This is a genomic window from Microbacterium hatanonis (assembly GCF_008017415.1).
Taxonomy (GTDB): domain Bacteria; phylum Actinomycetota; class Actinomycetes; order Actinomycetales; family Microbacteriaceae; genus Microbacterium; species Microbacterium hatanonis.
In genome coordinates, this window is sequence record NZ_VRSV01000002.1 from 55,416 (window position 1) to 113,086 (window position 57,671).

The following is a 57,671-nucleotide window of genomic DNA, read 5'->3' on the forward strand; positions in this document are numbered from 1 at the left end:
AGGCGTCGTTCACGCAGGGCATCCGCTTCCTCACGCAGCTGACGATGCTGCGCTTCGGCCGCATGTCGGCCTTCGCTCTCGTCGGCGGCGTCGGCGCGCTGGCGAACCTCGGCATCATGTGGGCCCTGATCGGCTTCGGCATGGAGTACATCTGGGCGTCGATCTTCGCGAGCATCGTGACGATCGTCGGCAACTTCCTGCTGCTCGAGTACCTCGTCTTCGCCGACATGCGCGAGGATTCGGGGCTCATGCGGCACCGCTTCCTCAAGTCGTTCACGTTCAACGGCATCGAGGCGATCATCCGTATCCCCGTGCTGTGGGTGCTCGTCGAACGGACGCACATCCCGAGCGTTCTGGCCGCCGCCCTCACGCTCATCGCCGCGTTTATCGTGCGGTTCCTCTTCCACGCGCTCGTGGTCTACGCACCCCGCAAGCAGCGCGGCGCGAAGGTCGAGGAGTCGCAGACCCCGCTGGCCGACGAGCTCGCCCTCTGACACCACGCCGTGACGCGGGCGATCGGCCCGCACGCGGTCGCCGCCGCCCGAATAGCCCGCGCCCCGACCGAAGGCCCGCGGGAATCGCCGGCACGGGAGCGACGCGCATAGGATGCGGCTGGAACTCCCACGAAAGGGGACGCAGTGCCGGATACGGATTCGCGGACGACCTGGGTGCTCGTGGACGGGGAGAACATCGACGCCACCCTGGGCGCCTCGATCCTGGGCCGGCGGCCGCAGCCCGACGAGCGCCCCCGGTGGGACCGCCTCGTCACGTTCTCGGAGCGCGTCTGGGCGCAGCCCGCGCAGGGCGTGTTCTTCCTGAACGCCTCCGCCGGGATCCCGATGCCGTTCGTGCAGGCGTTGAAGGCGATGGACTACGTCGTCGTGCCGCTCTCGGGCGGACCCGACGAGAAGATCGTCGACATCGCGATCCAGCGCACGCTCCGGGCGATGCGCGACCGCGACGCCGACGTGATGCTGGTGAGCCACGACGGCGACTTCCTCCACGACCTGTCCGATCTCATCGGCTCGCCCCGGCGGGTGGGCATCGCCGCGTTCTCGGAGTTCCGCAACGCCGGTTTCGCCTCCATCCCGGGCCTGGAGAAGTTCGACCTCGAGTACGACGCCCGAGTGTTCGACGCCCCGCTGCCGCGGATCCGCGTCATCCCGATCGACGAGTTCGACCCGAGCGCGTTCCTCGGCTGAGGCCGGTCGCGCCGCCCGACGGGCGTCCAACCCGGCGTAGCCTGGTGCGATGACTTCGGATACTCCCGTGAAGATGTTCGGCGCCCAGTGGTGCATCGACTGCCGCCGCACGAAGAAGCAGCTCGACGAGCTCGGCATCTCTTACGAGTACGTCGACCTCGAGGCCGACCCGGCCGCGGCCGACATCGCCCGCGAGATCTCGGGCCGCACGCAGATCCCCGTCGTGGTCTACCCCGACTCGTCGCACCATGTCGAGCCGTCGAACGCCGACGTCGAGGCCAAGCTCCGCGAGCTCGCACTCATCTGAGACACCCCGCCCGAGAGGCCCGGAGCGCGCGATGACGGAATCGACAGAGGTGACCGTCCCCGACGCCGATCGGATCGACGCCGACATCGCCGCCCTCGAGACGGGTGCCCGGCTGTGGACGGTGCTGACGATCGCGCAACGCGCCCGACTGCTCGACCGCCTGCACGAGACCGTCGGCGCGGTCGCGACCGAGTGGGCCGACGTCGCCGCGACGTCGAAGCAGCTCGGACCGCAGCATCCGCTCCGCGGCGAGGAATGGCTCACCGGCCCGTACGCCACCCTCGGTGCGCTCGAGACCGCACGGGAGACGCTCGAGAAGCTCGCCGCGGGCCGCACTCCCCTCGACGGGGTGCGCCTGGACACCGCCCCGGACGGCCGGCTCCGTGCACGCGTGTTCCCCGCGCAACCGATCGACCGACTGCTGCTCTCGGGTTTCCGCGGTGACGTCTGGCTCGAGCCGGGAACGTCGCCGACCGAGGCTCGGGATGCTGCGGGGCTCGCGCAGCTCCACCCCGGCGCATCGGGCGGGGTCGGGCTGGTGCTGGGCGCGGGCAACGTCACATCGATCCCCGTGCTCGACGTGCTGTACGAGCTGCTGTCGGCCAACCGTGTGTCGCTGCTGAAGGTCAATCCGACGCAGGATGCCCTCGTGCCCGTCTTCGAGCGCGCGCTCGCCCCGCTCATCGAACCGGGGTTCCTGCGGATCGTCCGCGGCGGTGGCGACGTGGGCGCGTACCTCACGCGGCATCCGGCCTTCTCGCACGTGCACATCACGGGCTCGGCGGCCACATTCGACGCGATCGTCTGGGGCACCGGCGACGAGGCCGACCGTCGGCGCGAGGTCGACGACCCGCACCTGACGACGCCCATCACCGCCGAGCTCGGCGGGGTCGCCCCGGTCATCGTCGTGCCGGGCCGGTGGAGCGACGCCGACCTGCGCTTCCAGGCCGAGCACATCGCCACGATGCGCCTGCAGAACAGCGGTCACAACTGCATAGCCGGACAAGTCGTCATCGTCAGCTCCGACTGGCCGCAGCGCGCGGCGTTCCTCGACGCGCTCCGCACCGCCTACGACACCGCCCCCGAACGACCGGTCTGGTACCCGCGCAGCGACGAGAAGGCCCGCTCCGCGGCATCCGACTACCCGACCGCGCGGCGCGAGGGCGACGGGTCGCGGATGCTGGTGGAGCTGGGCGCATCCGACGACCCGACCGCCATCGAGACCACCGAGTACTTCGCCCCCGTGCTCGGTGTGGTCTCGCTCACCGGAACCGGGCAGCGCTTCGTCGACGCGGCCGTCGCGCACGCGAACCAGCGTCTCACCGGCACCCTCGGCGCCAACGTGCTCATCGACCCCGCGACCGAGGCGTCGCTCGGGGCCGGCTTCGATCGCGCCATCGCGTCGCTGCGGTACGGCGGTATCGCCATCAACGCCTGGACGGGCGTGTCGTTCACCGTGCCGCAGCTGAGCTGGGGTGCCTTCCCGGGCGGTTCGCTGCGCGACGTCGGCAGCGGTCTCGGCGTCGTGCACAACGCGTTGCTGCTCGATCGCGTGGAGCGGTCGGTGCTGCGCGGCCCGTTCCGGCCGTTCCCGCGGTCGCTCGGGGCGCTCGCCCAGCGCAAGGGTGTTTTCACCGTGCTGCCGAAGCCACCGTGGTTCGTGACCGCGCGCACCGGCACCGCGGTGAGCGCGGGCCTCGCCCGCTTCCGCGCTCGACGCAGCTGGCCCGCGCTGCTCGTGACGCTCGCCCGGGCGTTCGGCGCCTAGCCGCCGGCTCGCCGCGCCCTCCACCGTCCGGGCGTCTCAACGCCGCGCTCGTGCGGGTCCTATGCTCGTGTCGTGCTCGACCCCCTCCTCATCTTCGTGGGCGCGGTCGTCGTGATCTGCCTCGCGACCGCGTTCGGCCCGCGCTTCAACCTCGCCGGCCCGCTGATCCTCATGGCGCTCGGCCTCGGCGTCAGCCTGCTGCCGTTCGTGCCGGCGCTCGAGATCGATCCCGAGCTCATCCTCGTCGTCGTGCTGCCACCGCTGCTGTACTCGGCCGCGGTGCAGCTGCCAGCGATCGAGTTCCGCCGCGACTTCGGCCCGATCGCGGGCCTCTCGGTGCTGCTCGTGGTGGTCAGTTCGATCGTGCTCGGCCTGTTCTTCGCCTGGCTGATCCCGGGCCTGGGCATCGCTCTGGGGATCGCGCTCGGGGCCATCCTGAGCCCCACGGATGCTGTGGCCACCTCGATCGCGAAACGCCTGGGCATCTCGACCCGGGTCGTGACCCTGCTGGAGGGCGAGAGCCTGCTCAACGACGCCACCGCTCTGGTGCTGCTGCGCACCGCGATCGCGGCGGTCGCCGGCGGCTTCGCGTTCGGCGACACCGTCTTCGCCTTCGCCCAGGCCGTGATCGTGGCCGTGCTCGTCGGCGCGGTCGTCGGCTGGCTCAACCTGCGGGTGCGGGCCTGGGTGGCCCACTCCGCGGCGAACACCGCTCTCAGCTTCACCATCCCGTTCATCGCCTACCTGCCGTCGGAGCACCTGGGCGGATCGGGGCTGGTGGCGGCGGTGGTCGCCGGCATCGTCACCGGGCAGGGCGCGGCACGCTGGTTCACCCCCGACGAACGCATCTCCGACCGCCTCAACTGGCGAACGGTCGAGCTGCTGCTCGAGGGCGCGGTCTTCCTCGTGATGGGTCTCGAGCTCAAAGAGATCGTGCAGCGCAACCTCGAGCGCGACCAGGGACTCTGGCAGGGCGCGTGGCTGGCCGTCGCGGCTCTCGCCATCGTGCTGCTCGTGCGCAGTGCTTACGTCGCAATGCTCATCTGGCTGCAGGGGCGCAGACGGAGGCTTCACGGGCGCACCCGCCAACGCGTCGAGGCCATGGACGACGGGCTCGACCAGTTCGAAGCCAGACTCGACGCCGGTCCGCCCGACGTCGTCCGCGGCCCGGGTCGCGGCCCCGACCGTCCGACGCGACGGTTCGACATGGCCCACGCGCGACGTCGGCTCGAGATGGGGCGCTCGCGCCTGCGGCGCCTCGTCGCCGACCTCGACTACTACCGCGACACCCCGCTCGACTGGCGGCACGGTTCGGTGATCGTCTGGGCCGGCATGCGCGGTGTGGTCACGCTCGCGGCTGCACAGACCCTCCCCCGCGACACCGTCGAGCGGCCTTTGCTCATCTTCGTGGCGTTCCTCGTCGCGGTCCTGAGCCTCCTGCTGCAGGGGCTCACCCTGCCGGGCCTCGTGCGCATGCTCGGGCTCACCGACGACAAGGCCGAGGGGCCGACGCGCGAGGAGCAGCAGGCGCTCAACGCCGAGCTGCGCTCCGCCGCCGGCGAGGCGGTCGCCGCCGGCAAGCTCCAACGCCGCGACGGCGAACCCTTCCCGGAGAACATCGTGCGGGTCGTGGGGGCGCGCATGACGCAGCCGCCCGACGAAGACGTCGATGCCCGCACGCAGGAGGTACTCGAACTGCGGCTCGCGATCATCGAGGTGATGCGCGCACGTCTGGCAGAGCTCTCGCACGACGGCCGACACGCGACGGCGGCGCTTCGGCACGCGCTGGCCGAGCTCGACGCCGACCAGCTCAGCCTCGAACTCCGCCTCGACGACGCCGACTAGCATCGGCCCGCTCCCTCGATGGTGCGATCGGGGGTGCCGTCCCGCACAATGGAGGGAGCGGGGAGGGTGTCATGACGAAGACGACGGATGCTGCGCAGTCGCACGGTCCGGTGACGGACGACGCACTGACGAGCCCCCTGCACCTGCCCCACATCGCGGCCGACTGCCCGAAGTGCTTCACCGAGCTGCAGCGCGACCGCGACTGGTGGCTCGCACGTCCTGCCGGATCCCGGCTCGTCGGCCTCGTGGTCTCACGCCCCGGCATGCCCTCCGTGGTCGAGCAGCGCGACGATCTGACGCGGTTCGGGGTGCCGATCGAGGGATTCCGACACCCCGCTCCCGAGACGCTCGAGGTATGGCCCGATCGGCTGACCCGCTTCTTCGACACGCTCTCGCGGGGCGACGTGCTGGTCGTCGCCAACGTGCACGCGCTCGGCGCGACGCTCGAGCAGGAGACCCGCGCGGTCGCCGACCTGCACGCCCGCGGGGTCGTCGTCAAGGTGCTCGGCCACGGCGGCCGGCATCTGTTCGACACCGGCCGCTGAGACCGGCGTCAGTCGGCGGTCAGCAGAGCGTTCCCCATCTCGACCCGCACGTCCACGGTGCGCGGCGAGCCCGCCTGGGTCCTCAGACGGTTGTCGACGCCACCGGCGGAGACACCGGTGGTCACGTCGTAGACCTCGTCGGGCAGGGTCAGTTCGATCGACCCGGCGCTGACCGACGCGGTCACCGCGTCGGGGGCGGTTCCTCCCAGCCGAGCGATCAGCTCACCCGCCTCCGTCGACAGAGCCGCCGTCGACACGTTCGACAGGTCGATCTCGCCGCGTCCGGCGTCGACGTCGGCGGTGAGCGTCTCCGCAGTGCCGCGCACCGCGACCCGGCCGGCGGCGAGAGTGAGACCGAGGTCTCCGAAATCTCCCGACGCGTCGACCGATCCTCCCGCGACCATCACGTCGGTGTCGACGCCGGCGAGCTCCTCGGGGAGGGTGAGCGTCGCTCGCCCGTTGCCTCCCCCGAACCACGACAGAACCGAGTTGCGCGGCGTCGCCACCCGCAGCGTGGAGCCGTTGCGCTCGAACGTCCACGATCCTCGGGTGAACTCGCGCACGTCGAGCGACGCTTCGGAGACATCGTCGAACACGACGGTGAGCATGACCGCGTCGACGTCGATCTTGACGGCCGAGACCCCGCCGACGGCGACCGAGCGTTCCTCGTCGCGGGCTGCGGCGGCGGCGACGGTCGGGACGGCCGCGGTCGCGACCGTGCCGACGACCACGGCGACGCCGAGCGCGGCGGTCAGCAGCGCGATGACGCGCGGTGCCGTCCGGTGACCGGAACCGCTCGGCGGCGTGGGCTGCGGCGCGGCCTGCGGCGGGACGGATTCGGTGCTCATCGTGCTGCTCCTGTCTGCGGCGCGGTGCCGCCGTGCTCGAGATGGACGAGCGCTGCCTGCACTCGCCGGTTGCCCGACTCGTCCTGCTCGAGTCCGAGTTTCTGGAAGATGGCGGTGATGTACTTCTCCACGCTCGCCTCGGAGACGAACAGCGCACCGGCGATGGCCTGGTTCGAGCGCCCCTCGGCGATGAGCGCGAGAACCGCGCGTTCGCGATCGGTGAGCCGCTGCATCCGTTCGTCACGGCTCCGGCGCCCGAGCAGCTGCGCGACGACCTCGGGGTCGAGCACCGTCGCCCCCTCCGCGATGCGGCGGAGCGTGTCGAGGAAGTCGGAGACGTCGGCGACCCGATCTTTCAGCAGGTAGCCGAAGGCGCCCCCTCCCCCGGCGATGAGGTCGCTGGCGTAGCGCTCCTCGACGTACTGCGAGAGCACCACGACGGGCAGGGTCGGATGCTGGGCCCGCAGCCGCACCGCGGCGCGGATGCCCTCGTCGGTGAAGGAAGGCGGGAGCCGCACGTCGAGGATGCAGAGGTCGGGGACATCCCGGGCGACCGTCTCGTCGAGCCCATCGGCGTCGGCGAGCGCCGCGATCACCTCGTGACCGGAGTCGTCGAGCAGCCGGACGAGGCCCTCACGGAGAAGCACGGAGTCCTCGCAGATCAAGATACGCATCGCACTGTCCTCACGTCGGTCGCGTCGGCTTCAGTCATCGAGGGGGCACTCAAGATTCGCATCGCACGGTCCTCACGTCGGTCGCGTCGGCTTCAGTCATCGTGGGGGTACTCAAGATGCGCATCGCACGGTCCTCACGTCGGTCGCGTCGGCTTCGGTCATCGAGGTGGGGGTCACGATGCGCACGGCACGCTCACCTCCAGGGCGGTCGGGCCGCCGTTCGGGCTGTCGAGGCGGAAGGTGCCGCCGGCGGCGGCGATGCGATTCGCGATGCCGTCAAGGCCTCCGCCCGGCAGGATGCGCGCGCCGCCGAGTCCGTCGTCCTCGACGCGGGCCCAGAGGCTGCCGTCATCGCGGCTGCGCACGACGACCCGCACACCCGTCGCCCGGGAGTGCTTCGCCGCGTTCGTGAGCGACTCCGCGATCGCGAAATAGGCGGCGGCCTCGGCGGTGCGTCCGCACCGCCCGTCGATGCGGACGTCGAGATGCACGGGCACGTGCGATCGGGCGGCGAGCGCCGAAAGCGCAGCATCCAGCCCGCGGTCGTCGAGCACCGAGGCGTGGATGCCCCGCGCGAGCTGCCGGAGTTCGGTGATGGCGGCCTTCGTCGAGGTGTGCGCTTCTTCGATGAGCGCCTTGGCCGCGGCCGGGTCTTCGTCGATCTTCTGCCGGGCGAGGCCCAGTGTCATCCCCACGGAGACGAGCCGGGGCTGCACGCCGTCGTGGAGGTCGCGCTCGATGCGCGTGCGCTCGACCTCGGAGGCGCGGATCGCGCCGGCGCGCTGGGCCCCGGCCTCTCGCGCCTCGGCGGCCAGCTGCGTCTCGCGGGAGGGCACCATGATCAGACGCGACAGCACCCCGTGCAGCAGGGCGAGGCCGATGATCGCCGCGGCCGAGATCAGCGCGACGATCGGGCCGATCAGCGGCGCCCAGGTGACGGGAACCTCGAGCCCGTACATCGAGACCGTGTCGGCATAGAGCGGGGCGAAGGCGATGGTGATTCCCGTGGCCGCGACCGTGACCAGCACGAGCACGAGGACACCGAGGATCGTCGAGATGGCGAGGTTCGCGATCGCTCGCCAGACCGAGGGGTCGATCGCCTGGCGCCAGAACATGCCGAGCACACCCGCGAATCCCGGCTGCGTCGGTCTGCGTGCCGAGAGCGGGGGGAGGTCGAAGCCGTAGAGGCCGTCGACCCGGGCGTTCTCGAGCCACGCGACGGCGAACAGCACGTAGGCCAGCGCGATGAGCACGATGATGCCGACACCCGCGGCGAAGACGAGACCCACCCCGCTCGCCAGCGCAGCGAAGAAGCCGATGAAGACGAACGGCCCGACGACGCCGAGGGCGGCGAGCTGCGCGGCGGCCCCCGCAACGCGCAACGGGCGGGCGGTCGACGGCACGGCGGGGTCGTCACGCCGGGTCGCCGCGGGGGCGGATGCTGCGGGGGAAACCGCGGCGGGGGCCGGGAGCGGCGGCGGCGCGGTCGTCTGCGAACTCATACCCCCACGGTAGGACGCGAGCCGCGCGGGGGCCGCCGAGGCATCCGGAGCGGTTCTTCGGGGTATCCCGAAGCGTTTCGCACCGAGTGGTCGACGCGACGGGGTCCCGCAGGCTAGAACAGCCCGGTGGCGGTGAGCTCGGCGCGCAGGACCGGCACGATGTGCTCGGCGTACGCGACCGTCAGGTGCGATTCGTCGTAGCGGATCGGCATGCCGCCCGCGAACGCCGGACACACCCCGTCGACGCAGCTGAAGTCGAGCGACGCGATGGCGTGATCGCCCGTCTCTGCGGCGACGGCCTCGGCCGCGGCCTGCATGGCGTTCCACGTCGGGTCGACGGCCGTGGTGCAGTTGGCAGGAGCCGACAGCGGCGAATAGCAGCGCGACAGATCACCGCCCTTCGGCGGCGGCGCCAGATACACCATGCGCCCGGCCGCGCCGTACGCGGCGACCTCCGCCTGCGACGCACGCAGGAGGTCGCCGGCAGAAAGATTGCGTCCGTCGATCGTGTGGGCGAGCGTGTAGGCGTTCGAGACGACCACGAGGTCGGCCGGATCGGCCGCGATCATGCCGCGCACGTCGGCCTTGCGCTGGGGGCAGGCGGCCATCACGCCCGCGCCGTCGTTCTGCACGAGCACGTCGGTGAAGCGGCATCCGTACATGCCGACCGTCGTGACGCGCCACTGGCCGCCGCTCTCCTCGGCCAGCTTCTTGAACGCGGGCGCGTAGGCCATCGCGCTCGAGTCGCCCACGAGATACATGTGCCGGGGCGCACCGCCGTCGCCCCAGGTGCAGCGCCCGAGGTCGATCCCGCTGTCGGGCGAGAAGCAGTCGCGCGCGGGGTTCGCGCTCGACGAACGCTGCATCACCTCGTCGAGCGAGGGCTGCAGCGCCGGCCACTGCGTCGCCGACACCGCCGCGGCGAGCTCGGCCTGCACGGTCGCGACGGGGTCGTCCGCCGGAGCCGCGACAGCGTCGCCGGGTGCGGGGGTGAGCGGGCCGATCGTGGGCGACCCGAAGGCCACCATCGTCATCAGCACCACCACGCCCGCACCGATCGCGAGTCCCGCCGCCCCGAGACCGAACTGCGGCCGGAAACGCGCGCGCCACTGCGCCCACGCGGAGCGGGCGGGCGGCGTCGCCGGAGCGGGCTCGGCGGATGCGGCGGCGACGGCGCGCACCGCAGTCTGCGGCGAGCGTCGGGGCGCGGCGGTGGTCGCCGGTTCGAGGGCGCTGTCCGGCGCTGCGCCCGACCCGATCGCGAGCGGGCCGGACGGTCGCGGACGCGAGCCGGGGTAGTACCGCGTTCCCGGGGTCCACCCCTCGGGGCGCGTCGAAGGCAGGCGCGCGGCGACCGGCGCGGCCTCCGGCTCGACGGCCGGGGGCGCGGCGTCGGGCTCGACAACAGACGGCGTGGGAGCAGCATCCGTCGCCTTCCCGCGCAACCACGGCGATCGGTGCAGGGGCTGCTCGACGAGGAAGTACCCGCTCACCGCGAGCACGACGACCGTCGCCACGACGATGAGAGTCGACTCCGCACCGGCGGGCAGGAGCACCGCGGCGAAGACGATGACGGGGAAGTGCCAGAGGTACAGCGAGTAGGAGACGTCGCCGACGAACACGCTGATCGGGTTCGTCAGAGGGAAGAGGTGACGCTGGCGAGGATCGCCGCCCACGCCGCCCGCGATGACCAGCACGGCAGCGGCCACCGGCAGCGCGGCCCAGGGCGCGGGGAACGGCATCGTGTCGGGGTCGACGATCAGGAACGACCACACCACCCCCGCCGCGCCGATCCATCCCAGCACCCAGCGGAAGGCGGCGGGGATCCGTCCGAGTACGGGCACGGCGACCGCCAGGAGCGCGCCGACCGCCAGCTCCCACGCGCGGGTCGCCGTCGAGAAGTAGGCGACAGTGGGATCCCCCGCCGTCTGCACCATCGCCCACCCGCCCGACACCACGACGATCGCTGCGGCGGCGAGCCCGACAACGGCACGCGCCGCACCCGTCCGCCTCGCTGCGACCGGCAGGAGGAGCACGAGCAGAAGCAGCAGGGCCGGCCAGACGAGGTAGAACTGCTCCTCCACCGACAGCGTCCAGAAGTGCTGGAGCGGAGAGACCGCGTCAGCCGCGTGGAAGTAGTCGGTGCCCTCGACGGCGAAGCGCCAGTTGGCCACCAGGGCGAGGGCGGCGAGCGCGTCGAACAGCGTGCGGTCGGCCTGCGTGCGGTTGAAGACGACGAAGGCGACGACGACGACCGCGGCCAGCACGACCACGGCTGCGGGCAGGATGCGGCGGATGCGACGCGCGAAGAAGTCGCGGAGCGAGATGCGCCCCGTGGCCGCGAGCTCACGCAGCAGCAGACCGGTGATCAGGAACCCCGAGATCACGAAGAAGACGTCGACACCCGCGAACCCGCCGCGCGGCCAGCCGATCAGGTGGGCGAGCACCACGGCGACGACGGCGAGCGCCCGCAGACCCTGGAGGTCGCGTCGGACGGGCGTGCGAGGAGAAGAGGAAGCGCTGATGTGGGAGGTCACTGTGTATCCGGGAAAGCCGAATGCCAGTGTAGTGACGCGAACCGGCGTGTGGGACCGCTCCCGCGTCAGGTCGCGCAGGCCGTGGCGGGCGCGGAGGCCTGCCCGTTGGCGCGTCGCGTCAGCACCTGGATGCAGGTCGTCCCCGTCGGGTCGGCGGCGACGGTCACGCTCGTCTCGCCCGTGCGCTCGAGCACCGGGTCGGAGCCGTCACGGGGAACGACCCCCCAGAGGTACTCGTCACCTTCCTCGGCGGCAGTGTTGGTCCACGTGAAGGTGACGCCGTCGGGACCGGCGGAGCCGGCGAGCCCTTCGGGGGCGGCGGGCGCCACGGGCACCACGTCGATCGGCCTGTCGGAGGGCGAGGCCTCGGGCGTGGGTTCGGCCGGGCCGCCCAGCACCGCCGGCAGCGACAGCGCGAGGATCGCCCCGACGACGACCACGAACGCGGCGGCCCCGAGTGCGAACCAGAGTCCGCGCTTCGACCGGGGCGCCGCGGGAGGCGCGGATGCTGCGGCCGCCGCGCTCGTCGGAGGCAACGGCGGTGCCGCGGGCGCCGGCGCCGGCGCGGAAGACGGCGCCGGCACCGTCTCGAAGCGCGACGGACCGGCGGGCACCGGATCGATCGCGGCCACACGCACCACGGTGGCGTCACCGTCGCCGGAGCGCTGCGGGGCCGCGGCCTCACGACGCGAGCGACGGGTGGCGTCGTCGGGCGCCCACTGCTCGGGCGCGGACGGGGGCGGGACGGGCGCCGGCGCGGGGTCGATGCTCACTACGCCGCGCACGCGGGTGAGCCCGTCGTCGGCGTCGTCGACGACGCCGGCCGGGGTGCCGTCGTCGAGGATGTCGATGGGGGTCACCGAGTGCGCGAGTTCGATCTGCACCTTCTGCAGCGCCCGGGCGAACTCGAGCGCCGTCGGGTAGCGGTCGGCGGGCGATTTCGACATCGCGCGCTGCAGCACGCGCTGCAGAGACGGCGGCACGTCCGAGCGGCCGATCGGCGCGAGGGGCGCCGACTCGATGCGGGTGATGAGTTCGACACCGGTGTTCCGCTGCCCGGGGAGCTCGAACGGCGAACGGCCGACGAGCAGGCTGTAGAGGGTGGCGCCCAGCGACCAGACGTCGGAGCGCGCATCGCTCGTCGGTTTCTCGGCGACGACCTCCGGCGGCGACCATGGGATCGACAGACCTCCCGCGTCCCCGGCACCGGCGGCCGAGGCGATGCCGAAGTCGGTGAGGGCGGGGCGGTTGTACTCGGTGACGAGGATGTTCGCGGGCTTGATGTCGCGGTGGAGCACCCCGGCACGATGTGCGGTCTCCACCGCCGCGCCGACCTGCACGCCGATGCGCAGAGCCTCGGCGACGGAGAAGAGCTCGGCCCGGTACCGCACCTGCAGGTTCGGTTTCGGGCAGTACTCCATGACGAGGTACGGGCGTCCGTCGTCGGCGACGCCGGCCTGGTAGATCGTGACGATCGCGGGATGCGTCGAGAGCATCGCCATGACGTTCGCCTCGGCCGTGAACTCCTCGATCGACCCGGTGGCCATCCGGTCGGGCAGCAGCACCTTCACCGCGACCCGGCGGCGGGGCAGTTGCTGCTCGTAGAGGAAGACGTCGGCGAAGCCGCCGGAGCCGAGGAGCTCGACGGGGGTGAACCCGGCGAGTCGGGGCGGCGCTTGGGGTGCGCGGCGGCCGCTCACGACGGAGTCCTCGTCACGACAGCGCCTCGACGAGCACCGTCACGCCGTCGCCGAGGTCGAGGACGTCGCCCGGAACGAGGATCGTCGCCTCGCCGGGATGCAGGCGCGTCGGCACCGACCCCTGTCGGCGCAGGGTCGTGCCGTTGGTGGTCTGCAGGTCGGTGGCCAGGATGCTGTCGCCCTCCACACGCACCTCGACGTGGTTGCGGGAGATGTCCTGCTGCGGGCTGTCGACGCCGATGAGATGGGGCAGCTCGGCGCCGGACGCGCGAGCGGACTTCGGCCGCCGTCCGATGATCACGGTGCGGTCCAGCAGCACGACCTGTCCGGTCGACAGCCGCAGCCGCCCGATCGGTCCGGTCGGGGGCGGCGGCACCGGAGGAATGGCGGGAGCCGGCGGCGGCACGGGAAGCCCGCCCGCGGCACGCAGTCGGCGGGCCTCCTCGAGCGAGAGCGTCTCACCGTCATGGTCGCCGGGGGCCGGCGCGTCCGTGTGGGCGGGGAGGGCGGGAGCGGGCTCGGCGACGGCGTCGCGATCGCCCCTCCCGATCACGGTCGTCGCCTCGACATCGTCGAGGGGAGCGGCCGGCACGGCGGGAGCGCTTGCGGTGGGCTTCTTCGCCACGACGGGCGCAGGTCGCACCGGCAGCGCGTCACCCCGGATGAACGGGGGGATCGAGTCGATCAGCATGCCTTCCTCGGCGACCGGGAGCGCGGGGGCGACCGGCGGGAGCTCGGGCTCGGCAACCGGGGACTCGGGCTCCGTCTCGGGCTCGTCGTCCGCCGGCTCGTGCGCGACGTCCAGCACCTCGTCGATGCTGTGGGGCTGCACGGGCTCGACGGGTCGGTACGAATCAGCGGGCGCGGAGTGCTCGGGTGCGACGACCGGCCTCTCCCTGTCGAACGCGCGAGCCGAGACCACGACGGCCGACGCCAGCACGACGCCGTCGCCGACCGGGAAGACCGTCGCGCCCGCATCGCCGATCTCGAGGCGGGAGACCTCGCGGATGCTGCGCTCCGACCAGGTCGAGGCCGTCGTGCCGTCGACGATCTCGGTTCCCGAAGACGTCGTGACGGAGGCCGAGAGGTCGCCTCGCGCGCTCACGCGCCAGACGTCGTCCTCGTCGACGACCACGACGAACGCGGGGAGCGCCGAGAGCGTTCCACCGGCGGCCAGCACGTCGACCACGGCGCCGAATCCCTCGCCGGCGGCGAGCCGGTCGCGGATGGCGAGGGTCGCCGCATCCGTCGTCCCCTCGCCGAGAACGGCGACACCGCGACCGGCGACGACGACGCGGAGCGTGCCTGGCGCGTAACGGACCTCGGTCATGGGCGTTCTCCCTCGTCACGCGTTCGCACCCGGGGCAGGGTGTCTTCCTCCCCATCCTCGCCGAACTCCGCGACGGGGATGGTCGCCGTTCCGTCGCGGCGCTCGCGGGCCCGCACATCGAGCGCGTCGACCACGAGCACCGTCACGTTGTCGCGGCCGCCCGCGGCCACGGCCTCGCGTACGAGGCGATCGGCTGCGGTCTGGGGATGCTGCTCGGAGCGGAGGATGTGGTCGATGCGCGCGTCGTCGAGCTCGGTCGGCAGGCCGTCGGAGCAGATGAGGAGGCGGTCGCCCTCCTCGGCGGGGAGAAGCCAGTAGTCGGGCTCGCTGTCGCTGCCGGCCCCCAGCGCACGAGTGATGACGTTGCGCCGCGAATCGACCGCGGCCGCAGCCGCGTCGAGCTCGCCGGCGTCGACGAGTTCCTGCACGACCGAGTGGTCGACGCTCACCTGCTCGAGCACGCCCTCGCTCAACCGGTAGGTGCGCGAGTCGCCGAGGTTCACCGCCAACCAGTACCCGTCGCCGTCGATATCGGCGACGACCACGCCGGCGAGGGTCGTGCCGGCACCCGCGCCCCCGCCCTCGGGAAGCGCGTCGACGCGGCGGCGCGCCTCCGCGACACTCGACTGCACGTCGTCGACGGTGAGGCTCGGGCGACCCACCAGGCGCGCGAACTCCTCGATCACGGTGGCACTGGCCACTTCGCCCGCCTGGTGCCCGCCCATGCCGTCGGCGACGAGGAAGAGGGGCGGGGCGGCGAGGTGGCTGTCTTCGTTGAGCGATCGACGGAGTCCGACGTCGGTCGCCGCACCCCAGGCCAGTGTCACCGGCCCGGCGGTCACGAACGTGCTCCGTCGGTCGCGGAGTCGGCGGGGTCGGCAGCGGCCGCCTCACCGTCGACGGGCTCGGACGCAGCATCCGCCTCACTCCGGGGCGCACGACGACGACGTGGCTCCGGCAGGGCGAACCGCGTGCCGGCGAGGAGCGAGCGCACGTCGAGCAGAGCGCGGAGGCGTCGCCAGAATCCGGCACGCTGACGCATGTCGCCCACGATGCCGTCGACCTCGCGCCAGAACTCCTCGACGTCTTCGGGCGAGGGGTCGCGGGGGCCGAACACGTCGGCGTCGGCGCGGCGCGCGAGGGTGCTCACCTGGGGCGCGGCGAAGGCGGTGCCCACCACGACCGCGTCCTCGGTGCGGGTCCCTCCCGGGCGCACCGGGGTGCCGAAGTCGGATGACCGATCGAGCAGCTCGTCCCATCCGCCGCTGATGCGGTCGGCCGACCGGTCGGCGGTCAGGCGCTGGTGGCGGCGGGCCCTCTTCAGTCCGCCGATGACGACGAAGGGAGCGAGCAGGAGGGCGACGACGATGAGCACGATCAGGATGATCAGCAGGATGAACCCGATGATGCTCGCGATGTTGTTCTCTTCGTCTTCCGAGCCGCGCTCATCCGGCACCGTCGGGGGCAGGTCGACGGGCTGCTGCTCGGGCGGCGGCGGCTGCAGCACCTGCGGCTTCGGATCGGCCCGAGGTTTGGTCGTCTGGTCGTTCGGCACCTGGTCTTCAGGCGGGGTGGGGTCGAACGGAACCCAGCCGAAACCGTCGAAGGCGATCTCCACCCATGCGTGCAGGGTGTCGCCGGTCGCGGTGAAGACCGGTCCGGTCTGATCCTCGTCGGGGTAGAAGCCCATGACGACGCGGGCCGGCATCCCCAGCTGGCCCGCGAGGAGCGCCATCGCGACGGCGTACTGCTCGTCGTCGCCGATCATCTGCTGGCCGCCCAGGAGCGTGGTGATGCGCTCGGCGCCGTGTCCGGCGCGGGAGAGCACCTGCCCTTCGAGGCCGTGGCTGAAGAATCCGTCCTGAGAGAGGCTCTGCTGCAGGGCCCGGGCCTGTTCGATCGGCGTCGTCGCGTCGGCGACCATGTCGGACGCGATCTCGGCGAACTCGGTGGGCACGTCGTCCTGATCGGGCATGCGCACCGGCGCGAAATCGGCGTCGGCGAGCTGCTCGTCGCTCGGCGTCTGCGGCAGCAGCGCGTCGAAGGTGTAGGCGACGCCGCGCTGCACCCCGGCCGTCACGACCGCCGTGCCGGTGGCGTCGTTGTAGTACGCGCTGCGGCGCAGGTCTTCCGCGCGGTCGCCCTCGAAGGTCACCGATGTCATCTGCCCGGCATCGGGCAGCCAGACGGTGTCGAGAGCGTCGACCTCGACATGGATCGTCACGGGCGTACCCGTCGCCTCGGGCGACATGTTGCCCCGTACCGGCGAGAAGGCGCTCGACGAGCCGGCGCCGCTGTCGTCGGCGACGTTCAGCACGGTTCCGTCGTAGGCGTCCATGGTGGCCAGACGGATGCGGGCGTCCTCGGGGAGTCCGGTGGCGCTGAAGAGCGGTTCATCGGGGAAATCGCGCACGTACGCGCGGAACGACTGCAGAGGGCTCGGGTACTGGCGGATGTCGAAGGGCGGGATGACCACGTCGCGCAGCACGTAACGGGGTTCGTTCGCTGCCGCGAGCGCACTCGTGGCGACACCGGCCGAGGCGGCGACGGCCAGCACGACCGCGCCCGCGACGAGCCGGCGGGTGCCCACGCCCGACGACGCCGGCTCGCCCTCCTCACCGATCGAGATCGCGGCACGCGCGGGCTGCCAGGCCTGTCGTACGGCGAGCCAGGCGATCGCGACGATCGCGAAGACGAGGCCCTGCACCAGTGGCGCGGCGGGCTGCGCGGTGCCGAGCGCGATCTGCGCGGCGAGGAACGCGGCCGCCGGGATCAGCGCCCATGCCGGTGGGCGGGCGCGCAGCGCGAGGCTCGCCGTCAGCACACCGGCCACGAGCGACATGAGGTACGGCACGAGCAGGTGACCGTCGGATGCGGCGACCGGCGCGACCGTCGTCAGCAGGGCCTTCCACGACGTGACGACGCCCGCGCCCAGCTGGGCGAGCGTGTCGATCGAGGGGATCACTCCGAGGATCGCGGTGTGCGGCAGCGCGAGGGCGGCGCCGAAGACGAAGTACACGCCTATCGTGAGCGCGGCCATCAGCAGCACTCCGAACCGACGCCACGCCCCGACGGCGGCGACCGCCAGCCCCAGCAGGGCACCGCCGATCGCGGCCACGAGGTACACCGGGCTGTCGAACGTCGGAGCGAACCCGATGATCGGCACCGCGAGCAGCGCCGCGGTCGCGGCGAGGTCGAGCGCCCAGCGACGGGCGGGCAGCGCGGCGCTCATCCGAGAACCTTCCGCAGGGCGACGGGCAGCTGGTCGAGGGTTCCGACCGTCACGACGTCGGCCTCGGCGATCCGCCGGAGGGAGGGCGACGCGCCGGTCTCGGCGACCACGGCGAGAACCCGGGCCCCGAAGGGGAGGCGGCTGCACGCGACGCGCAGGCGCGCCGCATCCACGGTGCTCCCGCACACCAGCACGACGATGCTCGCCAGCGGCAGGGTGGAGGCGATGAGCCCGGCGAGGCCCACCAGGTCGCCCTCTCGCGGGCGCGAATAGACCAGGCCCGACAGCGAGTCGAGGAAGCGCTTGCCGCTCTCGGCCGCGATCGCGCCGCCCTGCGATCGCACGTCGACGCGCTGCGAATCGCGAAGTGCGCGCAGGCCCAGCGAACCGGCCGCCGAGACGGCGAGCTCGAACTCCTCGGGGTCGCGGTAGTCGGACGGGTGCCTCGACAGCCCGATGACGAAGTGCGATCGACGCGTCTCTTCGTACTGGCGCACCATGAGGTCGCCGGTGCGAGCGGTCGACTTCCAGTGCACGTGACGGCGGTCGTCGCCCGGCTCGTACTGGCGGAGGGCGTGGAACGACACGTCGTCGCGGGACAGGTCGGTCGCGGGCATGCCCTCGAGGTCGCGGAGGAAGCCGAGCGACTGGCCGTCGAAGAGCACGGTCTTCGGATGGACGAAGAGGTCGACGGGCTCGTCGCGTCGCTGGACGCGCTCGAACAGCCCGAGAGGGTCACCGCGCACCACGCTCACGGGCCCGACCTTCAGCACCGCGCGGCGCTGCGTGGGGATGGCGAAGAGCTCCTCCGCCTCGTCGCCGGGCGCGAGGCGCCGCACGGCGAACTCGCCGCGGCCGGCGCCGACCGGGAGCACGATGCGCGAGGGCAGGATCGCTCGCGTGCCCGTGTTGGCGAGCGACAACGCACCGACCGCACGTTCACCCACGACCACGCGCGTGCGGTTCAGGTCGAGACCGACGTCGTAATCGGTGCGGCCGATGAGGAAGAACGTGCACAGCACGAGCACGGTCGTGACGACGACCGCCGCGATGACCAGTTCCTGCCACCCGAGGATCCGGCCGGCGACGAACAGCACGACCGCCGTCGCCAGCAGCACCCACGCGAGCGGGCGGGCGACGCGCAGGATGCCGCGGGCGCGGCGCAGGGCGCGCGCGGCGAGCGGAGCCGCGACCTCCCGCAGGGCCGTGCGGGTCGTCCCGGCGGGGACGGTCGACCCGAGCGACTCCGTCGTCATGCGGCGGCAGACCTCGCCTGGGGAGCTGCGACCGCCTCCAGCACGCGCGAGATGACGGTGTCGGCGGTCGTGCCGGCGAACTCGGCCTCGGGGTCGAGCACGAGGCGGTGAGTCCAGGCCGGCTCGACGAGCAGCTTCACGTCGTCGGGGATGACGTAGTGACGACCGGATGCCGCGGCCCACACCTTCGCGAGACGGATCATCGCGATCGCACCGCGCACCGAGACGCCGACCCGTGTGGCCGGATCGGTGCGGGTGGCCTCGGCGAGCTGCGCGGTGTAGCGCAGCACGGCGGGCTCGACGTGGACGGAGGCGGCGAGGTCGGCCATGTCGCCCACGGCGTTGGTCGTGATGATCGGCGTCAGTGCGGCGGAGGGGTTGCGATCGGCGGCGCCGGCGAGGATGCGCTCGGTGACGTCGAGGTCGGGGTAGCCGATGGAGGTCTTGATGAGGAAGCGGTCGAGCTGCGCCTCGGGCAGCTTGTAGGTGCCCGCCTGCTCGATCGGGTTCTGCGTCGCGATGACGAGGAACGGCCGGCCGACCTCGTGGGTGACGCCGTCGACCGTCACGCGCGACTCCTCCATCACCTCGAGGAGAGCCGACTGCGTCTTGGGCGAGGCGCGGTTGATCTCGTCGGCGAGCACGATCGAGGCGAAGATCGGGCCCTTGTGGAACTCGAACTTATGCGTGCCCTGGTCGTAGATCGTGACGCCGGTGACGTCGGAGGGCAGCAGGTCGGGGGTGAACTGGATGCGCTGGCTCGTTCCCTGCACCGTCGCCGCGAGCGCCTTGGCGAGGCTCGTCTTGCCGGTGCCCGGAGCGTCTTCCAGCAGCACGTGACCCTCGGCGAGCATCGAGGCCAGCACCAGACCGACGACGTCGCGCTTTCCCATCAGGGCGTGGTCGACGTTGTCGACGAGCCTCGTGAACGTGCTCTCGAACCACGCGGCCTGCTCGGGTGTCATGGTCATCGGTGTCGTGTCCTTCTCGTTGTCTTCTCGCGCCGTCTCGTGGCGCTACCAGGTCTGGCGTTCGGATTCGCCGAATCCGTCGATCTGCACCCACGCCTGCTCGCCCGGGTAGCCGAAGTAGCAGGTGAGCTGCATGCTCGCGTTGGCTTCGATGCGGTAGGACTTACCGCTGGTGAACCGGCCCTCGCGGCTGTTGACGCAGGAGACCGTGTAGGTGCCGGCGGGGAAGTCCTTCGTGTTCAGCACCAGGTAGGCGCACGAGGACGACGTGCAGTTGTCCTGCCCCTGCGCCGACGAGCCCTTCGTCACCCAGGCCCGGGGCTGCGGCTTGGGTTCGGTGGAGGCCGACGCAGACTTCTCCGGGCTGATCTTGCCCTCGGAGTCGATCGCCCGCACGGTGATCGAGTGGGTCTGGTCGTAGCCGTTGCCGACGTTGCGCGAGCCCTGGCCCGGGCCCACGTTCTCCCAGTTGCCGCCGTCGATGCGGATCTCCAGCCGGTTGATGGGGCGGCCGTTCGTCGCGGGCGGGCTCCACGACACGCGCACCGACTGCCCGGCACGCTCGGCATTCGCGCCCGGTTGGTTCACCGGACCGTACGGCGTCGCGGCATTCGAGGCGGCGGAAGCCGCGCCCTCGTACGTCGCGCCGTCCTGGGTCGTCACCGCGCGCACCTGCACGGTGTACTGGTTGCCGTTGGAGATGCCGCTCGTGATCCGTGAGCCGTCCCAGTCCGCACGCCACCCGCCGCCGACGTTGTACTGGTACTTCACCGACGAACTGTCCGCACCGTTCGTCGAGCCCGGCGTGTACGAGACGACGATCGCGCTGTCGTTGGTCGGCGTCGTCGCGGAGACCCCGGTCGGCTGCCCGGGTGCGACGAACGCGCGTCGCGGAGCCGAAGGATTGCTGTCGGCGCCCCAGCCGGCTTTGTTCTTCGCTGCGACGGTGAAGGTGTAGTCGGTCTGGTTCGGATCGACCACGACCGCCTGCGAGGTCTGTCCCGCGGGAACGGCGATGGTGTTGATGACCGAACCGCCGCGGATCACGTTGAGACGGTAGCCGCTGATCGCGTCGCCGTTCGCGGCGGGCGCGTTCCAGGTGACCTGCATCTGGGCCTGGTCGCCGACGGGCTGGAGACGCTGGGTGGTCGGCGCCGCGGCTGCCGACGGCGGCCCGGCGGGAACCTCGCCCGCCGAGTAGCCGCTCCAGCTCGAAGGCTCAGGCGCACGGTTGTGGGCGCGCACGCGCACCTGGTAGTTCGTGCCGTTCTCGAGGCCGTCCCACACGATCGTGTTGCCGGTCACGCTGGCCTTCTGCGTGAGCCCCGACGGCGGGGCGGGCGAGATCTCGAGCGTGAACGACTCGACCGGGGAGCCGGGCGTCGACGGGGTGACCCACGCGACCTGCAGCGACTTGTCGCCGAAGGTCAGGGTCGGCGGCTGCGGGGTGTCGGGACGCGCATCGGGCCGCGCCACGGCCGACGGAGCCGACGGGTCGGACTCGCCGACGCGGTTCGTCGCGGTGACCACGAAGTTGTACTCGACGTTGTTGGTGAGGCCGTCGAGCGTGCACGTCGTCGAGGCGCACTGCTTCGTGTACGCGCCCGAGGTGGAGGTCACCGTGTATCCGGTGATGTCGGCGCCGTTGTTCGCCGGCGGCGTCCACGACAGCACGACCGTGCGGTCCTGCACGCTCGACACCGTCGGCGTTCCGGGAGCGTTGGGCTTCCCCTGCACCGTGAGACGGATGCGGCCCTCGACCTCGCGATCGGGGTCGCCCGTCGCATCCTGGATCCGATAGCGCACCACCATGGTGCCGAAGAAGTCGGCCGCCGGGGTGACGGCCACCTGGTCGCCGGCGAGGTCGGCGGTGCCGCTGCCCGTCTCGGGCACCGCGGACGTCAGTTTCAGTGCCGTCTCGGGGAACGGGTTGAAGTCGTTCGCCAGCACGGGCACGGTGATCGTCTTGCCCTGGTCGGACTGCGGCACGATGTCGTCGTTGGCCGTCGCGAGGGGGCGGGTCGATGCCGTCACCCGCACCGTCACGGTGCCCTCGACCGGCTCGGTCTCGCCGTCGTCGACGCGCAGACGCACGTCGACGGTGGTTCCCTTGGGCGTTCCGGAGTCGGTGCCGACGCGCAGGGTCTGGCCGTCGATCGAGGCGCTGAAGCCCGACGGCGCACCGCCGACGATGGAGTACTGCATGCCGTCGAGGTCGCCCTCGTCGGGGTCTGTCGTGAGGGCCCGCAGGTCGAGGCCCGTGGGCTCCTCGCCCGGCGCGACATCCATCTGGCCGTTCACGAACGTCGGCTGCTGGTTGTCGGGCGGGAGCACGGTGACCGGCAGCGTCAGCGTGGCCTTCCGCCCCTCCGGGTCGTCGGGCCCCGTGCCGTCGGTGACCTCGAACGTGATGGCGTCCTGGCCGAAGTAGCCGGCCGCCGACGTGTAGGTCAGGGTCGTCTGATCCTTGACGAGGTTGGAGCCGTCGGCGTGGGATGCGGCGACCTTGGCCGCCTCGGTGATGACGACCGTCCGGCCGCCCGCGGCGCGCACGTGATCGGCGAGCGGGAGGTCGACCGTCTCGCCGCTCTGCACCTCGATGCCCTCGGTCGAGATGAGGGTCGGCGGCAGATCGCTGAGGGCGGGCACGAAGATGAAGGCCGACGCCGTCAGGTCGTCCTGATCGGTCAGCGTGTAGGTGAGCAGCTGGGCCTCGTCGAGGATCGGGATGCGCACGATGCCGTCGGCGTTGACCGTCGCCGATCCGTCGACCGTGATGCGGAGGGCGTCGGTCGTGCCGTCGGGGTCTTCGTCGTTCGCGAGCACGTCGAGGTCGACGTACTCGTCTTCCTGCACGTCCTGCGCGCGCACCCGGTCGTCGCGGGCGATCGGGCGCTGCAGCGGCACGTCGTCGGCGACCGTCACCTGCAGCACGGCGCGCGCCTCCGCACCGCGGGCGTCGCGGATCGTGTACTGCAGCGAGGTCTCCATCGGCTCGTCCGGCGACGTGACGACGACGCGGTCGCCGACGACTCGGGCCTGGATGCCGTCGACCTCGGGGAGGATCAGACCGTTGCTGATGAGGGAGATCGCATCGCCCTCGGGGTCGGAGTCATTGGCCAGCACCGGCACGGCCACTTCGCGCCCCGGGCGCATGATCACGGAGTCCTTCACCGCGTACGGCGCCTGGTTGGTCGCCTCGGTCGGGGCGATGCCCACGCGGATCGACGCGGTCGCCTCCGCCCCGCCCCGGTCGCGCACCCGATAGGTGAAAGCGTCGGCGCCGGTCTCGTCGTCGAAGGCCTGGTAGACGAGGAAGTTCGCGCCCGTCTCGGAGATGCGGCCCTTCGTCGGAGCGGAGTCGAGGCCGACGAGCTCGACGGAGTCGCCGTCGGGGTCGAGACCGTCGAGCGGTACGGCGATGCGCACCTCGGAGCCGCTCAGCACGCGCGAGGTGATGTCGCGCGGGCGCGGCGCCTGGTTCGTCTCGGGGTTGGCCGGGAGCACCTGGATGGTGATGTACCCGGCGTCCTTCTGCCCCGTGGAGTCCACCGCCTCGTAGGTCGCGTAGACCGTGCCCGGCTGGTCGCCCGCGCGGAAGCGCACGGTGTCCTGCGAGACGAAGATCTGGCCCTGCTCGGGCGTCGGGAGGGGCGCGACGAGGTCGGGTGCCACGTGCATCGTGTCGCTGTTGGGGTGCGTGTCGTTGTCGAGCACGGGGATGGTCACGATGTCCCCGGCACGGACGACCGCCTGGTCGTCGTTGGCGACCGGTGGTTCGAGCTGCTCGGGCGCGGGCACGGGGATGACGACCACCTCGCCCTCGGCCGTCTGCGAACCGTTCGAGATGCGGTAGCCGATGCGCGTCTGCTCGCCGAGTGCCGCCTGATCGGTGATGCGCAGCGTCTCGTGGTTGAGCACGGCGACCGAGATGCCGCTGTTCGGGTCGACGGTGACCGACTGCACGACGAGGATGCCGCCGGACGGGTCGATGTCGTTGGCGAGGACGTTCACGAGCACATCGGCGCCGCTCGTGAGGAGGGCGACGTCGCGAACGGCGATCGGCGGCAGGTCGGTGTCGGCGTCGGGGACCACGTCGACGCGCACGAGGCCGGGCACGGCGTTCGCGCCGGACGACACGAGGTACTGCGCGTAATACGTGCCGGGGGCGTTCGAGCGGAACGTGAACGTCTTGTTCGCGAAGTCGGGGACGATCTCGGCGCCGGCGACCTCGTCGACGCGGGTGAGGCGCAGGGGCTCACGGCTGGAGCTGGTGTCGTTCGTCAGCGGCGCGACGGTCGCCGTCTGACCCACGCGGACGACGACGTGGTCGGCGTTCGTGACGGGCACGGTCGACCCGGGCGGTCGGATGTCGACCCGCAGAACACCCTCGCCGACGTCGGTGCCGTCCGAGACGACGATCGGCACGTCCTTGCGCCCCTGGGCGCCGCCGATGGCGCGGTAGGAGATGCGCCCGTCGGAGGTGAAGTCGGCCTCGTCGCCGCCGTCGGGGGTGACGCTGCGCAGGAACACCTCGTCGCCGTCGGGGTCGGTCCAGTCGGGCAGCACGTTGTACGACACGGCCGCACCGGCCTCGACGACGACCGCGGTGACCCGCTTCTGCACGGGCGGCGAGTTGATCTCCCAGCCGTGCACGTCGAGGCGCACCGTCGCGGTGTCGGTGCCGCCCCGCCCGTCGTCGATCTGGTAGGTGAACGAATCGCTTCCCGAGGCGTCTTCGGGCACGGCGATCTGCAGGGCTGCGCCGTTGTTGATCGGCTGCACGTTGCCGAGCCCGGGACTGCCGTTGGGGAGGGTCACGGTGAGCACGTCGCCGTCGGCATCGGTGTCGTTGTCGAGCACGGGCAGCACCGTGGTGCGACCCGGACGCACGCCGAAGTCGTCGTCCGTGGCGACCGGCGGGGTGTTGATCTCGGTGCGCTCGGGCAGCGTCGTCTCCACCGTCTGCTCGGTGGTCTGCTCGTCCTCCTCCGAGTCGCCCTCGGGGGGAGTGATGTCCTCCCAGTTGTCGACGCGCTGCATGCTGTCGCTGGCCATCCACGCCGCGCCGCCGATGATGTCGTTCAGCACCACGACGTCGCGGTTCTGGCGGAACGTCAGCTGCGCGGTCGGATCGATGTCTTCGATGTCGACGGCGAGGTCGTTCGACTCGTCGGAGCAGTCGCGGACGAACCGGGCGGACCCGCCCCAGGCGCCGTAGGTGCAGCCGCCGAGGGAGACGGGGGCCGCGGGCGTGCCGTCGCCTCCCGCATCGGTCTCGACCGGGTCCGATCCGTCGAGCGGCACGTTCACGAGCTGGCTCGCGGTCGCGAGCGTCACCGACGTCGCCGCCGGCGACGGCTGCTGGAGCACCGCCGTGTCTCCGCGCGGGACCTCGGTGCGGGTGCCGCCGGAGGTGTAGACGGTGCCCGTCCGCTCGTCGAGGACGGCAGCGGTGGTGCCGACGGCCGTGACCGTGAGCTCGGCGTCGTCTTCGATCCCGTCCAGACCCCGTCGCTGCGGGTCGCCGGGCTCACCGGTGTCGTCGATCGGCACGGTCACGATCTCGCGCGACTCGGGCGAGACGGCGTAGACCGTGCCGTCCTGCCCGACCGTGATGTCGGCGCCCTCGCCGAGCTCGATCGTGGGCTCCGTCCCTTCGACGGTGAAGCCCGAGACCGCGGCGGACGGCATGATCCACGCGGACCCCGACGAGGGATCGAGCACCGCGAGGGTCGCACCCCCGAGCACCGTCTTGGCGCCGGCGGGGATGTCGGCAGAATCGGTCAGCACGACCATCGCCGGATCGACCGCGGTCACGCTCTGCTCGTCGGTGACGAGCACGGTCGAGCCGTTCTGGGCGACATCGTACTCGTCGCTCGCGGCGCGGAAACCGCCGTCGAGCACCCGCGACTCGTGGTTGAAGTGCCCGACCATGAGGGAGGACTGCTTCGTGATCCACACCCCGCCGTCGTGCAGGTCGACCTCGGTCGTCGGGTTGCCCTCGTAGACGATCGCCAGGGTCGCGATCGCGACGGCCGACACCGTCACGATGCTCGCCGAGGCGATCGTACGGCGCCGTCGGCGAAGCCATGCGAACGATCTCATGGCGGCGTCCTCCCCCGGGGGCATGAAAAGAGTCTGCGACCCGCAGAGGAGCGCGGGCAGTGATGTGCCCGGACAGCCTAACCTCCGACGTCGACGCCGAAGAACCGAGGGCGACTTCTTGTCATGCCTCCGCGCGGCGTGGTAGTCGCTCAGGCACCGACGTACTGGCGGAGGTGCTGGCCCGTCAGCGTCTTCCCCGCTGCCACGAGGTCGGCGGGCGTGCCCTCGAACACGACCTCTCCCCCGTCGCGGCCGGCCCCGGGACCGATATCGATGATCCAGTCGCCGTGCGCCATCACCGCCTGGTGGTGCTCGATGACGATCACGCTGTTGCCGGAGTCGACCAGCCGGTCGAGCAGCGAGAGCAGGTTGTCGACGTCGGCCAGGTGCAGGCCCGTGGTCGGCTCGTCGAGCACGTACACCGCGCCCTTCTTGGCCATGTTGATCGCGAGTTTCAGTCGTTGCCGCTCGCCGCCCGAGAGGGAGTTGAGCGCTTGACCGAGCGTGATGTAGCCGAGTCCGACGTCGATGAGGCGCGCGAGCGTCACCTGCGCCGGTCCCTTCGCGAAGAACTCGGCGGCTTCGCCCACCGACATGTCGAGCACCTCGGCGATGTTCTTGCCCTCCAGGGTGTACTCGAGCACCTCGTCGGAGAAGCCGGTGCCCTCGCACACCTCGCAGAGCGTCTCGACCGTGGATTGGAACCCCAGGTCGGTGATGATGACGCCGAGCCCCTTGCACGCGACGCAGGCGCCCTCGGAGTTCGCGGAGAACAGGCCCGGCTTGACGCCGTTCGCCTTCGCGAACGCAGCGCGGATGGTATCGAGCAGACCCGTGTAGGTCGCCGGGCTGCTGCGCCGAGACCCCTTGATCGGCGACTGATCGACCACCACCACGTCGTCGAAACGCGGCAGATGCCCGTGGATGAGCGACGACTTGCCCGAGCCCGCCACTCCCGTCACGACCGTCAGCACCCCGAGCGGCACGTCGACGTCGACGTTCTTCAGGTTGTGCTGGGTCGCGCCGCGGATCTCGAGCGCCCCCTTCGGCGACCGCGTCGAGGGCTTCATCCGCGCGCGGTGGTCGAGGTGGCGCCCGGTGAGGGTGTCGGAGGCGCGGAGACCGGCGAGGTCGCCGGCGTACTGGATCTCGCCGCCGGCCCGGCCGGCACCCGGGCCGAGGTCGATCACATGATCGGCGATCGCGATGACTTCCGGCTTGTGCTCGACGACGAGCACCGTATTGCCCTTGTCGCGCAGCTGCTGGAGCAGCGCGTTCATCCGCTCGATGTCGTGCGGGTGCAGGCCCGCCGTCGGCTCGTCGAAGACGTAGGTGATGTCGGTCAGGCTCGAGCCCAGGTGGCGGATCATCTTCGTCCGCTGGGCCTCACCGCCCGAGAGCGTGCCGCTCGCGCGGTCGAGCGAGAGGTAGCCGAGACCGATGTCGACGAACGAGTCGACCGTCTCGCGCAGGCCCTGGATCAGCGGGGCGACCTCGGGCGCGTCGACCGTGCGCAGCCAGGCCGCGAGATCGGTGATCTGCATCGCCGCAGCATCCGCGATGTTCACTCCGCCGATCTTCGACGACCGGGCACCCTCGTTCAGCCGGGTGCCGCCGCACTCGGGGCAGGCGCGGAAGGTCACGGCGCGCTCCACGAACGCGCGGACGTGCGGCTGGAGCGCATCGCGGTCTTTCTGCAGCATGCTCTTGGTGATCTTCGGCACGAGACCCTCGTAGGTCATGTTCGTGTTCTGGATCTTGACCTTGACCTGCTCCTTGTAGAGGAAGTCGTGGAGCTGCTGCTCGGTGTAGTCCTGGATGGGCGTGTCGGCGTCGACGAAGCCCGACTCTCCGAAGACGCGCACCATCCAGCCGTCGGCGGTGTAGCCCGGCACCTTGATCGCTCCGCCGTTGAGCGAGAGCGTCTTGTCGTAGAGCTCGTCGAGGTCGATCGCGGTCGCCTCGCCGAGCCCCTCGCAATGCGGGCACATGCCGCCGGTGATCTCGAACGACCGGCGCTCCTTCTTGCCCTTGTTCGGGCCGGTGCCGATGGTGACCGCCCCCGCCCCCTTCACCGAGGGCACGTTGAACGAGAACGCCTGCGGAGAACCGACGTGCGGCGTGCCCAGGCGGCTGAAGAGCATGCGCAGCATCGCGTGGACGTCGGTCGCCGTACCGACCGTGGAGCGCGCGTTGGCCCCCATGCGCTCCTGGTCGACGCGGATCGTCGCGCTGAGGTTCTCGAGCGCATCGACGTCGGGACGCGACAGCTGACCCATGAACTGCTGCACGAAGGTGGGGTAGGTCTCGTTGATGAGGCGCTGGGACTCCGCCGCTATCGTGCCGAACACGAGCGACGACTTGCCCGATCCGCTCACGCCCGTGAACACGGTCAGCCGGCGCTTGGGCACATTGACGTCGACGTTCTTGAGGTTGTTCTCGCGCGCGCCGACCACGCGGATCACCTCGTGCGCGTCGGCGATGGGGACGGATGCTTCGGATGCGGCGGCCATGCGGTCTCCCGGGTTCGGTTACCCCACAGTGTGCCCCACCCCGCCGACGCCGCGCTTCTCGGTTCCTGACCGGCCGCGCAGCATCCGCTCCCGGCGTCTTCCCCGCTCAGATGCCACAACACCCGGACGCAGCGCGCTGCGCGTCCGGGTGTTGTGGCATCTCGTCGTGAGAGCGGCGTGAGCGTGCGGGGATCAGCCCTGCGCGCGACGATTGGTGCGGGGGCTGCGCGAGCCGACGACCATGCCGGTCGTGGGCGCACCGCTGGCCGAGCGGCCCGCGGCCGGGCGCTGAGCACCCGAACCATTGCGACCGGAGCCGCCGGAGCGGCCGCGACCGGCGTGGCCGGCCGACGAGTCGGAGCGACCGGATGCTGCGCCGCGGGGTGCGTCCGAAGAGGTGCGCGCTGCGTCGCTGCCCTGGCCGCGGCCGCGACGGCTGCGGCCGCCGCCCTGGCCCGCCGGGGCCTCGCCGGAACGGACGGCGCGCTTGCGCTGCGCGTTCGCGCCCTGCGAGCGTCCGCCGCCGCCCTGCTGCTGCGGCTCCTGACGCGGCGCGGGGGTGACGTACTCGGCGACGTCTCCGACGAGCGCGGTCACCTGCGGCGACGTGTGCGTGACGGGGGTCGGGGTCACCTTGATGGCGGCCTTGCGAAGGATGTCCTGGGTGTCGCGGCGCTGCTCGGGGAGCATCACCGTGACCACGTCGCCGGCGCTGCCGGCACGGGCCGTGCGGCCCGAGCGGTGCAGGTACGCCTTGTGCTCGACGGGCGGGTCGACGTGCACCACGAGCGCGATGTCGTCGACGTGCACGCCGCGGGCGGCGACGTCGGTCGCCACGAGGACGCGCGCCGTGCCGGCGCTGAACGCGGCGAGGTTGCGGTCGCGCTGCGGCTGGGAGAGGTTGCCGTGCAGGTCGACCGACGGGATGCCCGCGTCGGTCAGGGTGCGGGCGAGCTTCTTGGCCTGGTGCTTCGTGCGAGTGAAGAGGATGCGGCGGCTCGAACCCGACGCGAGGGTCTTGACGAGGTGCTTCTTGGCTTCGGCGTCGGCGGCCTCGAAGACGTGGTGGGTCATCGCCGCGACGTGCGAGGTGGCCTCGTCGACCGAGTGCAGCACCTCGTTCTGCAGGAACCGGCGCACGAGCTTGTCCACGCCGTTGTCGAGGGTCGCCGAGAACAGCAGACGCTGCCCGTTCTTCGGCGTCTTGTCGAGGATGCGGGTCACGACGGGGAGGAACCCGAGGTCGGCCATGTGGTCGGCCTCGTCGAGAACGGTGATCTCGACGTCTTCGAGCGAGACGAAGCGCTGACCCATGAGGTCTTCGAGACGACCGGGGCAGGCGACCAGGATGTCGACGCCGGCGTTCATCGCGTCGACCTGGCGCTTCTGGGTCACACCGCCGTAGATCGTGGTGGTGTTCATGCCGTAGGCGGCCGCGAGCGGCGCGATGACGGCGTCGATCTGGTTCGCGAGCTCGCGGGTCGGTGCGAGCACGAGCGCGCGAGGGCGACGGGCCTTGCGGGCGGTCTTGTTCTCGCCGAGGCGGGCGACCAGCGGCAGCGCGAAGGCGAGGGTCTTGCCCGAGCCGGTCTTGCCGCGGCCGAGCACGTCGCGACCCGCGAGGGTGTCGACGAGCGTGTCGGACTGGATCGGGAACGGTTCGTTCTTGCCCTGCTCGGCGAGCACGCGCACGAGCGGAGCCGGAAGGCCGAGCTCGGCGAACGTCGCGGGGGAAAGGGTGGGGGTATCGATGGACATGCGTCTCCATGGCTGCACGCGCGAACGCACGCAGTCCGGGATAGGTTCGCCGCGCACGGGACGCGCGAGCGAGAAGATGGCGAAGGCGTCGGGTCGACGCATCCGTTCGCCGTAGAAAGTCAAGGGCTCGAGGCCGCTGCGTTCGACGACGCAGGGAGCAAGGATCGCTCCGCAGTGACTCCAGTCTAGCGGTCGTCGACGGACGACGCCGCGCGCCAGCATCCGGCGACGTGATCGTCGACCATTCCGCCCGACTGCATGAGGGCGTACATCGTGGTCGGTCCGACGAATCGGAACCCCCGTTTGCGCAGCGCCTTGCTCAGCGCGACCGACTCGGGCGTCGTCGCCGGGACCTCGGCGAACGTCGCGGGAGGTGCCGCCGGATGCTGCGGGGCGAACGACCACACGAAGGCGTCGAGCTCGCCCGGTGCCATGTCGGCCACGAGGCGGGCGTTCGAGATCGTCGCGAGGATCTTGGCGCGGTTGCGGATGATGCCGGCGTCGTTCATGAGCCGCTCGACGTCGCCGTCGTCGAACGCGGCGACGGCGTGCGGATCGAACCCGGCGAACACCTCACGGAACCGGGGGCGCTTGCGCAGGATCGTGATCCAGCTCAGGCCCGCTTGGAACCCCTCGAGACTCATCTTCTCGAACAGCGCCCGGTCGCCGTGGAGCGGGGTGCCCCACTCCTCGTCGTGATACCGCTGGTACTCGCCGTCGTCGCCCGCCCACGCGCACCGGGCGATCCCGTCACCACCCACTCGCACGTCGCCGCTCACGCCGCCACCCTAGCCGCGGGCGGCGACACCCGCCGAGGCCGACCGCGCCGCCGAGGGTGCCCGTTTCCGCCGCGGGTGCCCGGAAGATCGGGCACCCGCGGCGGAAGGAGGCACTCTCGGCGAACCCGCGGGTCAGGCGGAGCGGCGGCGGACGATCAGGCGCGCACCGATGCCTGCAGCGAGCAGCAGGCTCGCGCCGAACGCCAGCGCCCACGCGTCCTGGCCGGAGCCCGTGGCCGGCAGCACCGCGGGGCCGGCCGCGGGCAGGCCGACCGTCGGCGGCAGGTCGACGCCGGGGACCACCGGCGGTGCGACCGTGATCGGCGCGACCGCGACGGCCCAGACGATGCCGCCGGCGGGCCCGCCGACCTGCTCCGGAGCCACGCGGTACTCGGTGCCGGCGGCGAACAGCGCCGCGCGTGCGGTCGCGGGGGTCGCCTGCTGCTCGGTGACGTCGAGGACGTCGCCCGAGAGGCTCACCGCCACGACCTCGACCACCCGGTAGCCGGCCGGGACCGTCGGGCGGATGCCGTACTCGGCGGCGCCGAACACGGCGACCTCGCCATCGCCGTCCGCGGCGATGAACGCGCCCGAGCCCGGCGCCAGCTCTTCGCCCGTGGCCGTCGCGCGGTTCGCGAGGAACTGCACCTCGGCGCCCGGCACCGCCTCGAGCGAGGTCGTGTCGACCACCGCGGCGGTCTGCAGCACCATGGCGCCGCCGACGAACACCTCCGCGGCGTCGGAGGTCTCGGTGTCGGCGACCACCTCGGTCGGGATCGCGCCGACCAGGGCGCCGTCGACCACGATCGGAGTCGTGGTGCCGTCCGCGCCGATCGACGTGCCCTCGAACGAGATCGTGGTCGTCTCGGCCTCCTCGACGTCGCGGTACGACGCGAGATCCGTGGCGTCCCAGACCGCGAGAGCGGCCTCGGGGAGCTCGAGGCCGGGGAGTCCGGGCACCTCCGGGCTCTCGGCGGTCTCGGGGATCTCGACGTAGACGGTCGCCTCGCCCGGCGCGATGCCGGTGAAGGCGTAGGTGCCGTCGAGCGACGTCGTCGCCCACCACCGGCCCGCAGCATCCTGCAGGTAGACCTCGGCACCCGGGACCGTCGTGTCGGTGCCCGACGCGTAGACGCCGTCGAGCTCCACGTCGAGGAAGTACGTCACGTCGACGGAGGCCGTCGGGATCTCCTCGAGGGTGACGACGAACGTCGGCGCGGAGAAGTACGACGCGGCATCCGCCGTGTCGAGCCAGAAGACGGCGCCGTCATCGCGCACGGCGATCTCGGCCGCGCCCGGGTCGTTGTTCTCTCGCGCGGTGACCTCGGCGATCGCGTAGCCGGTGGGCGCGGTGACCCGCACGCCGATCTCGTCGGGGAGGTGGCGCACATAGTACGAGTTCGCGAACGCCTCGTAGGTGCCCTCGCCCCCGGCGAAGTCGTACTCCGTCGCCGGGTACCACTGGCCGTCCGAACCGAGCTCGACAGTGACGTCCGACGCGGGAGCGCCGCCGGCGTACTCGACCTCGGCGGTTGCGCGGAGTGCGGTGAAGCCCACCTCGAGGGCGGAGCCGCCGTCCTCGACCGCGACGGTCGCGACGGCCTGCGAGTAGGCCGAGGTGCTCTCGTTCGGGACGCGCTCGATCTCGTCGGCGGACTCCGCATCGGTGGTGTCGAAGAAGATGCTGTCGAAGGCCGAGTTCGGGTGGACGAAGTAGACCTTCGCCTCGCCGACGGGGACGTCCTCGAAGACCTGGTCGCCGTTCGCCGCGGTGGTCGGGGTGAGGATCGCGCCCTGGGCGGTGACCAGACGGGAGACCCGCGTGTTCTTCTCGTCGGTGCGGCCGTCCTTCGCGGTCTTCGAGGTGTCGAAGACGCCGTCGGCGTAGCGGTCGTCGAACGAGGTGACGCGGAGATCGGCCGTCGGGAGCTCCTCGAGCGTTACCGTGAAGGTCGGGTTCGACGTGTAGGTCGAGGCGTCGGTGGTCTGCAGCCAGTACGCACCGTCGCGCGAGGTGACCGGGATCGGGTCGATGTTGCCGCCGGAGGAGACCGCGGTCACCTCGCCGACGCGGTAGCCGGCGGGGGCGGTCACCCGCACCCCGAACTCGCCGGGGAGGAGGTAGACGTACACGCCGTCGAGGTGCTCGTAGCTGCCCGGCTGGAAGTCGTACTCGGTCGCCGGGAGCCACTGGCCGTTCGCGCCGAGCTCGACCGTCACGCCCGTGGCGGGGGTGCCGTCGGGGAGCTTCACGTCGGCGACGGCGCGCAGGCCCGAGATGCCGATCGTGCGGGCGGTGTTCGTCCCGTCGCCGATGGTGACGGATGCTTCGGCACGCGGATCCCAGCTGCTGCCGACCTGGGTCAGCTTCCGGAGGTTCGCCGGGTCGGTCGCGTCGAACAGCATCGCGTTCACGGGAAGGGTGGGGTACTGCACCTGCAGTCGCGCGTCGCCGGCCGGCACGTCGTCGAAGAACCACGTGTCGCCGACCGCCGTGGCCGTCCAGGTCGATCCGTCCGAGGCGACGAGGGTCGGAGCGCCGAGGTACTGGCGGATGGCGTCGCTCTGGCCGGTGCGGCCGACCTTCGACGAATCGAAGACGCCGTCCTGGTAGCGGTCCTCGAAGACCGTCACGGTGAGGTCGCCGACGGCGGCGGCCGCGAGCGCGGCGCTCACGGTGCGCTCGGCGCGCTGGGCGAGCGGCTCGGGGGCGGCGTCATCGGTCGGGGCGTCCTCGGCCGGGGCCTCGGTCGGCTCGTCCGAGGGGGCGGGCTCGGGCGATGACGACGCCTCGCGCTCCGAGGTCTCGATCGGAGCGGGGGTCTCGGTCGCCGCGTCCGCGAGGACGGAGGCACCGGCGGGGGCTGCGGCGGTGGTGACGAGGACGGCGGCAAGTGCCGCCGCGCCCCATCCGGTGATTCGTGCGTTTCGCACCAGGTGACTCCTGTGATTCGGTCGACAGGGGGCGCCGCGGACATCGCGACCCTCCCAACCTATGAACCGATCGCTCTGGACTCCCCGTCCGGCACCACCTGTTCACCCGCCCGTCCCCCGCCCTTTCCCGGCCGCGCGCCTGTCGTCGCCGAGGGTGCCCGTGTGCGCCACAGGTGCCCGGAAATTCGGGCTCCCTCGTCGAGAACGGGCACTCTCGGCGAGCACGGAGCCGGAGTCGGGCACAGTAGAGCGATGAACGACGCACCCGGCACGCGCGCCGAAGACGTCCTCGAGGCGCGCCTCGACCGCGCGAAGATGCCGACCGCCCTGCGGTGGGGGCGCAACGCCCTCGCCTTCGCCGTGTCGACGGTCAGCGGCGGGGCGGGCGACGACCTCCTGCCCGGCCTCGACCTCGTCGTGAGCAGGCGCGACACCGGCGCCGAGGTGCTGCGGGTCCGGGCGGGCCAGTTCGAAGAGGCCGGTCACCTGCTCGAGCACACCTGGCGCGACCTCGCCACGATGACGGTGGAGGAGTTCGTGCGCTCGTGGAGGCTCATCGACGAATGACGGATGCCGCGAGCCCTCCCCGGCTCGCAGCATCCGTCGTCTTCGCGCTACTTCGCAGCGGCCTTCTTCTCGGGGATCGGGGCCCGGCCCGACGCCTCGAGGTCGGCGTAGTACCGTTCCGCCTCGCGCTGACGCTCGCCCTCGGCGCCCGAGGCGATCGGTGCCCGCACGTGCTCGGGCTCGTATCCGAAGGCGTCGACGAGATCCTGCGCGTGGGGGCGCAGACGCGTGCACAGCCGGTCGATGTAGCTCGACACCGCCCCGGCACGCTGCGTCGACAGGCGCCCGTTGATGAGGTACCACGCGAGGTGCTTCTCAACGAGGCTGAGCCCGAAGAGGTCGCGCACCCAGGTGAGCACCTTCTTCGTGCCCGCATCGTCGATGTTCTCGAGCGCGTCGGTGAAGGCCTCCCACTGCAGCAGCTCGCCGTGGGCGCGGGCCGCCTCGATGAGCTCGGCCTGGTTCTGGTTGAACAGGGCCGCCGCCTCGTCGCGGGGGAGCTTGGATGCCGCGCGCAGCCGCCCGGCGACGTCGGAGACCATCTGCTGCACCCGGTCGGTGAGAAGCTCGTGCTGCTGGTCGCCGCGCAGCCCCCGCTCGACCGCGCGCGCGGTGGAGCCGAAGTCGGTGACGGCTTGTCCGAGCTGGCGGAGTCCGGCGCCGTGGAAGAGCTTCCCGGCGGTCTGGCCCACGGCGTAGGCGGCGAGCGCGCGCGCATCCTTGCCCTTGAACTGCCTGCCGTAGTCGGCGAGCAGTCGCTTTCCGACCAGCTGCAGCAGCACGTTGTTGTCGCCCTCGAACGTGACGTAGATGTCGAGGTCGCTCCGAAGACCCGTGAGGCGGTTCTCGGCGAGGAAGCCCGATCCGCCGCACGCCTCGCGCGCCTCCTGCAGGGTGTCGAGCGCGTGCCACGTCGAGAGGGGCTTGAGCACCGCCGCGAGGGTCTCGAGGTCCTCGCGGTCGGCGTCGCTGTCGGTGCGGCCGCTGAAGACCCCGTCGAACTTCTTGAGGAATTCGTCGTGCGCGAAGATCTCGGCGTAGGTGGTGGCCAGGCGCGGCAGCAACCGGCGCTGATGCTTGCCGTAGTCCAGCAGCACGACCTCGGGCGTTCCGAGGCCGGAGTCGAACTGACGCCGCTGGTTGCCGTAGGTCACGGCGATGTTCAGGCCGAGCGCCGACGCCCATGCGGCGGAGCCGTCGAGCGAGATGCGGCCCTGCACGAGAGTGCCGAGCATCGTGAAGAACCGACGGCCCGGGCTCGAGATCGCGCTGGAGTACGTGCCGTCCTCGGCCACGTCGCCGTAGCGGTTCAGCAGGTTGGTGCGGGGGACGCGGACCTGGTCGAAGTGCAGCCGGCCGTTGTCGATCCCGTTGAGGCCGCCCTTCACCCCGTCGTCCTCACCGCCGACGCCCGGCAGGAACTGCCCGTTCTCGTCGCGGATCGGCACGTAGAAGCAGTGCACGCCGTGGTTGACGCCGTTCGTGATCAGCTGCGCGAACACGGTCGCGGCGATGCCGTGGAGGGCGGCGTTTCCGAGGTAGTCCTTCCACGCCCCGCGGAAGGGGGTGTGGATGACGAACTCCGCGGTCTCGGGGTCGTAGGTGGCGGTGGTGCCGATGGCCGCGACGTCGGAGCCGTGGCCCGTCTCGGTCATCGCGAAGGCACCCGGGATCTCGAGGCTCATCGCGCCGGGCAGCCACTTCTCGTGGTGCTCCTCGGTGCCGAGCTGGTAGATCGCAGCCCCGAACAGGCCCCACTGCACGCCCGACTTGATCTGCAGGCTCGGATCTGCGGCGACGAGCTCCTCGAAGCCGGCGATATTTCCGCCCTGGTCGTCCTCCCCGCCGAAGCGCGTGGGGAAGGCGCGGTGCACGGCCTTGTTCTCGACGAGAAGGTGCAGCTGTCCGAGGACGCGCTCGCGGTGCTCGGCCACGGTCTGTCCGTCGATGCGCCAGAAGGCGGGGTCCTTGATCATCTCGCGCGCCTGGCGGCGGACGTGCCCCCAGGTGCCGAGCAGCAGGTCGGTCACCCGCGCGGTGTCGATACGGGGCTCGGATGCCTCGGCCGCGGTGTGAGCAGCGGTCGGAGCGCCTCCGGCCGGGGTACGCCTCGCGATGGACGGAGTTTCAGGACGGACTGCGGCGTCGGTCATATACAGCACCTTCTTCGGCGAAACGGGATGATCCCAACGGTAGGACTCCCACAACGCTCCACCAACAGCCTTGGCTACCCCCTACAACACCCCGGGACCCGTGCGAACGGACCCGTTGTGCGGTCCCGACAGATGCGCGCCGGTCACTGCGCGTTCGCGAACGAGGCAGCGAGCGCGACCGAGTCGAAGAGGTTCCGCATCCCGTGGCGGATCTCGCCGAGCGGCGTCGTGAAGCTCGCGAGCACGACCTGCTTCGAACCCGGTACCGCGAACCAGCAATCGGCCTCGAACCGGGTCGCGGTCACGGCCACGTCGGCTTCCACGACCGTCTCGTCGTAGCTGCGCTCCAGGCGCAGCATGCTCGCACGCGGGCCGTCGAGCCTCGTGGCCGTCTCGATGCCGTCGATCTCAAGCGTCTCGAAGCTGCGCAGCAGTGCGCCGAGGACGGCGTCCGACGAGGTGCCCACGGCGGGACTCAGTCGCATGCCCGACGGGGCGTGGACCGTGAGCGCCGCGGGTGTGGGCAGGTCGGGAACGATCTCGAGGCAGAGGAACAGGGCATGCGCCTCCGCATCCCTCGCCGCATCCACTGCCCGCCCGAGCGCGTCGCGGATGCGTCGACGGGCGAGGACGGCGTCGTCGGCGACCCCGACCACCTCTCGGACCACCGCCTCGACCTCGGCCGCAGCAGCGTCGACGTCGCGCGGGTCGAGCGCCAGCCAGCGTCCGGGGAGCTGGAAGGTCAGCGCCGGCGGCCGACGCGTCTCGGTCGCGCCGCTCAACCCTCACCCGCCAGCCGGGAGAGCCGGTCGGGCGAGAGCACGATGAACTCGTGCCCCGACTGCAGGCCGAGCTCCGCGGCAGCCGTGTCGTCCAGACGGATGTGGGCGTCCGACCTCTGCTGATCGCTGGTGAAGTCGGACGGGGTCCCCTGGAGCAGACCCATGGAGACGCGGTGGCGCGAGACCTCGGGGTCGGCGGCCAGCACCGACGCCGCCGCGCGGACCACGCCGACGACGGCGGCGTCGGTCACGTCGTCGACGTAGAGGGTGACGGCCACCTCCGTATGCCCTGCACCGCCGGGGTGGCTGAGTGTCGCGGTCGCGTCGTTGACGTTGCCGATGCCGGAGAGCTCGGCCTCGAGGTCTCCGAGTTCGACATCGGGAGCCGCGCAGGCCGACAGGGCCAGCATCCCGGCGACGATCACGATGCCGATCAGCGCGCGGATCGACCTCATGAGCCCTCGGCCAGACGGGCGATGTCCTCGGGTGACAGGCGCATCGACTCGCCGAATTCGAGCCCCAGCTCGTCGTAGACCTTCGAGCCGGGCCGCAGCTTGCCGCGAAGCTGCTGGCCGCTGTTGTCGTAGTCGCCCGGCACACCTTCGATGAACATCACCGTCGCGCCGTGGCGGGCCGTCGTGGGGTCGTCGGCCAGCGCCGGGATCGCGCCTCGGATGACCGAGGTGAACTCGGCGTCGCTCGGGTCGTCGACGAAGAGTCGCACGACGACCTCGGTGTTCCAGGGCGCTCCCGGATGCCCCACGTCGGCCGAGACCGCATTCACGCCGTCGACCTCCTCGAGGTGGGCCGCGAGACCGCCCATGTCAGGCGATGCCGCGCATCCCGCCAATGACAGGGCACCCAGCGTCAGTGCGACGCCCAGGGCGACTCGGATCGATCTCATACGTCTAGAAACCTCTCGTATAGGACGCCGAATAGACGTCCTCATAGCTTCCCTCATCGGGATCGGCGAAGAAGATCTCGTCGCCGGGACGAGGCTCGGGAAGATACCGCTCCGCCTCGGCGCCGTACATCGTCGAGTCGTGGATCGGCCACACGAGCGGGCGGTAGGTCTGCCAGTCGTTGTCGAGGCGCACGTAGTCGACGAGCTCGAGACCGACGAACTCGAGCGTGTGCACGGGGTCGATGCCGTTGTTGATCTGCGTCACGCGCACATCGGGCGGCATCGCGGAGTAGTGCTTGTCGATGGCCGAGCCCGCGGCGAAGACCGAATCGACCCGATCGGCGACGCGGGGGTCGGTGGCGAGATCGCCCGCCATCATGCCGCCGAGCGACCACCCCGTGAACATGATCGGCGCGTCGCTCTCGAAGACGCCCGCCTCGGTCATGGCGTCCCACACCGCCTCCTCGTACTGGGTCGGCACTCCGGGGAACATCGAGAGCATGACGTCGGCGCGCAGGTCGTTGAGGGAGCCGTCGCTGTTGAGCGGATTCCAGCACTGGGTGCTGGGCAGCTGAACACGCCACGAGACGATCTCGCCCGCGGCGTTGCGGACGGCCACGACGCGGATCTCGGTGCTGGTGCCGTCGGCGCTCGCGGAGTCCTGCTCGGCGAGCTGCGCCATGATGCCCTGGTAGTCGCGCGCCTCGAGCAGATCGTTGTCGGCGTCGACATCGGCATCGTCTGTCGGTTTCCCGCTGGTCCATCCGCCGGAGGTCTGCTGGGGCCGCCCCACCGTCTCGGCGACCACCGCGAGGAGGAGCGCCGCAGCCAGCAGGCCCCCCAGGAGCACGAGACCGACCAGACCGAACGAGGCGACGACGAGCCCGATCACGACAGCCGCGACCAGCAGCAGGGCGATCACCACGAGCGCCGAGACGAGCGCGCTGAGCGCCTCCATGAGCGCGTCGACGACGACCGAGAGCACCTGGGACGCCCACTCGCCGACCATCTCGAAGAAATCGCCGACCGGCGACCAGAACTGGTCCCAGTTGTCGCCGAAGGAGTCGGCGCCGTCCTCGATCGCCGTCTCTATGGCGCCGATCGCCCGGTCGGCCGCCTCGTAGATCTGCTGACGCGCGTCGTTGAGGACGCGTCGCGCGGCGTCGACCGCCCCCTGGGCGTCGGCCAGATCGTCCGCCGCCGACAGCATCCGATCGTCGAGTGCGGTGGTGGACTCCCCCACCGCCTCGGCCTGGACGAGCTCGTTGCGCAGGTCGCCGATCTCCGACTCGAGCCGGTACGAGCGGTCGGTCTCGGCGTCCGCGTCGTCGACCGCGGTGCGCGCCGCCGCCTGGATCGTCTCGAGCTCGACGGCGAACGTCGTCAGCGCCGTCGCCGTGCCGTCGTATCGACCGTGAGCGCGCCGGAGCCCGGCCGATGCGTCCTCCGCCGAGCCTCGGACGGCATCGATCGACCGGGCTGTCTGCCCGTCGACGAGGTCGAGCAGGGCCTCGGCGGCGCGCGAGATGGCGTCGGCAGTGAGTTGGAGATTGCGGGCGCGCGTCTCGAGTTCGGCGGGACGCCCGGCGAAGACGTCCTCGTAGTCGACGGCGAGTCCCGAGCTCACGGGGCGCCCTCCGTGTCGCTCGCCTCGGCCATGCTCTGGTCGAGCTCGGTCATGGTCTCGTCGATGGCCTGCAGCCAGTCACGGACGGTCGTGAGCTGTTCCTCGAGCTTGCCGCGGTTGTAATCCCAGTTACCGGCGAAGTCGCTCACCGTGCGCTCCAGGCGGTACTCGCCCGTCAAGGCTCCCAGGTCGTCCCCGACCCGATCGGCGCTCTGGAAGGTCGCCAGCGCACCCACGACCCGGCTCTTTGCCGCACGCAGCTCCGTGAGATCCAGCTCGAGGTCGCTCACCGGTCCCCCTCATCGGTTCGTCGGTCGGGTGGCTCGAGCCCGAGTCTAGCGAGCGCCCCGGGCGATCACCGGGGCGTCGGGATGCGCACCGCCTCGCTCTTGGAACCCCTGGTGCGGATATCGTCGCTCCACGCGAGTGCGATCCCCAGCCTCTCCGAGAGGATGCTCTGCAGTTCCCTCGTGAGGGCGTGGTCGTGCCAGATCTCCGCCGGCGGCACGCGACGATCCAGACTCATGACGGCGAGCGCTCCGGCCGCCTCGCCGATCGACCACTCCACGGGGTGCAGCCGGTAGGCGCCGTTCGTGATGTGGGTCGTGCCGATGTTCTTGCACCCGGCGATGAGGTTGTCGCCGTCGCGCGGGATCAACGCCCCCAACGGGATCTGGAAGGGGAAGCAGTCGACGTCGACGTAAGACCGGCCGGCCGTGGAGGGATGCAGGTCGATGCGGTAGTAGCCGATGCCGACGGAGTCCCGGAAGAGCTCCGACCCGCTCTCGTCGCCGCGCATGTCGCGGCCGATGTGCTGCTCGGTGACGGTGAAGAGTGCGCGGATGCGGCGGGACTCCCTCACGTAGACGTCCTTGGCCAGACCGTCGGCCGTGCCGACCACATCGCCGCGCGGCTTCAGCTCCGGGTACCCCGTGCCCCCGTCGGACCGCGGCGCCTCGGTCTGCATCCAGTAGATGAACGACGTGGTCAGTTCACGCGCCTCGGCGCGCGCGACGGAGCGCTCCGTCGGTTCCACTCCGACCAGCGGGCGGTCCCAGTAGTCGACCTGCGGCCAGTTCACGAGGGTCACGTCGTTCCCGGGCCAGCCGGGCGCCATCGCCGCCCGCGAGAGGATCCGGCGGTAGTGCCAGAGATCGCGGTCCTCGCTGTCGATCGCGGCCTCGGGGGAACCGAGGAACATCGGGCGCTCTCTGACGTCGAGCGAGATGGGCTCCACGTCGGTCCACGACAACTGCGACCCCGGCCAGAAGGCCGGAACCGTATCGCGCCAGCGGGAGTACCCGTCGGGGCGGTCGATGACGTGCGACTCGCCTGGGCGCAGTTCGAGCGCCGCGCACCAGGTCACCGCTTGCTGGTCGGTCGGGTCGGCGACGGCCGGGGCGTGGAGCTCGCCGGTCTCGTCGGCCCCCTCGGCCCCGACGACCGAGGCGAATCCGCCCAGCTCGATCAGATCGCCGAGCTCCGTCGCGTCCACGACCCGCTCCGCCGCGACGGTGACGTCGAGGCCGCTCCGTCGGTCGTGGAGGGTGACGGCGACGATGCGGTCGCCGTCGCGATGCACCGCGATCGGGTCGTGCTCGGTCAGGACGGTGAGCAGACCGGATGCTTCCCAGCGCGACAGCATCTCGCGGATCGCCAGGTGACCCACCCGCGGCTCGTGACACAGCCGCGAGACGAACCCGGCGCCGGGGTTCAGGTTCACGAGGTCGCGCACCCCGTCGCGGAGGGGGTACTCGCGGCGGTAGTGATCGCGGATGCGTTCGCGCAGCTCCGAGTAGCTCGGCGAGATGCGGTGCGTCTCGATCCACTCGTGCTCGTCGGGCGGCACGGCCTGGGAGGTCAGCTGACCCCCCAGCCAGTCGCTCGACTCGGTCAGCACGACGGCGGTGCCCAGGCGCGCGGCCGTGAGCGCGGCGGCGACGCCGCCCAGACCTCCCCCGACGACGAGGAGAGGGGCGTGAAGCGATCGATGGATCACAGGAGTCCTTTCGGGAGGCGACCGCGGTCAGCCCTTGACGCTGCCGTCGGAGAGACCGGAGATGAAGCTGCGTTGGTTGAACAGGAACACCACGAGTACGGGGATCGTGGCGATGACGGTGCCCGCCATCAGCGGCCCGTACTGCACGGTGCCGCTGCCGAGGAATCGGGCGAGAGCCAGCTGGACGGTCTGCACCTCCGCAGAGCTGGTCACGACCAGAGGCCAGAGGAAGTCGTCCCACACGCCCGTGAAGGCGAAGATCGCGACGACCGCGACGAGGGGCCGCGCCAGCGGCAGGTAGACGCGGAAGAAGATCCGCAGCTCGCCCGCGCCGTCCATGCGGGCGGCCTCCCCCAGCTCGAGCGGAGCGGAGAGGAAGTACTGCCGGGCGAGGAAGATGTTCATGGGCATGATCACGTAGGGCAGCACCACCCCCGCCAGGGTGTCGAGGAGCCCGCTCCCGCCCTGACCGAGGATGTCGTTGCCGCCGGCGAGGGGCACGCCCCGCGCCATGAGGAACAGCGGGATCAGGGTCACCGAGATCGGGATGGCCGCGGTGGAGATGAGCGTGTAGAACACCGCCTTGTTGCCCGGGAACGGCAGCATCGCGAACGCGTATCCCGCGAGCACCGCGAAGATCGCATTCGTCGCCACCGAGACCCCCGCCACGAGCGCCGAGTTCGCCAGTGCGCGCGCGAGATCGGCGTCGACGAAGGCCGTCGTGTAGTTGTCGACGGTGGGGTTCGCCGGCAGCAGCGACACCGAGCCGAACGCCTCGCTCTCGGGAGTGAAGGACAGGGAGATGACCCAGACGAACGGCGTCAGCACCGCGACGGTCGCCAGCACGAGCACGATGATCGAGCCCACGCGACCCTCCCCCCGGAGCTGGGCGCGCCGCATCCGCTGGAGCGCGCCGATACGGCGCGTGTCGACCGACGCCGTCATGACGCCCTCCGACCCGAGATCCCGCGCACGGTGAGCACCGAGAACCCGACGATGAACGCGAACAGCACGAACGCCATCGCGGAAGCCGAGCCGAGCTGGTTGTACTGGAACGCCTCCGTGTAGATGAGGTAGTTGACCGTCGTCGTGCTCTCGAGGGGTCCGCCCTGGGTGAGCACGTAGATCTCGGCGAAGCCCTGCGCCAGGTAGATGATGTCCATCGCCACGACGTAGACCAGCATCGGTCGGAGGCCGGGCAGCGTGATGTGGCGGAAGGTCGCCCACTTCCCTGCCCCGTCGACCTTGGCGGCCTCGTACAGGTCGCGCGGGATCGACTGGAGCCCCGCCAGCAACAGCACCATGTTGCTGCCGAGCGCCTTCCATATGCGCATGGCCGAGACGGCGTTCAACGCCGAATCGGCGGAGAGCAGCCACGACTGACCGGACAGACCCAACGCTCCGAGGATCTCGTTGACCAGCCCGGTCTGCGAGTACATCCAGAGCCAGACGATGCTCACCGCGGTGAGCGACACGATGTGCGGCACGTAGAGCGCTGATCGGAAGAGCCCCACGCCCCGGAACGGCCGATTCACCAGGATCGCCAGGAACAGAGCGAGCACGACCGTGATCGGCAGGACCTGAAGCACGTAACGACCGGTGACGAGGAGCGCGTTGGCGAAGTCGCCGTCGGTGAGGAGGGCGGCGTAGTTGTCGAACCCGGTGAATTCCGGGCCCTTGCGGCTCAGCGGGCTGTAGCTCGTGAACGACAGGACGAGGCCGTACACGACGGGAACGAGCTGGAAGACGAGAACGTACAGACCCGCGGGGAGGACGAAGAGCAGCCCGCAGACAGCGAGGCGGTTCCACTTCTTCGTCTTCCTGCGTGCGGGGCGGGCCGTCCCGGTGGGCTCCTCCGGAGAGGCCCCCACCGGGACGACGAGATCGGTCACGGCCATGTCAGCCGTTCGCCTCGAGGATCTCATCGGTCTCGGTCGCCGCCGACTCCAACGCGTCCCGCGCCGGCGTGCCGTTCAGCGCCTGCTCGATCGACGAATCCAGCGCGTCGCGCACCTGGGTCCACCCCACGACGTTCGGGTTCGCCACGAACCTGTCGGTCTGCGAGAGGAACATCGAGATCACGGGGCTGTTCTTCGCGTAGTCGCTCTCGGCGGCTGATGCGCGCACCGGCACGGCGCCGATGCCCTCGGTGTACTCGGTTCCCACGTCAGGGGAGAGCATGTAGGTGATGAACTCCCACGCGAGATCGGCGTGGTCGGTGTCGGAGTTGATCATCAGCCCGGGGCCCGCTCCCCCGAAGGCAGCGGGGTCGTTGTCTCCGAACGCCAGGGCGGGCATCACGCGGAGGTCTTTGTCGGGGGCGGCCTCGAGGATCTTCTCCATGCCGCTGGAGCTCTGCACCGTCATCGCCGCCGTGCCGAGGACGAGCGGCTGCTGAGCCGCGGGCGCATTCAGGTAGTCCTCGCCGAGTCCGGTCGAGACCGCGTCGTCGCCCGAGTAGAGGCCGGCGAAGAAGTCGAGCGCGTCGACCCCCTCGTCGGAGGCGAACGTCGCTTCGGAGCCCGCCTCGTCGAGGAGAGTGCCGCCCTCGCCGGCGAGGAGCGTGAGGAACGACTGCTGTCGTGCCAGCGCCTGCGAGGGGAGGAGGAGGCCGGAGCGGGTGATGGCTCCCGAACCGTCGCGCTCGGTCAGCGTCTCCGCAGCGTCGCGGATCTCCTCCCACGTCGACGGCGGATCGTCGGGGTCCAGGCCCGCCGCGGCGAAGGCCTCGGCGTCGTACATCACGAGGTATCCCTGGAGCGACAGCGGGATGAGGTACTGGCTGCCGTCGACCTGGCCCCCCGGGAGTGCGGCTGCGAGGTCCTCTCGATCGTCGTCGCTGAGGTTCGCGACGTCGTCGTCGAGGTTCAGGATGCGGTCGTTGGCCACGAAGTCGGCCGCGGCCGCCGGCCCATGACCGAACACGTCCGGCGCCGTTCCCGCGGCGAAAGCGGAGTTCAGCTTGGTGGAGATGTCGCCCCAGTCCACGAAGGTGACCTCGACCTGCGCGCCGGTCTCCTCCTCGAACCGGGGCACGAGGGTGTCGTTCACGAGCTTCTGCTCGTCGGGGTTGGTGCCGGGGAACCAGACCGTGAGGGTCTGCTCCTCGGTGCCGCCCGAGCCGCCGGGGCTGGAGCAGCCGGCCAGCGCCAGGACCGCGGTCGCGCCGAGCGCGAGAGCGGCCACGACGGATCGGCCGTGCCGGCGAGGGGAGGGTCTAACGTCCATGTCATTCTCCTAATTCGTATGAGCTCGATGGCCGCTCGGGCGGGACATCGCTGGGTCGGGCGGGGAAAGGTGGTCGAGAAGTCAGCGGGGGGCGACGACGGCCGAGGGGGCGCGGACCGTCTCCGGTGTCGGCGGTTCGCAGTCGACCGTGTCGACCGTGTCGGGCCCGGCGTCTCCCGCGATGACGCCAAGGAGGAGCGAGACCGCTCTGCGCCCCATCTCGCGCCGCGGCACGTGAACGTGACTGAAGACGTCGCCACGGGGATCGGAGTCGAGGCTCACTGCGGTGACGTTCGACGCTGGGTCGAGCCCGAGTTCGTCGAGACTCGCCTGCAGCGCCCGTGCGAGCTCGTAGGTCTCCGCAACGAGGGCCGTGGCTCCGGCGGCGAAGACCTCGGCGACGCGATGGGCGTCGAGGGCGGACGGCGCACCTTCGATCACCCGGACGCCCAGGCCCGCGGCGGTCGCGGCGAGCCGGAATCCGTCGAGGCGCTCCCGCTGGGGGAGTCCGCGCGCGGGCACCGCGAAGTACGCGACGTCGCCGTGTCCCGCCGAGACGAGCAGGTCGACGACAGGGGCCATGGCGTCGGTGTAGTTCGCGGTGACGTAGGGGATGCTGACGCCCGGGATCTCACGGTGGCCGATGAAGACGAAGGGGTACCCCTCGCCGCTGAGGCGGCGGAGTTCGTCGTCGTTCTTCTCGAACCCGAAGATGATCGCGCCGTCCGCGAGGCGCAGCCGGTTGCTGCCGCCGCCGTAGATCGAGCGCGTGCCGTCGGGCCGCTGCGTCGACGCGAACAGCACGAGGTCGAGCCCCGCGCGCACCGCCTCCTCTTCGATGCCGTTGAGGAACTCGTGGTAGTAGTCCTCGGGCGACACCGGGAACACCGGCTCGAAGGTGTGCACCCCGATGAGGTTGTTGCGACCGCCCCGCAGGGAACGTGCGGCCGCGTTCGGCACGTAGTCGAGCTCGACCATGGCTTCACGGATGCGCTCCTGCGTCGCCTCCGGGATGCGGCTGGCCGCTGCGCGACCGGTCAGCACCAGCGACACCGTCGCCTGCGAGACGCCGGCGCGCCGGGCGATGTCGCTCTGACGGGGATTCTTGGACGAGGTCACGGCAGCTCCACTTCGAGGTCGTGGGGCCAACATACGCGCTGATACGTATAAGCACCAGATCTTTCTCTTCTCGCCGGATCCGGGACGGTCGAGAGGGCCCGCCGCTGATGACGCTTGTAGTCATACGTATAAGCGTCTATACCTTGCGGGGTACCGCTCAACGATGAGGAGTCCCATGAGACCTGCCACACGACGATTCGCCCCGCTGCTCGCGGCCGCGCTTCTCGCCGCAACGCTCACCGCCATCCCGGCCGAACCCGCCGCGGCCGTCGGCTCGACCTACTACGTCGACGCCGCATCCGGCTCCGACTCCAATTCCGGCGGGGCGCCCGCATCCGCCTGGAAGACCCTCGCCAAGGTGAACGCGACGACTCTCGGCCCCGGTGACCAGGTGCTCCTGCGGGCCGGACAGGTGTGGCTGAATCAGTACCTCGACCTTCGGGGGTCGGGCACCGCCTCCTCCCCCATCGTCGTCGGAAGCTACGGGTCGGGGGCACGCCCGCGCATCGATTTCGGGAACACCTCCGTCGGGGGCGAGGGGTTCGGCGTGCGCATCACCAACGGGTCGTTCTGGCACGTGCAGAACCTCGAGATCACCAGCGGCACGCAGGCGGCCTCGTTGCGTCGCAACGGCATCCTCATCCTCGGTGCCGGCGCCGGGGGCGGCGCGTTCTCCCACATCCGGGTCGTGAACAACTGGATCCACCACATCTACGGCAACGACCGCCGCAGCGGCGGCATCAACATCCACGCGCGCCAGTCGTCGGGGGCCGTGGAGAGCACGTGGGACGACGTCCTCATCCAGGACAACATCGTCGACGACGTCGCGGACACCGGCATCCAGACGATGACCGATTCTCTGCTCAGCGGTTCGACGTGGACGCACCGCATCGACGCGTTCACCCGTCTCGTGATCCGAGGCAATGCGGTCACGGCGATCCACCGCGACGGAATCCTCGCCCGCGCCTCGACCGGCGCTCTCGTCGAACGCAATACGACGGATCGGGTCGGCACGTACACCACCGCCGACACCGCGGTCGTGAAGTACCTGCCGGCCGTCAGCGTCGTCGCCGCCCAGTGGGCCTATTCGAGCGATCGGGCGACGTTCCAGTACAACCAGGCCTCGCGGACGCGCCGCATCGACGGCGACGGACAGCCCTGGGACTTCGACGTCGACGTCACCAACAGCGTCTACCAGTACAACTACAGCTATCTCAACGAGGGCGGCACTCTGCTGCTGATGAACGACACGTCGGGCAACGTCTTCCGGTACAACATCTCGCAGGACGACCTCGATCGGTCCGGCGGCGCTTTCAGCATCCCGTTCGGAGGCGGCTCGCTCGACGTCTACAACAACGTCATCTTCCGATCGGCCGGGAGCACCGGGCGCCTGACGACGTCGAACTCGGCGGGCGTCGCGACCTACCGCAACAACGTCTTCTACAACCTCGGCACCGGCACCTACGGCGTCGGCGGGGGCGCGTCGTACGCGTCGAACACGTTCTACGGCGCGAATACGACGGTGGCACCGGATGCTGCGCGACTCACCGCCGACCCCGGTTTCGCGGCTCCGGGCGGGGCGACCTCGATCTCAGACGCCGCCGCGGCGTACACGCTCGCCGCCGGTTCCGCGTCCCGCGACTCCGGACTGACGATCACCGGCAACGGCGGCCTGGACTTCAGCGGCAGGCTGCTCCCCGGCGCCGGTGTCGACCGGGGTGCGGTGGAGGGCACTCCCGCCACGGCGCTCTCGGCGACAGCGGACTTCGAGGGCGGCTCGCTCGCCGGCTGGACCTCCGTCGTGGGGCTGTGGACGTCGGAGGGGATACCCGGGTCGCTGACCTCGCAGGCCGCGACGGCGGAGTCCATCGCGTCGGCGGGCTCGACCGCGTGGTCGGACTACACGGCCGAGGCCCGCATCAGCATCGACTCGCCCTCGGGCAACGCCGGCGTCCTCTTCCGTTACACGGACGCGTCGAACTTCCTCATGCTGCGCCTCAACGACGCGACCGGCGCGGTCGAGCTGTACCGCCGAAGCGGCGGAACGTTCACCCTCCTCGCCTCGGCCGCGGTCGACGTGACACCGGGCCGATTCGTGTCGCTGCGGGTGGACGCGCGCGGGTCGACGGCGACCGGATGGGTCGACGGCGTGCCGCTCGTGACGTGGACGAACGCGGCGGGCGGTTTCGCCACCGGCAAGGTCGGGGTGCGCGCGGCCGCATCGGCGGCTCGCGTCGACGCCGTGACGGTGCGGGGGTGAGGCAGGCTCAGTGCGTGGCGACGACGGCGAGAACGCCCTCGCCGTAGGCTTCGCGCTTCTTCGCACCGATGCCGGTAACGCCGTCGAGATCGGCGAGCGACCCCGGACGCGCCGCAGCCAACGCGCGCAGTGTGGCGTCGCCGAACACGATGTAGGCGGGGACCCCCTGCTCGCGGGCCTGTTCGGCACGCCACGCCCGGAGCGCCTCGAAGAGGTCGCGATCACCCGCGGCGACGGCATCCGCCGACGACGACTTGCGCACCCGCGAACCGCCCGACGCGCCGCTGCGGCCGAGCACGTCTCGGCGCAGCGGCACCGGCGCCTCGCCGCGGAGCACTCCCCCGCTGGCCTCACTCAGGGCGAGCGTGCCGTAGTCGCCCTGGGCGACGAGGATCTGCCGGGCGAGCAGCTGCCGCACGACGCTGCGCCAGTCCTGGTCGGACAGATCGGCGCCGATGCCGTAGGTCGCGAGCTTGTCGTGCCCCTGCTGCGTGATGCGCTCGGTCTTCGCGCCACGCAGGATGTCGATGAGATGGCCCGCGCCGAACGCCTGGCCGCGCTCGCGCTGCAGGCGCACGATCGTGGAGAGCAGCTTCTGCGCCGCGACCAGGCCGTCCCACGTCTCGGGGGGCTGCAGACAGGTGTCGCAGTTGCCGCAGGGTTCGGATGCTTCGCCGAAGTAGTCGAGCAGGTTCTGTCGCCGGCAGGCCACCGTCTCGCACAGCGCCAGCATCGCGTCGAGATGCTGGCCGAGCCGCATCTTGTAGGTGCGGTCGCCCGGCGACTGGTCGATCATGCGCCGCTGCTGCACGACGTCGCCGAGACCGTACGCCATCCACACGACCGACGGCTCGCCGTCTCGACCGGCTCGGCCCGTCTCCTGGTAGTAGCCCTCGACCGACTTGGGCAGATCGATGTGCGCGACGAACCGCACGTCGGGCTTGTCGATACCCATCCCGAAGGCGATCGTGGCGACCATGACGACCCCGTCGTCACGGAGGAACCGCGACTGGTTGGTCGCGCGGACATCGGTCGGAAGACCCGCGTGGTAGGGCAGCGCATCGATGCCCTGACCCCGGAGGTAGTCGGCGGTCTGCTCGACGCTCTTGCGGCTGAGGGCGTAGACGATGCCCGCCGGTGCCGACGATGCATCCGCCCCCTCGGTCTGCTGCACCGAGCGGATGAAGGAGACCAGCTGCCGGCGCTGGTCGACCTTCGGCTCGATGCGGTACTGGATGTTCGGGCGGTCGAAGCTCGCCACGAAGCGACGGGCGTCGGGCAGCTGCAGCCGCTCGACGATCTCTCGCGCGGTGGCGGGGGTCGCGGTGGCGGTGAGCGCCATGCGCGGGACGCCGGGGAAGCGTTCGGCGAGGTCGCCGAGAGCGAGGTAGTCGGGGCGGAAGTCGTGGCCCCACTGCGACACGCAATGCGCCTCGTCGATCGCGATGACGCTGAGCTTTCCGCGCTGCAGCAGCGAGAGCGCCGACGCGGTGTTCAACCGCTCGGGTGCGACGTAGAGCAGGTCGAGCTCTCCGGCGAGGTAGGCCTGCTCGGTGGCACGGCGCTCGTCGGCGCCCTGCGTGGAGTTGAGGAAGGCGGCGCGCACGCCGTTGGCGATGAGGGCCTCGACCTGGTCGTGCATGAGGGCGATGAGGGGGCTCACCACGAGCCCCGTGCCCGGGCGCACGAGTGCGGGCACCTGGTACGTCACGCTCTTGCCACCGCCGGTGGGCATGAGCACGACCGCGTCGCCCCCGCCGATCACCTGGGCGACGATGTCGGCCTGGTCGGCGCGGAACCGGTCGTAGCCGTAGACCTCGTGCAACACCTCGCGCGGGTCGCGGCCGGTGAAGTCGCGACGGGCGGTGGCCCTGCGGGCGACGGATGCCGCGGACTCGGGCGCGTTCGACGCGCGGCGGCCCGGATCGCCCGGACCGGCCGGCCGCGCGGGAGCGCCGCCGAAGCCCTGGGGCTCGGGCGGAGGCGGCGCGTCGAAGTCGTCGGGCGGCGCGAACTCGTCGGGGTTCCACTCGTAGCCGTCGTACGGGTCGATCGCCACGCCCGCCTCGGGGTCGCGATCGGGTCCGGGAGTCACCCGCCCACGATAACCCGCGCCCCCGACACCGACCTGCGCGCGAGCACGAGCGGAGGAGAACTCACCGCCGGAGGACCGATCCGCGCGAACGGGTCCTCCCACCGTGACACCCCCTCCGCCCATCACGAATCGCCCGAGGGCGCGACGCTCTGGCGCGATGTCGGATCACGCGCCTACGGTGGAACCACCGCCTGAGGAAGGAATCCGCATGACCCTCGAGACCCGCGTCACCCGCAACGACGAGACGTCGCGGTACGAGATCCACGTCGGAGACGTCGTCGGCGGTTTCGCCGAGTTCCTGACCTCGCGCAGCGGCCGCGTCATCATCACCCACACCGAGCTCGACCCGCAGTTCAAGGGTCAGGGACTCGGATCGATCCTCGCCGGCGAGGCGCTGGCAGATCTCGCCCGTCGCGGCGAGGTGGTGGTGCCACGATGCCCGTTCATCGCGCACTACCTCAAGGGCAACGACGTCGCCGGCCTGGTCGTCGACTGGCCCGACGACTCCGACGCCGCCGAGTCGGCGACCCCGGGCGAACAGTCGTCGTGACCCGGCTCGACACCGACGGCGCCGCGGGCCAGTCGCCCGAGACCGAGGGCCCCGTCGCCTGCGACGGCCCCCGCAGCCTGCTGCTCGAGGCACGGGAGGTGCCGCTGGGCGGGGTTCGGGCGATGTCGGTGCACCGCAGCCTGCCGCAGCGTGCACTGCCGATGGTCGGAGCCTGGTGCTTCCTCGACCGTTTCGGACCGCAGGAGGCGAAGATGCGCGTCGAGCCGCATCCGCACATCGGCCTCCAGACGGTCACCTGGCCGTTCGTCGGAGACGTGCGGCATCGCGACGCGGTGGGCAGCGACGTCCTCGTGCGACGCGGCGCGCTCAACCTCATGACGAGCGGCGCCGGCATCTCGCATTCCGAGTACTCGGTCGGCGACGACCCCGTGCCCCTCGACGCCCTCCAGCTGTGGGTCGCGCTCCCCGAGTCGCGCCGCCACGGCGCACCCGCTTTCGAGCAGCACGCCGAGCTGCCGGTGGTCTCGCTCGAGGCCGTCGGCGCCGGCGCCGGGGGCGAAGCCACCGTCGTGCTGGGCGAGCTCGCCGGCGTCGTCTCGCCCGCGACCGTCCACACCCCGATCGTCGGTGCCGAGGTGCGCATTCCGGCCGGATCCACGGTGCGGATCCCGCTGCGCCCCGACTGGGAGTACGCGGTCGTCGGATGCTTCGGAGAGGCGCATGTCGCGTCCGAGCCGACCGGATCCGTCGCGCTCGACAGCACGCACCTGCTCTACCTCGGCACCTCGCGCGACGGGGTCGACGTCTCGAGCGTCACCGACGCGACGGTGTTCCTCCTGGGGGGCGAGCCGTTCGAGGCCGACATCGTCATGTGGTGGAACTTCGTCGGCCGCACCCACGACGAGATCGTCGAGGCCCGCGACGAGTGGGAGGCGGCCGCTGCCCGGTTCGGCCGCGTCGTCGACCACGGCGACGAGCGCATCCCCGCGCCGCCCCTTCCCGGCGTGCGCCTCACCCCGCGCAGGCGCCCCGACCGGCCCCGCGACTGACCACGCCGCATCCGTCTCCTCGATCCCGTCAGGACCCATGGCACGCCGCCCCGCCCTCACCGCACCGCGCATCGACCCGATCGCCCTCCCCGACCTCGACGACGGCGACGTCGACGACCTCTTCGCGGGAGCGAGCCTCGACGCCCGGCGCTTCGCCAGCGTCGACCTCGACGGGCGCGACCTCGTCGATGTGTCGTTCACCGAGTGCGCGCTGACCGATGTCTCCGCCCACGACGCCGACCTGCGGGCGTCTCGGTTCGTCGAGACGACGATCGATCGACTGATCGCCCCGGTGCTGCGCGCCTCTCGCTCGCACCTCCGCGACGTGCGCATCGCGGGGTCGCGCCTCGGGTCTGTCGAGCTCTACGACTCCGGCCTGCAGTCGGTGCACCTCGTCGGGTGCAAGCTCGGCTACGTGAACCTCCGCGGCGCCGAGCTGCGCGACGTGCAGTTCACCGACTGCACGATCGACGAACTCGACCTCGGTCGGGCGCGCGCGACGCGGGTCGCGTTCCGCGACTGCCGCGTCGCGAGCCTCGACCTCACCGGCGCGACGCTCTCAAACGTCGACCTGCGCGGGCTCGCGCTGCAGCAGCTCACCGGGATCGAGGGCCTCAAGGGAGCGACCCTCGACAGTTCGCAGGTCGCCCTGCTCGCCGACCTGTTCGCCGCGCGGCTCGGCATCACCGTCCTCGACTGAGGCCCATCGAGGGTGCCCGTTTCCGCCGATCGTGCCCGAACTTCCGCGCACCCATGGCGGAAACGGGCACCCTCGCGACCCGGCAGACTCGGCCCGCGGGCAGAACCCGGGCGATACGCTGGAGCCGTGGCGGCAGCATCCCGACTCTCCACGCGCGTCCTTCTGGTGTGCGCGGCGATCGGCGTCGCCACGGGTCTGCTGGGCGCGGTCGCCGGCTGGGTCACCCCGGCGGTCATCGCCGGCATCCCGGTGATCTACGGCTTCGTCCTCGGCGTGCACGTGATCCCCGGGATCATCTCGCAGGAGGTGCTGCGCCTGCCTCTCGTGGCCCTCATCACCCACGTGCTCGCCGCTCTCGTCTCCAGCGCGGTCGCCCCGCAGTTCGCGCTGTCGTTCCTCGGCACGGCGCTGCTGTTCGGCGGCATCCAGGAGGGCGTCGCAGCCCTGACCCGCTACCGCGTCTGGCGGTCGTGGCGCTTCTTCATCTCGGCGCTCATCATCGGCGCCGTCATCGCGGTCGCCGTCGGATTCATCGCGCACCTGTCGACGATGGCGCCCTGGGCGGGCGTCGCCTATCTGGTGCTCGCCGTGCTCGGCCCGGTCGCCTGGACGGCCGTCGCGCTGGCCATCGGCGCCGCTCTCCGTCGCACCGGCGTCGGCCGCGTGCCCGGGCACCGCTGAGGCCCACCACCCCAACTTAGGGTGGGCTAAGTTGGACGGATGACGTCCGCCCCCCTCTTGCGCGTGCGCGGGGTCGGCATCACCCACGACGAGGCGCAGACACCCACGCCCGCCGACGTCACGTTCGACGTCGCGCCGGGCGAGGTCGTGCTCCTGCTCGGGCCGAGCGGCTCGGGCAAATCGACGCTCGCCCTCGCTCTGAACGGGCTGATCCCTCAGGCGGTCCCCGCGACCGTCGTCGGGACGGTGCGGGTCGGAGACGCGGATGCGGCGACCACCCCCGTGGCGGAGCTCAGCACGCGAGTGGCCATGGTGTTCCAAGACCCCGATGCTCAGCTCGTCACGGGCACCGTGCTCGACGAGGTGGCCTTCGGGCCGGAGAACCTGCGACTGCCGGTCGACGAGGTGCTCGCGCGCGCCGAGACGGCGCTCCGGCGCGTCGGACTCTGGCACCGCCGCGCCGACAACCCCGACCTGCTGTCGGGCGGCGGGCGCCAGCGCCTCGCGATCGCCTGCGCACTGGCGATGGGCTCGCCCCTCCTCGTGCTCGACGAGCCGACGGCGAACCTCGATCCCCGTGGCATCGAAGAGGTCTACGCGGCGCTCTCAGAGCTCGTCGCCGAGGGCGACCGCGCGATCGTGCTCGTCGAGCACAACCTCGACGCCGCCGTCGGGCTCGTCGACCGGGTCGTGGTGATCGACGCCCGGGGAACCCTCGTCATGGACGACACCGTCGACGCCGTGATGCGCGGCCGCGCCGACGAGCTGCTCGCGCTCGGAGTGTGGCTGCCGACATCCGCGCTGGCCGCGATGCGCCTGCGCCGAGCCGGGATGTCGCTCGATCCCCTGCCCCTGACCCCCGCCGAGCTGCACGCGGCGCTCGAGGCCGAACCGTCGACGGAGGCGCCCGCCGAGATCGGTGGAATCGGCGAGAACAGGCAACCCGCAGCCGCACGCGCACCGATCACGGCCGATTCCACCGATTCGGGTGGAGCTCGAGAGGCTGCGTCGACCGCAGCATCCGCCCCGGTGATCCGAGTGCGCGGGCTCACGCTGACACGCGGGCGCACCCCCGTGCTGCACGACGTCGATCTCGACATCGCCGCCGGCGAGTTCGTCGCGGTCGTCGGCGCGAACGGCGCCGGCAAGACGAGCCTCGTGCAGGCGCTCGCGGGAGTCGTGCGACCGCCCCGCGGCACGGTCGAGGTCGACGGGCTCGATGTGCACCGCACCGACGCGCGCACTCTCGCCGCCTCGGTCGGATTCGTCTTCCAGAACCCCGAGCACCAGTTCGTGGCGAATTCGGCCTTCGACGAGCTCGCCCACGGACTCCGGATGCAGCGGCTCCCCGACGACGAGGTGCACCGCCGCGTCGACGACATGCTCGAGCGCTTCGGGCTGGCGCACCGCGCGGACGCGCACCCGTTCCTCCTGTCGGGAGGACAGAAGCGGCGACTGTCGGTCGGCACGGCGCTGATCGGCGGCGCACGCATCCTGGTGCTCGACGAGCCGACGTTCGGCCAGGACCGCGCCCGCGCCGACGAACTGCTGTCGCTGCTGAAGGGGCTCCACGCGGAGGGCACCACGGTCGTCGTGGTGACGCACGACATGCAGCTCGTGACCGACTACGCCGAGCGCACGGTGGTCGTCTCCGACGGACGCATCGTCACGGCGGCGCCGACCGCGGCCGTGTTCGCCGACGATGCGCTCATCGAACGCGCGGGGCTGCGTCCGCCGCCGCTGCGGCGAGCGCTCCGCGGGCTGACGCACCATCCGTCGCTGTCGTCCGTGGCACGCATCGCCGACCTTCCCGGGGGCCCGGGGTGACCGTCGCCATCGACCCGTACGCCGAGGCCGCGCCCTCCCGCGGGCTGCGCTTCCTTCCGGCGCTGAACCCGCTCGCGAAGATCGCCGCGCCCCTTCCCGCGATGATCGCGCTGGTGTTCGCTCGGGATCTCGTCACACCGCTGTCGTTCCTCGTGCTGGCGTATGCCGTGCTGCTGGTGGGCGCCCGGCTGAGCGGGCGGATGCTGGGGCTGCTCGCCCTGGCCATCCCCGCGTCCGTGCTCGTGATCGGCCTCGGATTCTCGGTCTGGGCAGACGCGGCGCGCGTCGACCAGTCGGTGGCCGTACTGCAGCTCGGCGGGTGGACGCTGTACGGCGGAGCTCTCGCGACCGGGTTCTCGACGGCGCTGCGGCTCGGCGCGATCGTCTCCCTCGCGCTCGTCGGAGGGCTCACCACGACCGGCCCCGACCTGGTGCGCTCGCTCGTGCAGCAGCTGCGCGTGCCCTACCGGATCGGGTACACCGCACTGGCCGCTTTCCGCTTCGTGCCGAGGTTCGGGCACGAGCTGGAGATCATCCGCCAGGCGCATCGTGTGCGGGGAGCGCACGGCGGCCGAGGGCCGCTCGCCGCCGCCGCACGCTGGGGAGGTTATGTCGTGCCGCTGCTGGCCGGAGCGATCCGGCACGCCGAGCGGGTCGCGCTCGCCATGGACGCCCGGGCCTTCGGCGCGCACCCCACCCGCACCGAGCGGCATCTCGTGCCGTTCCGCGCGCGAGACGCGGTGTTCGTCGTGGCGTTCTGGACAGCATCCGCCGCCCTCTTCCTGCTCGCCGGATCGTGGTGAGTCGTCCCGTCTTCATGAAGGAGCATCCATGTCGAGAGTGTCCACCGCGTACCTGCTGACCTGCGCCGCCATCGGCGTCGCAGGCGGCATCCTGCTCCTCGGCGCCAACTGGGTCTCGACGGCGCTGTTCGCGACCGTGCCGTTCATCTCGGTCATCCTCATCGGGCTCTGGCTGCTTCCCGCGGTCGTGGGCATGCGCCTCCTCGAGCGCCCCCTCGCGGCCCTCCTCGTCGGCCTCATCTCGGGCCTGGTGCTCGTGCCCTTCTCGGGCTACGGATTCGGCAGCGTCGCGACGAACCTCTGGTACGCCGCCTTCGTGGAGCTGCCGTTCCTCCTCGTGCTCTACCGGTTCTGGTCGAGGTGGCAGTACTTCGCCGGCGCCGTCGTGGTCGGCGCCGTCTACCCCGTCCTCGCGTCCGCCACCTTCGATCTCTTCTCCTTCCCGTGGTGGGGCCAGTCGCTGTTCTTCGTGCTCACGCTCGTCAGTTCGATCGGCGGCGTCGCGCTCGGCATCGCGATCGCCGACCGACTCCGGCGCACCGGAGTCGCCCGTATTGCTCGCCGCCGCCCGCCGGTGCGGGCCTGAGCGGTCGCCACGACCTCTGCATAGACTCGTTCGAGACCGACGAGGGGAACCATGGCCCGACGACGCAAGACCGTGGCGCAGCACGCGCGCCTCGGATCGCCGAGCGCCCTACGCCAACTCACGACGCTGGTCGCGGTGGCGGTCGCCGTGGTTCTGGTCTCCATCGCGGGCACCGCTGCCTACACGGCCTACGACCTCACCACCAGCTTCACCCAGGGCGCGGTCGAGACCGAGCAGGATTCTCCGATCCCGCCCGACATCGGTGAGATCGAGGGAGGCGTCAACCTCCTCGTCACGGGGATCGACGAGTGCGAGGAGAAGTATCGCGAACTGTTCGGCGCGCGGTGCGACGGCCCCGATGCCGAGACCCAGCTCAACGATGTGAACATGCTGCTGCACATCTCCGACGATCCGCGTCGGGTCACAGTGATCTCGTTCCCGCGCGACCTGATCTTCTCGGCACCGGGATGCACGCGCAACGACGGCACGACGTGGCAGGGCGGACGCATCCAGATCAATGAGACGTACGAGCTCGGCGGACTGAACTGCGTGATCGATTCCATCGAGGGTCTGAGCGGTCAGCAGATCCAGTTCGCCGCGACCGTGACCTTCGGCGGCGTCATCGAGATCACCGACGCGATCGGGGGCGTGGAGATCTGCCTCGACAAGGGCATGCGCGACTCGAATACGGGAATCGACTGGCCCGCCGGCAATCGCACGGTGCAGGGGATCGACGCGCTGCAGTTCCTGCGCACCCGCTACGGCGTGGGCGGCAGCGACCTCGCCCGCATCAGCAACCAGCAGCAGTACATGTCGAAGCTCGCCCGCAAACTTGTCAGCGACGACGTGCTCACGAACCCCGCGACCCTCTACCGCCTCGCCTCATCGACGTTGCGGAGCGTCACCCCGACCGACACCCTCACGAACCCGATCACGCTGGTGCAGATCGCCCTCGCCGTGAAGGACGTACC

The 57,671-nt window shown here is 71.2% G+C and carries 43 protein-coding genes (2 of these 43 cut by a window edge); 16 read left to right on the forward strand and 27 right to left on the reverse strand.

Features of this window, described 5'->3' with window-relative positions; translation table 11 throughout:
• The 6 genes from FVP77_RS10530 to FVP77_RS10555 form a co-directional block, all read left to right on the forward strand.
• A protein-coding gene (locus tag FVP77_RS10530) for a glycosyltransferase (RefSeq protein WP_147894586.1) crosses the window boundary here: on the forward strand, positions 1 to 494 show its final stretch. It extends 634 nt beyond the left edge of the window; 494 of the gene's 1,128 nt are visible here — the last part of the coding sequence; its start codon lies off the left edge, out of view; it ends in the stop codon at positions 492 to 494.
• 144 nt (positions 495 to 638) lie between these two features.
• Entirely contained in the window at positions 639 to 1,202 is a 564-nt protein-coding gene (locus tag FVP77_RS10535) for an NYN domain-containing protein (protein WP_147894587.1), read from the forward strand.
• Positions 1,203 to 1,251: 49 nt separating this feature from the next.
• Complete coding sequence (locus tag FVP77_RS10540) at positions 1,252 to 1,509, forward strand: glutaredoxin family protein (protein WP_147894588.1); 258 nt, start codon at positions 1,252 to 1,254, stop codon at positions 1,507 to 1,509.
• A gap of 31 nt (positions 1,510 to 1,540) precedes the next feature.
• On the forward strand, positions 1,541 to 3,277 hold the full coding sequence (locus FVP77_RS10545) for an aldehyde dehydrogenase family protein (protein WP_147894589.1): 1,737 nt from the start codon (positions 1,541 to 1,543) through the stop codon (positions 3,275 to 3,277).
• A gap of 72 nt (positions 3,278 to 3,349) precedes the next feature.
• A complete protein-coding gene (locus FVP77_RS10550; protein WP_147894590.1) occupies positions 3,350 to 5,122 on the forward strand; it encodes a cation:proton antiporter in 1,773 nt (590 codons plus the stop codon).
• Positions 5,123 to 5,193: 71 nt separating this feature from the next.
• Entirely contained in the window at positions 5,194 to 5,667 is a 474-nt protein-coding gene (locus tag FVP77_RS10555) for a dehydrogenase (RefSeq protein WP_147894591.1), read from the forward strand.
• An 8-nt stretch (positions 5,668 to 5,675) separates the two neighbouring features.
• Here FVP77_RS10555 and FVP77_RS10560 read toward each other — a convergent pair whose 3' ends face one another.
• The 15 genes from FVP77_RS10560 to FVP77_RS10630 form a co-directional block, all read right to left on the reverse strand.
• The gene (locus FVP77_RS10560; RefSeq protein WP_147894592.1) at positions 5,676 to 6,515 is read right to left on the reverse strand and encodes a hypothetical protein; all 840 of its coding nucleotides are present in this window, start codon (positions 6,513 to 6,515) and stop codon (positions 5,676 to 5,678) included.
• Positions 6,512 to 7,189 (reverse strand): response regulator transcription factor, encoded by a 678-nt coding sequence (locus tag FVP77_RS10565; RefSeq protein ID WP_147894593.1) that lies wholly within the window; start codon positions 7,187 to 7,189, stop codon positions 6,512 to 6,514. Before FVP77_RS10565 ends, FVP77_RS10560 begins: the two co-directional genes overlap by 4 nt.
• A gap of 173 nt (positions 7,190 to 7,362) precedes the next feature.
• Complete coding sequence (locus tag FVP77_RS10570) at positions 7,363 to 8,691, reverse strand: sensor histidine kinase (protein ID WP_147894594.1); 1,329 nt, start codon at positions 8,689 to 8,691, stop codon at positions 7,363 to 7,365.
• Between the two features lie 113 nt (positions 8,692 to 8,804).
• Positions 8,805 to 11,228 (reverse strand): acyltransferase family protein, encoded by a 2,424-nt coding sequence (locus FVP77_RS10575; protein WP_246134078.1) that lies wholly within the window; start codon positions 11,226 to 11,228, stop codon positions 8,805 to 8,807.
• Positions 11,229 to 11,293: 65 nt separating this feature from the next.
• The gene (locus tag FVP77_RS10580; protein WP_147894595.1) at positions 11,294 to 12,928 is read right to left on the reverse strand and encodes a serine/threonine-protein kinase; all 1,635 of its coding nucleotides are present in this window, start codon (positions 12,926 to 12,928) and stop codon (positions 11,294 to 11,296) included.
• A gap of 13 nt (positions 12,929 to 12,941) precedes the next feature.
• On the reverse strand, positions 12,942 to 14,258 hold the full coding sequence (locus tag FVP77_RS10585) for an FHA domain-containing protein (RefSeq protein WP_147894596.1): 1,317 nt from the start codon (positions 14,256 to 14,258) through the stop codon (positions 12,942 to 12,944).
• Entirely contained in the window at positions 14,255 to 15,100 is an 846-nt protein-coding gene (locus FVP77_RS10590) for a PP2C family protein-serine/threonine phosphatase (protein WP_147894597.1), read from the reverse strand. Before FVP77_RS10590 ends, FVP77_RS10585 begins: the two co-directional genes overlap by 4 nt.
• Positions 15,097 to 17,490 carry a transglutaminase TgpA family protein gene (locus FVP77_RS10595; protein WP_147894598.1) on the reverse strand — a complete coding sequence of 798 codons (2,394 nt, stop codon included), beginning with the start codon at positions 17,488 to 17,490 and terminating at the stop codon, positions 15,097 to 15,099. Before FVP77_RS10595 ends, FVP77_RS10590 begins: the two co-directional genes overlap by 4 nt.
• A complete protein-coding gene (locus FVP77_RS10600) occupies positions 17,487 to 18,746 on the reverse strand; it encodes a DUF58 domain-containing protein (protein WP_147894599.1) in 1,260 nt (419 codons plus the stop codon). The genes FVP77_RS10595 and FVP77_RS10600 overlap by 4 nt, the downstream gene beginning before the upstream one ends.
• Complete coding sequence (locus FVP77_RS10605; protein ID WP_147894600.1) at positions 18,743 to 19,717, reverse strand: AAA family ATPase; 975 nt, start codon at positions 19,715 to 19,717, stop codon at positions 18,743 to 18,745. The genes FVP77_RS10600 and FVP77_RS10605 overlap by 4 nt, the downstream gene beginning before the upstream one ends.
• A gap of 45 nt (positions 19,718 to 19,762) precedes the next feature.
• Positions 19,763 to 25,825, reverse strand: coding sequence for an Ig-like domain-containing protein (locus FVP77_RS10610; protein ID WP_147894601.1), 6,063 nt, complete (start codon positions 25,823 to 25,825; stop codon positions 19,763 to 19,765).
• Between the two features lie 149 nt (positions 25,826 to 25,974).
• Positions 25,975 to 28,338: an ATP-binding cassette domain-containing protein gene (locus FVP77_RS10615; protein WP_147894602.1), complete on the reverse strand. Its 2,364-nt coding sequence runs from the start codon at positions 28,336 to 28,338 to the stop codon at positions 25,975 to 25,977.
• Positions 28,339 to 28,530: 192 nt separating this feature from the next.
• Positions 28,531 to 30,096, reverse strand: coding sequence for a DEAD/DEAH box helicase (locus FVP77_RS10620; RefSeq protein ID WP_147894603.1), 1,566 nt, complete (start codon positions 30,094 to 30,096; stop codon positions 28,531 to 28,533).
• 185 nt (positions 30,097 to 30,281) lie between these two features.
• Positions 30,282 to 30,875 (reverse strand): DNA-3-methyladenine glycosylase I, encoded by a 594-nt coding sequence (locus FVP77_RS10625; protein ID WP_147894604.1) that lies wholly within the window; start codon positions 30,873 to 30,875, stop codon positions 30,282 to 30,284.
• 132 nt (positions 30,876 to 31,007) lie between these two features.
• Entirely contained in the window at positions 31,008 to 33,809 is a 2,802-nt protein-coding gene (locus tag FVP77_RS10630; protein WP_147894605.1) for an LPXTG cell wall anchor domain-containing protein, read from the reverse strand.
• 252 nt (positions 33,810 to 34,061) lie between these two features.
• Here FVP77_RS10630 and FVP77_RS10635 point away from each other — a divergent pair, with 252 nt between their 5' ends.
• Positions 34,062 to 34,376 carry a hypothetical protein gene (locus FVP77_RS10635; protein WP_147894606.1) on the forward strand — a complete coding sequence of 105 codons (315 nt, stop codon included), beginning with the start codon at positions 34,062 to 34,064 and terminating at the stop codon, positions 34,374 to 34,376.
• A 47-nt stretch (positions 34,377 to 34,423) separates the two neighbouring features.
• Here FVP77_RS10635 and FVP77_RS10640 read toward each other — a convergent pair whose 3' ends face one another.
• The 11 genes from FVP77_RS10640 to FVP77_RS10690 all read right to left on the reverse strand — a co-directional run bounded on the left by FVP77_RS10640 (position 34,424) and on the right by FVP77_RS10690 (position 46,188).
• The gene (locus FVP77_RS10640; protein WP_147894607.1) at positions 34,424 to 36,529 is read right to left on the reverse strand and encodes an acyl-CoA dehydrogenase family protein; all 2,106 of its coding nucleotides are present in this window, start codon (positions 36,527 to 36,529) and stop codon (positions 34,424 to 34,426) included.
• Positions 36,530 to 36,672: 143 nt separating this feature from the next.
• A complete protein-coding gene (locus FVP77_RS10645; RefSeq protein ID WP_147894608.1) occupies positions 36,673 to 37,311 on the reverse strand; it encodes a hypothetical protein in 639 nt (212 codons plus the stop codon).
• Positions 37,308 to 37,766 (reverse strand): hypothetical protein, encoded by a 459-nt coding sequence (locus tag FVP77_RS10650; protein ID WP_147894609.1) that lies wholly within the window; start codon positions 37,764 to 37,766, stop codon positions 37,308 to 37,310. The genes FVP77_RS10645 and FVP77_RS10650 overlap by 4 nt, the downstream gene beginning before the upstream one ends.
• Entirely contained in the window at positions 37,763 to 38,215 is a 453-nt protein-coding gene (locus FVP77_RS10655) for a hypothetical protein (RefSeq protein ID WP_147894610.1), read from the reverse strand. Before FVP77_RS10655 ends, FVP77_RS10650 begins: the two co-directional genes overlap by 4 nt.
• Before the next feature lie 4 nt (positions 38,216 to 38,219).
• Complete coding sequence (locus FVP77_RS10660) at positions 38,220 to 39,842, reverse strand: hypothetical protein (RefSeq protein ID WP_147894611.1); 1,623 nt, start codon at positions 39,840 to 39,842, stop codon at positions 38,220 to 38,222.
• On the reverse strand, positions 39,839 to 40,132 hold the full coding sequence (locus tag FVP77_RS10665) for a hypothetical protein (RefSeq protein ID WP_147894612.1): 294 nt from the start codon (positions 40,130 to 40,132) through the stop codon (positions 39,839 to 39,841). The genes FVP77_RS10660 and FVP77_RS10665 overlap by 4 nt, the downstream gene beginning before the upstream one ends.
• A gap of 65 nt (positions 40,133 to 40,197) precedes the next feature.
• Positions 40,198 to 41,841 (reverse strand): FAD-dependent oxidoreductase, encoded by a 1,644-nt coding sequence (locus FVP77_RS10670; protein ID WP_246134079.1) that lies wholly within the window; start codon positions 41,839 to 41,841, stop codon positions 40,198 to 40,200.
• 27 nt (positions 41,842 to 41,868) lie between these two features.
• Positions 41,869 to 42,786 (reverse strand): carbohydrate ABC transporter permease, encoded by a 918-nt coding sequence (locus FVP77_RS10675; RefSeq protein ID WP_147894613.1) that lies wholly within the window; start codon positions 42,784 to 42,786, stop codon positions 41,869 to 41,871.
• A complete protein-coding gene (locus FVP77_RS10680; RefSeq protein ID WP_187266904.1) occupies positions 42,783 to 43,739 on the reverse strand; it encodes a carbohydrate ABC transporter permease in 957 nt (318 codons plus the stop codon). The genes FVP77_RS10675 and FVP77_RS10680 overlap by 4 nt, the downstream gene beginning before the upstream one ends.
• Before the next feature lies 1 nt (position 43,740).
• A complete protein-coding gene (locus tag FVP77_RS10685; protein ID WP_147894615.1) occupies positions 43,741 to 45,069 on the reverse strand; it encodes an ABC transporter substrate-binding protein in 1,329 nt (442 codons plus the stop codon).
• 81 nt (positions 45,070 to 45,150) lie between these two features.
• Complete coding sequence (locus FVP77_RS10690; RefSeq protein ID WP_187266905.1) at positions 45,151 to 46,188, reverse strand: LacI family DNA-binding transcriptional regulator; 1,038 nt, start codon at positions 46,186 to 46,188, stop codon at positions 45,151 to 45,153.
• Positions 46,189 to 46,363: 175 nt separating this feature from the next.
• On the opposite strand from FVP77_RS10690, the gene FVP77_RS10695 reads away from it, so the two are divergent.
• On the forward strand, positions 46,364 to 48,448 hold the full coding sequence (locus FVP77_RS10695; protein WP_147894617.1) for a 3-keto-alpha-glucoside-1,2-lyase-like domain-containing protein: 2,085 nt from the start codon (positions 46,364 to 46,366) through the stop codon (positions 48,446 to 48,448).
• A gap of 7 nt (positions 48,449 to 48,455) precedes the next feature.
• Here FVP77_RS10695 and recQ read toward each other — a convergent pair whose 3' ends face one another.
• Positions 48,456 to 50,543, reverse strand: coding sequence for a DNA helicase RecQ (gene recQ / locus FVP77_RS10700; protein ID WP_425463136.1), 2,088 nt, complete (start codon positions 50,541 to 50,543; stop codon positions 48,456 to 48,458).
• Positions 50,544 to 50,751: 208 nt separating this feature from the next.
• Here recQ and FVP77_RS10705 point away from each other — a divergent pair, with 208 nt between their 5' ends.
• The 8 genes from FVP77_RS10705 to FVP77_RS10740 form a co-directional block, all read left to right on the forward strand.
• A complete protein-coding gene (locus tag FVP77_RS10705) occupies positions 50,752 to 51,093 on the forward strand; it encodes a GNAT family N-acetyltransferase (RefSeq protein ID WP_147894618.1) in 342 nt (113 codons plus the stop codon).
• Positions 51,090 to 52,103 carry a pirin family protein gene (locus FVP77_RS10710; RefSeq protein WP_147894619.1) on the forward strand — a complete coding sequence of 338 codons (1,014 nt, stop codon included), beginning with the start codon at positions 51,090 to 51,092 and terminating at the stop codon, positions 52,101 to 52,103. The genes FVP77_RS10705 and FVP77_RS10710 overlap by 4 nt, the downstream gene beginning before the upstream one ends.
• A gap of 37 nt (positions 52,104 to 52,140) precedes the next feature.
• Positions 52,141 to 52,803, forward strand: coding sequence for a pentapeptide repeat-containing protein (locus FVP77_RS10715; protein ID WP_147894620.1), 663 nt, complete (start codon positions 52,141 to 52,143; stop codon positions 52,801 to 52,803).
• Positions 52,804 to 52,929: 126 nt separating this feature from the next.
• The gene (locus FVP77_RS10720) at positions 52,930 to 53,484 is read left to right on the forward strand and encodes an ECF transporter S component (RefSeq protein WP_147894621.1); all 555 of its coding nucleotides are present in this window, start codon (positions 52,930 to 52,932) and stop codon (positions 53,482 to 53,484) included.
• 39 nt (positions 53,485 to 53,523) lie between these two features.
• Complete coding sequence (locus FVP77_RS10725) at positions 53,524 to 55,311, forward strand: ABC transporter ATP-binding protein (RefSeq protein ID WP_147894622.1); 1,788 nt, start codon at positions 53,524 to 53,526, stop codon at positions 55,309 to 55,311.
• A complete protein-coding gene (locus FVP77_RS10730; RefSeq protein ID WP_147894623.1) occupies positions 55,308 to 56,114 on the forward strand; it encodes an energy-coupling factor transporter transmembrane component T in 807 nt (268 codons plus the stop codon). Before FVP77_RS10725 ends, FVP77_RS10730 begins: the two co-directional genes overlap by 4 nt.
• A 28-nt stretch (positions 56,115 to 56,142) precedes the next feature.
• On the forward strand, positions 56,143 to 56,700 hold the full coding sequence (locus FVP77_RS10735; protein ID WP_147894624.1) for an ECF transporter S component: 558 nt from the start codon (positions 56,143 to 56,145) through the stop codon (positions 56,698 to 56,700).
• 51 nt (positions 56,701 to 56,751) lie between these two features.
• Positions 56,752 to 57,671: the 5' portion of an LCP family protein gene (locus FVP77_RS10740; RefSeq protein WP_147894625.1), read on the forward strand. The gene runs 343 nt beyond the window's last position; only the first 920 of its 1,263 coding nucleotides appear in the window; its start codon is at positions 56,752 to 56,754; the stop codon falls past the right edge of the window.

Bases quoted from the DNA above. Each gene is read 5' to 3' on its own strand.
- FVP77_RS10555 (WP_147894591.1), top strand. From the start codon at position 5,194: ATGACGAAGACGACGGATGCTGCGCAGTCGCACGGTCCGGTGACGGAC.
- FVP77_RS10685 (WP_147894615.1), bottom strand. From the start codon at position 45,069: ATGGACGTTAGACCCTCCCCTCGCCGGCACGGCCGATCCGTCGTGGCC.
- FVP77_RS10610 (WP_147894601.1), bottom strand. From the start codon at position 25,825: ATGAGATCGTTCGCATGGCTTCGCCGACGGCGCCGTACGATCGCCTCG.
- FVP77_RS10635 (WP_147894606.1), top strand. From the start codon at position 34,062: ATGAACGACGCACCCGGCACGCGCGCCGAAGACGTCCTCGAGGCGCGC.
- FVP77_RS10735 (WP_147894624.1), top strand. From the start codon at position 56,143: ATGTCGAGAGTGTCCACCGCGTACCTGCTGACCTGCGCCGCCATCGGC.
- FVP77_RS10675 (WP_147894613.1), bottom strand. From the start codon at position 42,786: ATGACGGCGTCGGTCGACACGCGCCGTATCGGCGCGCTCCAGCGGATG.
- FVP77_RS10705 (WP_147894618.1), top strand. From the start codon at position 50,752: ATGACCCTCGAGACCCGCGTCACCCGCAACGACGAGACGTCGCGGTAC.
- FVP77_RS10715 (WP_147894620.1), top strand. From the start codon at position 52,141: ATGGCACGCCGCCCCGCCCTCACCGCACCGCGCATCGACCCGATCGCC.
- FVP77_RS10605 (WP_147894600.1), bottom strand. From the start codon at position 19,717: ATGACCATGACACCCGAGCAGGCCGCGTGGTTCGAGAGCACGTTCACG.
- FVP77_RS10540 (WP_147894588.1), top strand. From the start codon at position 1,252: ATGACTTCGGATACTCCCGTGAAGATGTTCGGCGCCCAGTGGTGCATC.
- FVP77_RS10595 (WP_147894598.1), bottom strand. From the start codon at position 17,490: ATGAGCGCCGCGCTGCCCGCCCGTCGCTGGGCGCTCGACCTCGCCGCG.
- FVP77_RS10695 (WP_147894617.1), top strand. From the start codon at position 46,364: ATGAGACCTGCCACACGACGATTCGCCCCGCTGCTCGCGGCCGCGCTT.
- FVP77_RS10570 (WP_147894594.1), bottom strand. From the start codon at position 8,691: ATGAGTTCGCAGACGACCGCGCCGCCGCCGCTCCCGGCCCCCGCCGCG.
- FVP77_RS10565 (WP_147894593.1), bottom strand. From the start codon at position 7,189: ATGCGTATCTTGATCTGCGAGGACTCCGTGCTTCTCCGTGAGGGCCTC.
- FVP77_RS10650 (WP_147894609.1), bottom strand. From the start codon at position 37,766: ATGAGGTCGATCCGCGCGCTGATCGGCATCGTGATCGTCGCCGGGATG.
- FVP77_RS10680 (WP_187266904.1), bottom strand. From the start codon at position 43,739: ATGGCCGTGACCGATCTCGTCGTCCCGGTGGGGGCCTCTCCGGAGGAG.
- FVP77_RS10655 (WP_147894610.1), bottom strand. From the start codon at position 38,215: ATGAGATCGATCCGAGTCGCCCTGGGCGTCGCACTGACGCTGGGTGCC.
- FVP77_RS10615 (WP_147894602.1), bottom strand. From the start codon at position 28,338: ATGGCCGCCGCATCCGAAGCATCCGTCCCCATCGCCGACGCGCACGAG.
- FVP77_RS10725 (WP_147894622.1), top strand. From the start codon at position 53,524: ATGACGTCCGCCCCCCTCTTGCGCGTGCGCGGGGTCGGCATCACCCAC.
- FVP77_RS10640 (WP_147894607.1), bottom strand. From the start codon at position 36,529: ATGACCGACGCCGCAGTCCGTCCTGAAACTCCGTCCATCGCGAGGCGT.
- FVP77_RS10560 (WP_147894592.1), bottom strand. From the start codon at position 6,515: ATGAGCACCGAATCCGTCCCGCCGCAGGCCGCGCCGCAGCCCACGCCG.
- FVP77_RS10600 (WP_147894599.1), bottom strand. From the start codon at position 18,746: ATGACGACGGAGTCGCTCGGGTCGACCGTCCCCGCCGGGACGACCCGC.
- FVP77_RS10620 (WP_147894603.1), bottom strand. From the start codon at position 30,096: ATGTCCATCGATACCCCCACCCTTTCCCCCGCGACGTTCGCCGAGCTC.
- FVP77_RS10585 (WP_147894596.1), bottom strand. From the start codon at position 14,258: ATGACCGAGGTCCGTTACGCGCCAGGCACGCTCCGCGTCGTCGTCGCC.
- FVP77_RS10545 (WP_147894589.1), top strand. From the start codon at position 1,541: ATGACGGAATCGACAGAGGTGACCGTCCCCGACGCCGATCGGATCGAC.